Here is a 56427-nt window from a genome sequence, read left to right as displayed (position 1 = left end):
CCGTAGCGACGAGGCAGCGTCCTGTCATACCAGCACGGCATAGGCGAGGAAGAAGGCCGCCACGAGGACGACGACGACGAGAATGGCGATCAGCGGTCCCGCCGCCCAGCCCTTGGGGGGGTCATGGCGCGGTCCTGCTTCCGAGGTACTGCCTTCGGCAGGAGGTGTCTCGCCGGGAGGGACGCCGCCGCCGGGCTCCAGGCCGGTCGTATGACGCGGATCAGGATCGGGGTTCCCTATGGTCATGTTCTCTATCTACCCATTTAGCGTGGATCGCACCATATTCTCACAAAGGGGTTGGCCTGCCGCCGCGCCGATGTCCGACCCTCGGTCGCCCGGCTCCTGCGAGAGGCGGCCTGCCTCCTGGAGGCTCTGCCCTTTGTGTGGGCGAACGCGGGAGAGCTACGACTGAGGGTGCCGGTAGAAAGCCCTATATCATGAAGTAGCACCGCATTGCGGTGAAGACGGTGGGTTGTCTCCGCCTCCGGAGAGTGAATATGACCGCAGCCGAAGAAGACGAGACCCAGCGCCCCGAGCGGCCGTCAGGCAGGAAGAAGACGGACGAAAGGGCCGGTGGCGGACAGGGTGACGGCCGGGCGGACGAAGCCGGACGTGTGGCTGACCGCGTGTCCGCGCCCCAGGCCATGCGACGTGCGGCCGATCAGTTGCGGGAGTTGCTCGGGCGGGCACCGGAATCGGTGTCAGCCGTGAGGCCGACCGACGACGGCTGGCAGGCCGACGTAGAGGTGCTCGAAGTGGAACGGGTCCCCGGCACCACCAGCGTCATGGCGAGCTACCGGGTCCAACTGGACGAGGAAGGCGAACTGCTGGCGTACGAGCGCACCCGCCGCTACACGCGCGGGCAGGTGGACCGGGGCCGTTGAACCACCGGACGCCGTAGGCACACGCGGGGTAGGAGCGCGGCGGCCACCTCGGCACCGGAGGATTTCCCCGAAAGGAGGCACCCATGACTGTGGTGCCGCAAGGCGCGGGAACCGTCGCCACGGGCGGCGGGGGAACCGCAAATCTCTACGACATTCTCGATCTGATACTGGACCGCGGCCTGGTCATCGATGTCTTCGCGCGGGTCTCACTCGTGGGCATCGAGATCCTGAAGGTCGATGCGCGCGTCGTCGTGGCCAGCGTGGACACGTACTTGCGCTTCGCGGAGGCGTGCAACCGCCTCGACCTGGAGGAGGGACGCAAGGCGCCCTCCCAGCTCACCGACGTGGTCGGACAGGTGACCGAGGGCGGCGCGCACGGCAAGGCGAAAGGTGCGCTCAGCGGCGCGGCCGAAGTCCTGAGCGACGCGCTCAAGGCAGGGCGCGACAACGACCGGGACGACGAGGACGCCGAGGAGATCGAGGAGGCGCGGGAGCGGCCGAGGCGCCGACCCGCTGCCCGGCGCCGGAGGGAATGACTCATGGCCGTGTACGTGTACACCGTGGTCGCCAGGACGCATCCGCAGTACCTGGACGACCTGCACGGCGTGGGTGACCCGCCGACGAGACTGCGCACCGTGCACGCGGAGAAGTTGTCCGCCGTCGTCAGCGACGCCCCCGAGGGGTTGCGGCCCAAACGCCGGGATCTCGCGGCCCACCACGCGGTCCAGGAGCGCCTGATGGGCGACGGCACCGTTCTCCCCCTGCAGTTCGGCTTCACGACAGCGGACGAGGACGCGGTGCGCACAGTGCTGGAAGAGCGCGCCGAGTGGTTCCTCGAACGTCTGCGAGCACTGGAAGGGTGCGTCGAGTACAACCTGAAAGCGAGCCAGGAGGAGAACGCGCTGCTTCGGCAGATCCTGCGTGAGTCCGAGGAGGCGCGCAGGATGAACGACGAGATCAGAAGCGGTCGTGGCGGCCCGCAACTTCCGCTCGCGCTCGGCGAGTTGATTTCTGGAGAAGTACGTGCCCGGCAGGGTCGGACGGCCGAAGCGATCGTGGATTCGTTGAGTGGCCTCGCTCGGGAGGAGCACGCCTCGCAGCCGGCGGGGGACCACTTCCTCAACGCGTCCTTCCTGGTCGAGAGGGAGAAGGAGAAGTCCTTCGTCGCCGCCGAGCGGGAACTCGTGGAAGAGCTCGGTCCGGACTACGACGTGCGGCTGCGCGGACCGCTGGCCCCTTACAGCTTCGTCTAGGAGGCGGGATGGGACTGCTCACCCAACTGGTCACTCTGCCCCTGGCCCCCGTGCGCGGGGCGGCGTGGGTGATCGAGCGCGTCGTCGAGGCCGCGGAGAACGAGTACGACGACCCGGGACCGGTCGAGCGGGAACTCGCCGCCCTCGAACGACAGCTCCTGTCGGGCGACATCGACGAGGAGACCTTCGACCGGCGCGAGGACGAACTCCTCGACCGGCTGGACGAGATCAGAGCCCGTGGGCGGGGGAGCGCCGCCTGAACCGACCAGGTCTCCTGCGCGGGACCGCACGCGACCGGCATGTCCGCCGACGTGCCGGGACAGCAGGGAAACGAGGTGCAGTGGCTGTGACCGAACCCGTCGCCAGGAGGCTGGGAGACGTGCCGTCCCGTTCCGCTTCCTACGGTCCGTACGGTCAGGGAACCTCGGCCAACCTCGCGGACATATTGGAGCGGGTCCTGGACAAGGGAATCGTCATCGCGGGCGACATACGGATCAACCTCCTGGACATCGAACTGCTCACCATCAAACTGCGCCTGCTGGTCGCATCGGTGGACAAGGCCAAGGAGATGGGCATCGACTGGTGGGAGCACGATCCGTCGCTCTCCTCCCGCGCTCACGACGGATACCGCTCCCTCAGCGACGAGAACCGACGCCTGCGCGCGGAGATCGAGTCGCTGCGCCGAGACGCCGAGCCGCTCACCGACCGGCAGACGGAGTCCGCCGACGAAGTGCCCCGCGGTCGTCCTCGACACGAACGCAAAGAGCGGCAGCGCCGCACCGATGAACGGGACGAGCCATGACCGCCGCGATCAGCTACGCGTACGCGGTGGCACGCGACGACGGAACGCTGCACCAAGCGCTGGCCGGCCTCGCCGGCGTCTGCGGAGCGCCGGTCCGCCTGGTGTGTTCGCAGGAGTGCGAGGGCTTGGCGATCGCCGTCAGTCCGGTGCCGGAGAGCGAGTTCGCGGAGGGCGCGCTGCGGACGCGTCTCGAGGACCTGGACTGGTTGGAGTCCACCGCCAGGGCCCACCACCGGGTGGTCGAGGCGCTGGCGGAACGCACCACCGTCCTGCCGTTGCGGCTGGTGACCCTGTACCGCGACGACGGGCGTGTGCGGTCGGTCATCGAGGAGCGCTGCGACGCCTTCGGCTCCCGGCTCGACGCCTTGGCCTCCCGGGCCGAATGGGGCGTCAAGGTGTTCGTCGACGAACCGGCGCCGCCAGGGCCGAAGGAACCGTCCGCCGCCGACGACCTGGGCCCCGGACGCGCCTACCTGAGCCGCCGCAGAGCCCAGCGGAACGCCCGCGAGGACGTCTACCGCGACGCCGGACGCGTGGCCGAACGAATCGAGTCGGCCGCCCGGCCCTACTCGGTCGGGCATGTCAGACACCGCGCCCAGCAGGGTGCGCTCGCGCCCGGGACGGGACAGAACATCATCAACGATGCGTATCTCGTCCCGATGCGGGACGCCGACGCATTCCGGGCCCACGTGGCGTCGGCGGCGGACGGGTTCGAGGGCGTCCGCGTCGAGATCACGGGTCCTTGGGCCCCCTACTCCTTCGCGGCGCCCGACATGCCGCAGGACGGAGAGGGGGTGGCGCGGTGACGGCCGTGCGTCCGCCGGTCCCGTCCGGGGAACCGCTTCCCGACCGTCAGGTGGCGTTGATCGACCTGTTGGACCGGTTGCTCAGCGGAGGCGTCGTCCTCACCGGGGACATCGTGCTGTCGATCGCGGACATCGATCTCGTGCGCATCTCCCTGCGCTCGCTGATCGTGTCCGTCAGCCGGCGGAACCCTTCCCCGTGGACACCTTCCATGCCGGCGGGAGGGGACGATGACGGGTGAGGAGCCCCGGCCGCGCAGCAGGTTCGACGAGATCGCCGAAGCCGCCGACCGCGCCCTCAGGTCGCTGCCCGTGAGGGAGGAGTACGCCCCACGTAACGCCCGGCGGCCGGCCCGCAGGGTGAGCGCGGACCCCGACACGGTGGAACGCGACCTGATGAAACTCGTCCTCACCCTCGTCGAGTTGCTGCGCCAACTCATGGAACGGCAGGCGCTTCACAGGGTCGAGGCGGGGGACCTCACGGCGGAGCAGGAGGAGCGTCTGGGGGCGACCCTGATGATCCTGCACGACCGCATGACCGAACTCTGTGCTCGGTACGACCTCTCCATGAGCGACCTCAACCTGGACCTCGGTCCGCTCGGCACCTTGTTGCCTCCCGACACGTAGGAGCGCGGCGTTTCACGGTCACCGAACCGGAGCGGCACCACGGGGCGCCGCGGACGACCGGGGGTCACGGAGCGCTTCCGCCCGCTCCGGGCAACCGGACGTGCACGGTGCCGTCGTCGTCCCTGCGCACATGGAAGGCCGGCTGCGGTGCGGTGGCGGGCCCACGCACGTTGACGCCGTCCGACAGCCGGAAGACACTGCCGTGCCAGGGGCATTCCACGCAGCCGTCGGCGATCCTGCCCTCGGACAGGGGGCCCGACAGATGACTGCAGCGCTCGCCCAGAACCCGGATCCGCCCGTCCTCGCAGCGGAACACCAGAAGGGCCACTTCGCCCAACTGCCGCCGGACCGCCACACCCACGGGGAAGTCCTCCACGGTGCCCACGGGATGCCAGCCCGCTTCCAGCAGACGACCGACGGACTCGGCCTTGTTGGAACCGACGGCCTGCCGGTAGGCGAGATGACCGCCCAGGAGTCCGCCGACGCCGACAGCACACAGCCCTGCGAGCCCGAGTGCCTTCGCCAGGGCCGTACGGCCGTCACGTCGGCGATGCACCCAGGAGACGGCGTACAACGCGACGGCGGTGGTGACGAACGCCGCGTGGACCAGTCCGGTGCGCATGTGCTCCGGTGGCTGCTCCGCCCAGTCCACCCATCCGGCCAACGCCGCGGGAGCAGCCCCGAGCACTCCCACGCCCACCAGCACACGCGCTCCCCGTCGGCTGCCGGGAACGAAGTCGAGCACCGCTGCCGACAGCCACGCCCCCACTGGGACCTGCACGAGTGCCGGGTGCAGCGGATGACCGATCGGCAGGCCCCGTAGAGCATCACGCGAGCGGCCGAGCGGGAGACCGCGCACCATTCGCCGCGTCGGGCCCGACAGCGCGTCGAGCTTCTCCGCGCGGCTCAGCGCATCAAGGCAGTCGAGGAAGAGACGCTCGGCGCGGGCGACGCCGCCGCTCAAGGCGTCACCGCGCGAATCCGGGTCCGGGCATTGCGTATTTTTCGCCGAAGGCCGCATGGCAGGCGTTTGCCATGCGCGCGTGCGCCTCAAACGTCGGGGGTCCCCGCTCCACCCCGCTGGTCGCAGGGTCGACCGGGGGAGTGGAGAACACACGGGTCAGTCCCGCTCGCTCTCGTCCTCCTCCTCGGGTTCCTCCGCGCCGTCCTCCTCCTCGGGTTCCTCCGACTCCCTTTCCTCCTCGTCCCCTTCGTCCTCCTCGTCCGCCTCTTCCGCCTCGCGGTCCTGCCGTGCCTCCTCGTCCTCGACGGCCTCCTCGTGGGTCCGTACCACTTCGCCGTCACGAATCTCACCGCGCCATCCCTCGGGTTCCTCGTCGGTGAGAGTGACGTGGCGCTGGAAGTGCTTGAGGTCCAGCCGCAGTCTGCGGCCCTGTGCGCGCCAGAGGTTGCCCGTCTTCTCGAACACACCCGACGCGTAGTACTCGACGACCAGCACGATGCGTGTCAGGCTCGGAGCCAACTCGTGGAAGCTCACGGCACCGCGTGTCGTCCCCTTGGCGCCCTCGGATCTCCAGACGATGCGTTCGTCGGGCACCTGTTCCTGGACGGTCGCCTTCCAGCCGCGGGTCGAGGGGCCGACCTTGACCTTCCAGTCACTTGTCGACTCGTCGGTCATCGAGACGTTGCGCACCCCCTTGGTGAAGCCGCTGAACTTCTCGTAACGCGTCCAGTGGTCGTAGGCCGTCCGCAGGGGGACCCCCACGTCGATCACCTCGACGATGTTGGTGACCTTCTGGTCGCCCGGGGCCTTTCCCTTGCCGCTGCCGAGGAAGCTTTTTACCTTGTCCACGAGTGTGCCCTTGGCGCTCTTCGCCGTTCCGGAGAGCAGCGCTTTGACGGGGGACTTGCCGCCGAGGAGGCCCGCACCCACCTGGGACAGCAATCCGCCGTGTTGCCCGACCTCGGTGAGCTGGTCCGTCACGTCGAACAGCTTGTCGCTCGCCCTCTCCGCGAGGTCTCCGATGCGGGCCGACAGGTAGTCGCCCAGTTCGTCACGGAACCGGTCGAGCCCTGAGACCTCGGTCTCCTTGAGTCGCTGTGTCATGACTGGTCACCTCCGGCGCCCGGCGCGCGGCGGGGCTTTCTCAGAGGAAGGTGTCCTCTTCCGTGGAGCGGCGCTCTCGGCAGGCTCCCGCCCGGTCGAGGGCTTCCTGGCAGGCGCCGTCCCCCCGGCCGCTTCCCTCGTGCGGTCGCCCGTCCGCCTCCTGCCGCTGCTTCCTTCCGTGCGGTCCCGGGACTTCCTCTCAGAGGCGGCACGGGTACGCGGTCTTCTCTCAGGGGCCTCGGGAGCCTGTTCCTCTTCGAGATCCTCTTCCTCGATGTCCCGATCGAGGTCCTCCCCGTCGGGCCCGGTCCGGTGCTCATCCTCACCGACGGTTTCCAACCGAAGCGTCCGCTCATGAAGAGCGTCGGCGAACGCGGAGAGACGACGGTCGGCGGCCGCCGACACGGCCTCGCGGCCTGCCGCCATCAGGTCGCCGCGCAATTGATCACCCAGGTCCGCGACCTGGGGTATCCCCCCGAGCCTCTTCGCTCCCTCGGTCACGATCTTCCGCGGCTGGACCCCGAAATGGCGGCCGGCCGCGTAAGACGCCACCGTGAGGGCGAGCCGCCCCTTCTTGGTGCGTCCCAGGACGTAACCGCCTGCCACCGCCGCAGCGAGCAACAGTCTGTTGACATCGGTCATGGGTTGTTCACCTTCTCATGGACGTCGAGTTCTCATGGACGTCGAGCGGAGGCGCGAGAGAACGGCTTCCTTCGTTCCGACGTTCCGTACTCGCGCCCTCCACCGGCCTTCGCGGCCCGACCGAAACGGCGACCGCACCTTTCCTGGAGCCGTTGGAAACGGGCCCGGAAGAGCGGGAGGACGTCCCGGAGCCGGGAGCGGCCCGCACTTCCCGGATGGGCGTGCGGGCCGTCATGTGGTTTCCGCCCGGCCGACCTTTCCCGGTCGTGCGGCGGAAAGGCGATTGATGGCTACCGACCGGGCGGTACGTGCGGCGGGGTGCGGTCACGGCCGCCCCTCATCTTCTTCTTGATCTCGCCCTTGACCTGCTCGGCCTTTCCCTCGGCTTCCTTGCGGCGGTCTCCCGTCAGCTTTCCCAGGGTTTCCTTCGCCTTGCCCTTGATCTTGTCCTTGCCGCTTCCGTGAGCCATTGCGACTCCTCCGATGGGCTGTTTCGGGCTCTCTTTCCAACGTAGTTCCTGTCCGGCGTATCGGCGCGGTGTGGATGCGATCCACGGCCGCGGGGCAAAGGCGGCGGGAGAAGGCCGGGTTTTCCCGCGTCCTGCGCAGACTCGGGGAAGCCGCCCCGTGTGGCTGCCGCCGCGCCGTCGGTGCCATCGATTCCTTCCGCGTCGCCCTCCCTTTGCTGTGGCGTGTGACCGTCGCGGCGCGTGCAATGGAAGAGTCCTCTCCTACCTCGCCGCGGCCTGCGGCTGCGGTGACGACAGCAAGGAGCCGACATGCCGGCCGGATCGAGCAGGAAGCGGGAACGTCAATACGAGCACATCAAGGAAGGCGCCGAAAAGCGCGGAGCGTCGGAGAAGCGTGCGAAGGAGATCGCGGCACGCACCGTGAACAAGGAACGGGCACGGTCGGGCGAGGCGCGCACGTCGAGCAAGACCTCCACCCGCGATCCGAAATCCGCGTACGAGCGCGGAGGACAGCGTTCCCACAGCGGATCGCAAGGCCCGACGCGCGACCAACTGTACGAGGAGGCCAAGAAGAAGAACATCGAAGGCCGCTCGTCCATGAACAAGCGACAACTGCGCGAGGCGCTCGGCCGCTGAGGCGCGGCCGTGCGACACGGTCTGCGGCCCGTCGGTTCAACGAAGCCCGCGCACCTGCGCGGCGCAGGGCGAACCCTCATGCATGAGGCGTTCCGCTCTCTCGGTCCCGAGGTCGACGGTGCGCTCGCGGACACCAACCACCCGCAGATCACGGCATGGTGGGAGGCCGTGCGGCAAGCCGGGCACACGGTGGCGATGTGAGAGCTCCACACCGCCGTCGGCCCGGGCTCGGGGGACGTTTCCCGAAACCGGGGGAGCAGGTCGTACCGGCCCTGCGTCCACCTCGTCCGTGGCCCGGACGGAGGCGGGAGAAGGAGCGGCCTGAACGGGCGCTCGGCGCTGTCGTGAAGGAAGGGGCTCACATGTCCAGGACGGTCGTCGTGACAGGAGCGAGTGCCGGCGTCGGGCGTGCGACCGCCCGTGAATTCGCCCGCCGGGGCGACCGGGTCGGGCTCGTCGCGCGAGGACCGACCGGGCTGCGAGCCGCCGCGGACGAACTGCGGGAACTGGGTGCCGAGGCGCTCGTCGTTCCGGCGGACGTGGCCGATCCCGTCGCCGTACGGGCCGCGGCCGATCACGTCGAGCGAGCGTTCGGCCCCATCGACGTATGGATCAACGCGGCCTTCGTATCGGTGTTCGCGCCGTTCGCCGAGGTCGGTCCGGAGGAATTCCGTCGCGTCACCGAGGTCACCTATCTCGGGTGCGTGAACGGCACGCGCGAGGCGCTGTCCCGGATGGTCCCCCGGGACAGCGGCACCGTCGTACAAGTGGGCTCGGCCCTCGGGGCGCGTTCCATTCCGTTGCAGTCGGCGTACTGCGGAGCCAAGCACGCCGTGAACGGATTCACGTCCTCGATCCGGACCGAACTCATGCACGAGGGAAGCCGGGTACGGATCACAGTGGTGCAATTGCCCGCCGTCAACACACCACAGTTCTCGTGGACCCTGTCCCGTCTGCCCCGGCACCCGCAGCCGGTGCCTCCCATCTACCAGCCGGAGGTCGCCGCCCGTGCCGTCGTGTACGCCGCGGACCACCCACGGCGCAAGCAGTACTACGTAGGGGCGTCGACCGTCGCCACCGTCCTGGCCGAGAAGATCGCAGCAGGGCTGCTGGACCGCCATCTCGCGCGCACCGGCTACGCGTCCCAGCAGACCGGGGGTTCCGTCCCCGCCGGTCGGCCCCACAATCTCTGGCAACCGCTCGACGGCGAGGGCGACGCCGCGCGGGACTACGGTGCTCACGGCATGTTCGACGACCGGGCGCACGGCCGTTCCCCGCAGATGTGGGTCTCCCGGCATGCCCGGTCGGCCTGGTCCGCCTACGCGCTCGCCGCCGGTGCGCTCGCCGTGCGCGCATGGGCGAGCAGAGGACGCGACGCCCCGCCCGGCAGTGAACGGTGCCGCGGTGGCGAGCAGCCCGGACGACCGTGACAGCGACGACCGTGACAGCGGGCACGGACGACCGTGGGGCGGGGTCACCGGACGCGGTGGCGTTCGGCGGCCTCCTCGCGCAGTTCCAGACCCAGGCCGGTGCGGCCCGGACAACTCGGCGGGATCGTTCCCCCTGAGGGGTCCAGTGTGCCGTCGAGAAGCCGCCGCTCGATACGGACGTGGTCGTGGAACCACTCCACGTGCCGGAGGTTGGGCACCGCGGCCGCCACGGGACCGTGGACGTGAGGTGCGCAGTGCGCGGAGATCTGAAGCCCGGCGGCTTCGGCCAGGGCGGCGGTGCGCAGCCACCCGGTGATCCCTCCGCATCGGGTCGCGTCCGCCTGAAGGCAGTCCACCGCGCCCGAAGCGATCATCGCGCCGAAATAGGCCGGTGTGCAGCCGTACTCCCCGGCGGTGACGTCGGGGGACACGGCGGCCCGGATGCGGGCCAGCCCCGTCAGGTCGTCGGAGGAGACCGGTTCCTCGAACCAGGTCACGCCCGCGTCGTCGAGGAACCGGGCCAGCCTGATCGCCTGCTTGCGGGTGTAGGCGCCGTTGGCGTCCACGTAGAGTTCCGCGGCGTCGCCGACGCTCGCGCGTGCCGCGACGACGCGCTCCCGGTCACGCTGTTCGGCACCTCCCCACGACTCCCCGACTTTGATCTTGACCCTGGGGATCCCCTGTTCGTGGACCCACTGGCGCAGTTGACGGTCCTGTTGCGCGGCGCCGTAGGTGGTGAAGCCGCCGCTGCCGTACACGGGCACAGCGCGGGTAGTGACTCCCAGCAGATCCGCGAGGGGCAGCCCCAGCAGGCGGGCCTTGAGATCCCACAGGGCGATGTCGACGGCTGAGACGGCGCCGGCCACCAGACCCGGGAAGCCCGCGTTGCGCACCGCACGCCTCATCGCCTCGTTGGCGCCCGGCGGATCCCAAGCGCGCAGACCGGTCACGGTCCCGGCCAGCAGATCGTCGACGACGCGGGCGGCGGCGGGCGCGCCGTAGGTGTAGCCGAGTCCCGTCGAGCCGCCGGAGCGCGCCCGCACGAGCACCAGAGTGGTCGAGTCCCACGCGAGGGTGCCGTCCGCCTCCGGGGTCTGCGTCGGGACGGTGTACGCCGTCGCAGCGACGGCGTCGACGAGCGGCTCGCCCCACGCCGGGACCGCGTTCACTCAGGACCCCCGCCCGTGCGAGGCGCCGTCACGGTGGCGGTGCCCGGGCAGCAGCTCCTGCATCTTCGCCTTGAGCCCCTGTTTGACCACGCCGCCGCGGTCACTGTCCCCCTTGACCACGGCGGAGACCAACGCCTCGGCCTGATCCCGGGTGGCGTGCGGGGGGATCGGCGGGACGGCCGGGTCGGTGACGAAGTCGATGACGAAGGGCCGGTCGGCCGACAGCGCCCGCCGCCAGGCGTCCTCGACCCCGCCGGGCTCCTCCACGCGCACGCCGCCGAGACCGATCGAGCGCGCGAAGGCGGCGTAGGGCACGTCGGGCAGGGACTGGGAAGGGAGGAACTGCGGAGCACCGGACATGGCGCGCATCTCCCAGGTGACCTGGTTCAGGTCCTGGTTGTTGAGCACCGCGACGACCAGCCGCGGATCCTGCCACCGCGACCAGTATTTCGCGACGGTGATGAGCTCCGCCATGCCGTTCATCTGCATGGCGCCGTCCCCGACGATCGCCAGCGCGGGCCGCTCGGGGTGGGCGAACTTCGCGCCGATCACGTACGGAACGCCCGGACCCATCGTGGCGAGGGTGCCCGAGAGCGAACCGCGCATCCGGCCGCGCAGACGCAGGTGGCGCGCGTACCAATTCGCCCCGGAACCGGAGTCGGCGGCGAGCATGAGGTCGTCCGGCAGGAGCGCGTCGGCGCAGTGCAGGACGTACTCCGGATTGATCGGGTCGGCCTCCACCGCCGCGCGCCGCTCCATGACCTCCCACCAGCGCGCGGTGTCCTTCTCGATCTTCTTGCGCCACGCCCCGTGCTTCTTTTGCCGCAGCCTCGGCAGCAGTGCCTTGATCGTCTCCTTCGCGTCACCGACCAGGTTCACCTCGAACGGGTACCGCAGCCCGATCATGTGCGGATCGATGTCGATCTGCACCGCGCGGGCCTGATCCAGCTCGGGCAGGAACTGTGTGTACGGGAAGCTGGAGCCCACCACCAGCAGCGTGTCGCAGTCACGCATGAGCTCGTACGACGGCCGGGTGCCCAGCAGGCCGACGGCCCCGGTCACGTACGGGAGCTCGTCGGACAGGACGTCCTTGCCCAGCAGCGCCTTGGCCACTCCGGCACCGAGCACGTCCGCGAGCTCCTCGACCTCCGCCCGTGCGTGCCGGGCGCCCTGCCCGATCAGCACGGCGACCTTCTCGCCCGCGTTCAGCACGTCGGCGGCCCGCGTGAGGTCCTCGCCGGAAGGCACCGGCGCCGAGGACACCGCGCCCAGGCTGGAGGGCACCATCTTGAAGGCGTGCGTGGGCGGGGTGTAGTCGAGCTCCTGCACATCCGCGGGGATGATGACCGCCGTCACCGTGCGCCGGGCGTACGCGGTGCGAAAGGCCCGGTCGATGACGTTGGGCAACTGCTCCGGCACGGTCACCATCTCGCAGAAGTCCGAGGCGACGTCCTTGTACAGGCTCAGCAGGTCGACCTCCTGCTGGTAGGAGCCGCCCATGGCGCTGCGGTCCGTCTGCCCCGCGATGGCCACCACGGGGACATGGTCGAGCTTCGCGTCGTACAGCCCGTTCAGGAGGTGGATGGCTCCGGGGCCCGAGGTCGCCGCGCAGACCCCCACCCGGCCGGAGAACTTGGCGTAGCCCACCGCTTCGAAGGCGGCCATCTCCTCGTGTCGGGCCTGGATGAACTCGGGTCGGTTGTCGGCGCGCCCCCAGGCGGCGAGGAGACCGTTGATGCCGTCGCCGGCGTAGGCGAAGACACGATCCACCTCCCACTCGCGCAGGCGCTGGAGAACGTAGTCGGACACCTTCATCGGCCTCGGTTTCCCTTCGTCTCGTTGCGTGTGCTCGCGATCGCCGGGCCGCCGTCGCGGGATGCTCCCGGTGCCGGGAGGTGACGGCGGCGCCGGTCGTGCTCAGAGCGGGGGCCCGGCGAGGCTCCGCCGCCGCGCGAGGTACGCCCCCGCGCCCGCCGCCACCCCCAGGGCGAGGACGGCGGCCGTCATGCGCCGAGCGTCCTGCGCCGGGGCCTCGGGCCGGTCGGTGAGTTTCTCCGGGTGGTCCGCGGGCAGAGGGCCGTCCAGGCCGAGAGCCAGGGCCTCCGCCAGATGCATCGCGCGCCGGCCGGTTCCTCCTTCCTCGATCTGGGTGCGGCAGCTGAAGCCGTCCGCCAGGACCAGCGCTCCGGGGGGAGCGGCCCGTACGGCGGGCAGGACGCCCAGTTCGCCGATGGCGAGGGAAAGAGCGTGGTGCCCCCGTTCGAAGCCGAAGTTCCCGGCCAGCCCGCAGCAGCCCTCGTCCAGCACGACGGCCTCGATGCCGGCGTGACGCATCAGTTCGCGGTCGGCGTCGTGCTCCAGCACGGCGTGCTGGTGGCAGTGCGTCTGGACGACGGCGGTCCGGTCCAGTCGCGGCGGCCGCCAGCTCGCGTCCGGGACGTCGTCGAGCAGCAGTTCCGCGAACGTGCGCAGCTGCCGGGACAGTCGCTGGACGTCGAGGTCTCGCGGCATGAGCTCGGGGGCGTCGCTCCGCAGGGCGGCGACGCACGAAGGCTCCAGACCCACCACGGGCGTGCCGGCTTCGATCCATGGCCGCAACAGGTCCACCGTGCGGCGCAGCACCCTTTCCGCGGTGACCAGTTGGCCGGTGGAGATCCAGGTCAGGCCGCAGCACACGGGCTGCGGCGGCATCACCACCCGGAATCCGGCGTCCTCCAGGACCCGCACCGCCGCCTTCGCGACGGCCGGGTGGAAGTGGTTGCTGAACGTGTCCGGCCACAGCACGACCGCACGGCCGTCCGCCGGGTCGGGCTGCGGTGTCCGGCGTTCTGCCCACCACTGGCCGAAGGACTCCCGTGCGAAGACCGGCGCAGTCCGTTCGGCCGCCACCCCCGCGAGGTGCTTTCCGGCACGGGCGAGACCGGGGGCGTGGAGCAGGGCGTTCACCGGACGCGGCGCCAGGCGTGCCGCTCGCGCCCACAGGGGCAGCCAACCCAATGAGTAGTGGGCCGCGGGGCGTGGCCGCCAGGCGTAGTAATGGGACAGGAACTCGGCCTTGTAGGTGGCCATGTCCACTCCCACCGGGCAGTCGGATCTGCACCCCTTGCAGGACAGACACAGGTCGAGCGCGTCGCGCACCTCGGTCGAGCGCCAGCCGTCGGTCACCGGCGAATCCGGGTGACCGCCCAGCATCTCGAAGAGCAGGCGTGCCCGGCCGCGCGTGGAGTGCTCCTCCTCACCCGTTGCCCGGTAGGAGGGGCACATCACCCCGCCGGTGTGGCTCCGGCAGTCGCCGATCCCGACACAGCGCTTCACCGCTTGTGCGAAGGAGCCGTCGTCGTCCGGATAACCGAAGTGCGTGGCACGGTCGGCCGGACGCCACCGCGCTCCGAGCCGGAGGTCCTCGTCGCTCCGGCGCGGCGCGACGACCTTCCCGGGATTCATCCTGTTGTCCGGGTCGAAGAGGTGCTTCACCTCCCCGAAGGCGTCGACGAGCGTCCGGCCGAACATCCGGTGCAGCAGTTCACCCCGTGCCTGCCCGTCGCCGTGTTCCCCGGAGAGGGAACCGCCGTAGGACGTGACCAGGTCGGCGGCGCGGAACAGGAATTCCCGGAAGGCAGCGACCCCTTCGGCGTGCGTGAGCCCGAAGGGGATCCGCGTGTGCACGCATCCCTGGCCGAAGTGCCCGTAGAGAGCGGGACGGTCGTAGTCGAATTCCGCGAACAGCGCCTTGAGGTCGCGAAGATAGTCACCGAGCCGGTGCGGCGGAACGGCGGAGTCCTCCCATCCCTCCCAGGTCTCCCGGCCGTCGGGCGGGCGCGCGGTCACGCCCAGGCCCGCCTCGCGCGCCCGGAGCATCTTCCCCTCGCGCGCCGGGTCGTCCGAGAGCGAGACCGTCGGCTCGCCGGCATGGCGGCCGAGCGCGTCGAGCAGGTCCCGTGCCTGCGCGTCCACGGCGTCCCGGCTCTCGCCACTGAACTGGACGAGCAGCCAGCTCTCCCCCTGCGGAAAGGTGTCCAGCGACTCCAGATGGGAGCCCTCCTCGCGCATGAGCTGCGCCATCCGCCCGTCCAGTGCCTCCAGCAACTCCGGCTCGCAGCACTCCAGCAGCCGCGGCACGTCGTCGGCCGCGGCACAGATGTCGTCGTATCCGAGCACGACCATCGCCTCGCACGACGGCACGGGCACCAGATCGAGCTCGGCGCGCAGGACGGTGACGAGAGTGCCCTCGCTCCCGACGAGCGCGCGTGCCAGGTCGAATCCGTTCTCCGGCAGCAGCGAGTCGAGGTTGTACCCGGACACTCGGCGTGGAATACGGGGGAAGCCACGGCGGATGTCCGCCAGATGGCCGTCGACCACCCGCCGCAGACCGGCGTAGAGCTCCGCGCGACGGCCCCCGGCGGCGACGACGGCCTCGTACTCCTCCCGCGAGGTGGGCCCCACCCAGCAGTGCAGCCCGTCATAGGTCAGGATCTCCAGACGCCGCACGTTGTCCACGGTCTTGCCGTACGCCTGTGCCGACGCGCCGCAGGAGTTGTTCCCGATCATCCCGCCCAGCGCGCAGTGACTGTGTGTCGCCGGTTTCGGGCCGAACTGCAGGTTCGTACAGGAGAGTTGCCGGTTCAGCTCGTCCAGCACGATGCCGGGCTCGACCACACAGGTCCTGCGCCCGGCGTCCACGGAGACCAGCCGGTCGCAGTACTTGGTCCAGTCGACGACCACGGCCGCGTTCGTGCACTGGCCGGCCAGGCTCGTCCCCCCGCCCCGGGACAGCACCGGTGCGCCGAAGCGTGCGCACACCTTCACCGCCTCGGCTGCCGCCTCGACATCACCGGGCACGACGACGGCGATCGGCACCTGCCGGTAGTTCGACCCGTCCGTGGAGTAGGCGCCCCGGCTGCCCGCGTCGAAGCGCACTTCTCCCCGCACGCGTGCGCGCAGGGCCTTCTCCAGGGCTGCGGCGTCGACGGTCGTGCGGGCGCCGGTGTCCGATCCAGGAGAGCGCGAGAGGGGATGGAACTTCATGACCTTTCCTCCTCCAGGGGCCACCGAGCGGTGGGGAGTTCCAGAAGGGCACCGGGCCAGGCGCCGCAGGTGGCGTCGCGCGCCCGCCGGGGGATGACGGGACCGCCCTGAGGGAGCCGGCCGGCCTTTCCGGTTCCGGGCGGGTCCCGTCGGCTCCCGCGGACCGTACTCGTCCCGGCGTCGGGCGGCGCCCGGGTACCGACGGCGGGCGGCGCCGACCGCCGCACCCACGAGCGACCGGTCACGACCAGCCCCCGCCACCGCGGCTCATCCCCACCGGCTGCCGACGAGCGGCGGGGTCTGCAGACCCGCGCCGCTGCGCACGCCGCTCAGAAACGACGACAGCGCCTCCTGCGCCGTCCTGGCCGGTCGCCAGTCCAGCAGGTCATGTGCCCGGGAGCAGTCGAGGACGGGAAGTCGCAGGACCGCGTCGAACAGGTGCGGGGAAGCGGGGATCGCGTGGGTGTGCCACGCCGCCGTCAGGGCCGTCCGCACCAGCGTCCTCGGCACACGTACGACCCGGGCGCCCAGCAGATCCGCGAGTTCCGGCGCGTCGATGACCGGCTCCGCCGCCAGGTTGAACGCTCCCCGCACGTCACCGACCACGGCCGCCCGGTATGCCTGCGCCGCGTCGTCGGTGTGAAGCGCCTGGAATCGCAGCCCGGCCAGATCGGGCACGAACGGGAGCAGGTCCGGGCGCAGGAGAGCGCCGGGTACGCGGCGGCCCGCGAAGATGCGCCGCTGTTCGCTGGCGGCCTGCTCCTTGAACAGGAAACCGGGCCGCATCCTGACCACCCGGATCCGCGGGTGCCGCAGCTCGAAGGCGTCCAGCACACGCTCCAGGTAGGACTTCTCCCGGCAGTAGGCGGCATCCGGCCAGCCATGCGTGGGCCACTCCTCGCTCACACCCGGTTCGTCCTTCGGACCGGGGGAGTAGGCACCCACCGAGGAGGCGTGCACCAGGGCCGGTACGCCCGCCCTCGCCACGGCTTCGAAGACGCGGACCGACCCCAGGACATTGCTCTGCCAGGTGACCACCGGGTCATGGGTGGGCTGGAAGCGCCAGGCCAGGTGAACGACGGCGTCCGCGCCGGCAAGGTGGTGGTCCAGGGTGCTGGGGCTGTCGTGCCGGGAGAGGTCCACCGTGGCCCACTCCACGCCCGGGACCGATATGCGCGGGAGCCGACGGGCGAGACCGACGACGGCCGCCACGTCCGGGTCCTCGGACAGGGCCCCGACGACACTGGTCCCCACATTGCCGGTCGCCCCCGTCACCACGACGCGCAAACTCGCGTGTGTGCTCATCGTCCTTCCGCTCCTTTCCGGAGGCTCGTGCGGAACACGGTCCGCGCGCCGGCGGCGAGCCGTCGCCCACCGTGAGCGGCGCGGCGCCGGACGCTACGGACACAGGAGGGTCTTGACCATTCCGTCCTCCTTGCCCTGGAACATCGCGTACGCCTCGGGGCCGTCGGACAGCGGCAGGCGGTGGGTCGCGAAACCGTCCACGCCGAGTGTGTCCTCGTCGTCGAGCAGTGGAAGGATCTCGGGCACCCAGCGCCTCACGTTGGCCTGCCCCATCCGCAACTGGATCTGCTTGTCGAACAGGGTGAACAGGGGCAGTGGGTCCACCGCGCCCCCGTAGACCCCACAGACCGAGACGGTGCCACCCCGTCGCACCACGTCGATCGCGGTGTACAGGGCGGCGAGCCGGTCCACGCCGGCGCGCTCCATGAGCCTGCGGGCGACCATGTCCGGCAGAAGACCGGTGGCCCACTGCGCGGTCTTCGCGAGGGGCGCACCGTGTGCCTCCATGCCCACCGCGTCGATGACGGCGTCGGTCCCCCGGCCGTGGGTGATCTCCCGGATCGCGTCGGGCAGATCCTTGCCGCAACGGTTCACGTCGAAGACCTGCACGCCTCGCGCGGCGGCCCTGGCCAGCCGTTCCGGCACCAGGTCGGTGCCGATCACCAGCCCGGCGCCGAGGTGGCGGGCCACCCTGGTGGCCATGTCCCCGATCGGGCCGAGACCCAGTACCGTGACGCTGCCCCCGGGCGGGACGGACGCGTACCGTACGGCCTGCCAGGCGGTCGGCAGTACGTCGGACAGGTAGACGAACCGGTCGTCGGGCGGCCCGTCCGGAACCCGGATCGGCAGGGTGTCACCGAACGGCACGCGCAGCAGTTCCGCCTGCCCGCCGGGCACCTGCCCGTACAGCTTGGTGTAACCGAACAGCGCGGCTCCCGTCCCGTGCGTACGGACCTGCGTGGTCTCGCACTGGGAGTGCAGGCCGCTCTCGCACATGAAGCAGGTGCCGCAGGAGACGTTGAAGGGAACCACGACACGGTCCCCCACACGCAGCGCCGTCACGTCCGGTCCGACCTCCTCGACCACTCCCATCGGTTCGTGGCCGAGGATGTCGCCCGGGTCGAGGTAGGGCCCGAGCACCTCGTACAGGTGCAGGTCGGAGCCGCAGATGCCCGTCGAGGTGATCCGCACGACGATGTCCGTGGGCTCCTCGATACGCGGATCCGGGACATTCTCGACCCGCACGTCCCGACGTCCCTGCCAGGTGAGTGCACGCATGGGCGTCCCTCCTCACGGTGGTACTGCTGGCAGAGGCGGACCGGTGCGCCTTCGGGCGTGTGCCCGTGCAATGGGCCGCTGCCGTCCCGCCGAGGGTGCGAGCGCGCCGGTGTGGGACAGAGGCACGAGTGTCCGACGCGGTCGCGTGTCGTCCGGTCCGGCTCCCGCTTCGCCGGAACGGGCCGACTCATCCAGCGAACCAGTCACCCGGCCATCCCGCCTCTCGGGGCGGTGATGTTCCCGTGCTGACGGGCGGCCACCGGGGGTGACGACTTCTGCGAGGTGTTCGCCTCGGCTGCCGCCGCGCCCCGCCACCACCGGGACAGACCGGCCCAGACCTGAAACGATGGATTCCACCCCCGCCCGAAGCGGCAGGGCGCCGAAGGGCCGTCGCCTCGCACGGGGCGGCGAACGAGGAGGCGTCATGTCCAGCAGTCGGCGCCGGTCGACGGGCGCGACGACGCGACGCACCAGTTCCTTGCCACGGTGCACCCTTCGGCCGTGTTGCGGGCGAAGGACCGGGCCGAGGCGTACGGAGGGCTGCTCTCGGATCTGCGGACGGCCGCGCGCTTCCTCGCATGAGACCGCCGTGCGCGTCGCCAAGGCAGCCGGCTCCGCCGGCGGAGTCGGGACACGGGCGAGCGTCGCCGGCCGTCAGCCGGCACGCCCGGGCGTCCGGAACGCGCTTGTCGTACGGCCGGTCGTGGGGCGCGGCCCGCCGCGCTCCCCGCCGCCGTGCGGTCGCGCGCACCGGACGCACCCGGATTTCCGGGCGAACGCCTCTCTTCCGGACGATCCCTCGCCCGCCTTCCGCGGCACTGCACTCGTGGTGTGGCGCGGTACTCACTTCGCGGAGCTGAGCTCCCAGAAACGGAAGACCGTCGAGGTGTCCAGGCAGTTCTGCAGCCCCCGGACGCTCTCGTGGGCGACCGCGTACTGCTGGCCCTGCCAGAGCGGCAGGAACGGCAGCTCCCGCGCCACGATGTCCTGCAGTTCGATGAAGTCCTGCCGGGTGTCGGCGCGGTTGGTCACGGAGGCGGTGCGCGGGATGATCCGGTCGGTTATCTCGTTGTTCTCGTAGTTGTTCGACAGCACGTTGTTCTCGCCGAAGAACGGCTGGGTGAAGTTGTCGGGGTCGGGGTAGTCCGGCACCCAGCCCTTGACGTAGACGCCGTACTTTCCTTCGGCGATGTTCTTCTCGTACTGGTTGAACGGGACGGACTTCACGTCGGCGTCGAACAGTCCGCTTTTGTTCAACTGGTCGGCAATGGTGCGCAGTTCGTCATCGGTGGCAGGGCCGTAACGGCTCGGTGTGGACCAGAGGGTGAGCCTCACCTTCTCGGTGATTCCGGATTCGCGCAGGGCGTCCCGCGCCTCGCCCGGCTTCGGACTGTCGCCGTACATGTCGAAGAACGAGGTGCCGTGGCCGGTGATGCCGACCGGGACCACGGAGTAGAGCGGCGTCGCCGTGTCCTGGTACACCTTGCTGACCAGGGAGTAGCGGTCGACGAGATGGGCGATGGCCTTGCGCACGGCGAGCTTGCCGACGACGGGATCGGCGACGTTGAAGACCAGGTGCTGGACTTCGGCGCTGCTGCCCTGCACCACCTTGATGCCGTCCTTCTTCGCGCCGGCCGAGGAGTCAAGGGCGGCTATCGCCTTGGCGGTGAGGCCGCGGTAGGCGATGTCGACGTCGCCCTTCTCCAGGGACGACCGCAGAGCCTGCTGATCGCCGCGGAAGAGCTTCAGCGTCACGCCGGAGTTCTTCACCTCGGCGTTTCCGCGATAGCCGGAGTAGACCGAGAAGTCGGCCTTCGACTTGTCGATGGAGTCCAGCTTGTAGGGCCCGGAGCCGACCGTCTTGCCGCCCCCGAGCAAACGGTCCTTCGGATAGACCCGGCGGTCCACGATGGAGCCGGCACCAGAGGCGATCTTGCTGGGAAACGTCGCGTCGGGCACCTTGAGGCGGAAGACGACGGTCTTGTCGTCCGGGGTGTCGATCGACTTGATGGTGGACAGCATCGGCGCCGGGCCCGTCGGGTCGTCGATCGCGATCGTACGGTCGAAGGAGTACTTCACGTCCTTGGACGTGAGGGTGTTGCCGTTGCTGAACTTCAGTCCGTCGCGCAGGGTGCAGGTGTACGTCCTGCTGCCGTTCGAGAAGCCGCACTCCTCGGCGGCCTCCGGCACGGGGGTGGAGGAAGCGGGCGGGAAGCTCAGCAAGGACTGGAAGACGTTGTTGAACAGAAGCCAGGACCCCGGGTCGTACCCCGAGGCGGGATCGGTGGCGAGGATGCCGTCGGACATCCCGACGACCATCCTGTCCTTGCTCTCGGACGGCCAGATCTGGTCCTCGGAGCCGCAACCCGTCAGCAGCACCGCTGTCATGCCCCCGACGATCAGAGTGCTCGACCGCCTCGTACGATCCATCACGGAAAGTGCTCCATAGTGTCGGCCGGCCGCGAGGGTTTCCCCCGGACAACCGGATCGGTCAGGAAGTACTGCACGTGCCGCGGCACAGGCACTCAGCCCGGCCGGGCGCGTTGGTGCGGACCGAGCGGACTGCCGGGACTCGGTGTTCGACGGGAATTGTATGCATGGTGACTGTCAGTCAGCTTCCGGTTGGTGAACAACGATCGGCCGAACGGCGAACTCGTCCTGGAGGAAGGGTGGATGGGCCGTGGGGCAACGGGCGGCCACGGTGGTCGGCCGCCGCCGTACGAGAAGTCGGGGGCGGGCCGCCTGCGCCGGCCCCGCTCGCTCACGGGGCGGGCCCGTCCGCCGGGTCGGGCGCGGTCCGGCGCGGTCCCGGTTTCCCGGGCAGGAAGGTCACATGGGGCGCTCCCGTACGGGGGTGGACGACGACCTCGCCCGCCACCCCGTAGACCTCGCCCAGCAGTTCCTCGGTGATCACCTCGGCGGGCGGGCCGGACACGACGACCGCGCCCGCGCGCAGCACGTAGAGGCGATCGCAGTAGTACGCCGCCAGGTTGAGGTCGTGGAGCGCGACCAGGACGGTGGCGGGTAGCTGCCGCAGGACGCCGAGGACGTCGAGTTGGTGGCGTATGTCCAGATGGTTGGTGGGCTCGTCGAGGACGAGCAGTGAGGGCTGCTGGGCGAGAGCACGGGCGATGAGCACGCGTTGGCGTTCACCGCCGGAGAGCCGGTCGAAGGTGCGGTCGGCGAGAGCGCCCATGTCCACGGACGCGAGAGCCGACGCGATCAGCCGCGCGTCCTTCGCCGTGTCGCCGTCGAGCAGGCCCTTGTGCGGGGTACGCCCCATCGCGACGACCTCACGCACCGTCAGGTCGAAGGCGGCCACCGGTTCCTGGACCACCGCGGCCAGGGTGCGCGCCAGCCCGCGCACGGGCAGGTGCCAGGCGTCGGCCCCGTCGACCCGTACGTGTCCGGCGTCGGGGCGCAGCACGCGGTAGACGGCGCGCAGCAGGCTGGACTTGCCGCTGCCATTGGGGCCGACCAGACCGACGACCTCGCCGGGGCCGGCGCGCAGGGAGACGTCCCGGACCAGGTGGCGCGCACCGGCGGTCAGGGTGACGCCGTCGACGGTCAGGGCGGCACCGTCGGCGCCGCGTCCGGTCGCGTCGCTCATGCCGCTCCTCGTTCGCCGTTCCGCCGGGCGTCCCGGCGCATGAGCCAGAGGAAGAAGGGACCCCCGCACAGCGCGGTGAGCACCCCGACGGGAAGTTCCATCGGCGCCGCGACGGTGCGGGCGGCGATGTCGGCCCACATCAGGAAGACGGCTCCGCCCAGAGCGGCCGTCGGCAGCACGCGGCGGTGGTCGCCGCCGACCAGGAGCCGCACGGTGTGCGGCAGCATCAGGCCGACGAAGCCGATCGGCCCGGCCGCCGCGACCAGCACCCCGGTGACCAGGGACAGCAGGACGAACATGCGGGCCCGGAACCGGGCCACGTCGAGCCCCATCGTGCCCGCGGCCTCCTCGCCCGCCAGCAGCAGGTTCAGATTCCGTGCCTGCACCAGCAGGACGGCGGTGCCCAGCAGCAGGGCGGCGCCCGGCAGCCAGAGCGTGTCCCAGCCGACGCCGCCGAGGCCGCCGAGGGTCCAGGCGAGGACGGCACGGGCCTCGTTGCCCCGGCCGGTGGTGAGAAGCAGCAGGTCCGTGACCGCGGTGAGCACCGACGCCACCGCCACACCGGACAGCACGAGCCGTACCGAGGTGATGCGTCCGCCGGTGCGCGCGGTCGCGTACACCACCAGCAGCGCGCCCAGGGCACCGGCGAACGCGGCGGCCGGCAGCGAGACGGGGCCGAGCACGCCCACGCCGAGCACGATCACCGAGACCGCGCCCAGTGACGCGCCGGAGGACACGCCCAGCAGGTACGGCTCGGCCAGCGGATTGCGGATCAGGGCCTGCATCGCCGTGCCCACCACCGCCAGCCCGGCCCCGGTCACGGCGCCGAGCAGCACACGCGGCGCCCGCACGTCCAGGACGATGGTCTCCCGGGCGCGGGTCCAGGACGGCTCCCGCCAGTCGGCGCCCAGCGCGTGCGTGACGATGCCCCACACCTGGCCGGGCGGCACGTGCACCGAGCCGATGGCCAGGCCGGCGGTGGCGGAGACCACCAGCAGCAGCGCGAGGACGGTCAGCACCAGGGGGAGGGGAACACGTCCCGAGCGGCCCGCGCGGCGTGTGCTCCGCGCGACCGGCCCGTCCACCGCCGCGTCGGCCGGGCCGGCCTTCACGGGCGTCCGCGTCACCGGAACCTCTCGGGATGCAGACCGCGTGCCAGGCCGTCGACCGCGTAGGCGGACCGGATGCCGACGAGGGTCGCGGTCAGCGGCAGGACCACGAACCGCTGGTTCCTGATGGCGGGAACATCGGCGAGAGCGGGCTGCGAGAGCAGGAACTCCTTCTTCTGCTCGACGCTTCCGGACCCCGCGTAGTCGTAGATCACCACGACCTCCGGCCTGCGGGCCACGACCTGCTCCCAGGAGACGTCCCCGAAGACGTCGTCGAGGTCCGCGAAGACGTTGCGGCCACCCGCCAGCCCGATCAGGTCGTTGCCCAGGCCCTTGCCGCCCGCGGTCAGGGCGGTCTTGTCGCCGCTGTCGTAGACGAAGACGGGCACGTCGGGCCCGCTCCCGACGGCCGCGACGGCCCTGTCGACGCGTGCCCTCAGATCGGCCACCAGAGCGGAGGCACGGTCCGGGACGCCGAAAATGCGGCCGAGTGTGCGGATCTCGTCGTAGGTGTCCCGCATCGTCACCCGCTTCTTGCCGCAGTACTCGCGGTTGAGGTAGGTGTCGATGCCCGCTTCGGCGAACGCCTTGCGCGAACGGCCCTCGTTCTCGGCGAACGCGCTGCCGTAGCCGCCGTAGACGAAGTCCGGCTCCGCGTCCAGGACCGTCTCGAAGGACGGTTCCCTCTTCGCCAGCTCGGGTACGGCCGCGAAGTCCTTCCTCAGCTCGGGCAGGACGGCCGAGTCGGGGAAGGCGGTACCGACCATGCGGTCGCCGAGGCCCAGGGCGAGCAGCAGTTCGGCCGGGTGCTGATGGATCGTCACCACGCGCGAGGGCGGTTCGTCGTAGGTCGTTCTCACCCCGCAGTTGTCGACGGCGACCGGGAAACCGCTGACCCGCGACGCACCGGCCTTCGGTTTCCTGGGGGAGTCGTCGGCGCCGCAGCCGGCCGTCAGCAGGGCGGTGGCCAGGGCCACGACCCCGGCGACGGCACGCAGGGTGCGCCGGGTCCGGGCAGGGTGAGAGCAGGGGCGGCGGGATGTGCCGAAGTACACGTAGAGCCTCCTGGGGAGTCCGCGCTCCTCAAAACGGGCCCGCGACAGGCCAGTTTCCTGACTCCCGGATCGACGTTCCCCCCGCCTTCCCGCGCCGCGCGCAGTGGCATGTCGAAGGGTTGCACTCCCCGGTCACAGTGGCGGGACCGTGCCGGATTCGCACCGGCTTCCTGTCTCCCGTCGCGGCGATGACCTGCCGATATTACGTTCGTCCGAGGTCGGCGCACAGAGGGGGCCCATGTGAGTGATCGCACGCCCAGGGACCGGAACGCGTCTTTCGGCCACTCGCCGACGCGACCGGACCACGTGGTCCGGGAGGCCGGGTGCGACCGTCGTCAACACGCGGTTCCCCAAGTCTCGCGTTCGACGTAAAAAGGCGGAAAAGGGTAAACCATCTTCCTGTGTGCGACATCCTCACTGGCGTGATGAGCCTGACGGGGACACCCGTTTTCCTGGCCACGATCACGCTGGCCCTGGTCAGCGTGCTGCTTCCCCTGCTGTTGTGGGGACGGGTGCGGGGCCCCGCCGTGGTGCGCGGCGCGAGCCGCCTGGCGATGGTCGTCCTCGCACAGGGGGCGGCCGTGCTGAGCGTCTTCGTGGTGGTCAACAACACCAACGGCCTGTACGACAGCTGGGCCGACCTGCTCGGCACCGGACACCACGTCGTCGCCGCCCCGGACCTCGGACGCGACGGACTCGGGAGTCACAAGGACCGGGCCAACGAACCGAAGGTCGTCCAGGACTTCAGACCGGCCCGCGACGCCCGGATGGGGCACAACGTCCGCGTCACCCATGTGCGCGGCCGGGTGTCGGGGGTGTACGGCGAGGTGTATGTATGGCTGCCGCCTCAGTACGACCAACCGGCCTTCCGACACCAGAAGTTCCCCGTGGTCGAACTCCTCGGCGGCTTCCCCGGTTCGGCGAAGGCGTGGTTCAGCAGCCTTCGGGTGCAGTCGCAGCTGGAGGCCCGGATGCGAAGCGGTGAGATCGCCCCGTTCATCCTCGTGGAACCGCGCACCAACCTGCTGGCCGGTCAGGACACCGGATGTGCCAATGTGCCGGGCGTCGTGGACGCCGAATCGTGGCTCAGCGTGGACGTCCGGCAGATGGTGATCGACACCTTTCGCGCGCGGGGCGGCGCGGAGGGGTGGGCGGTGGCCGGTTACTCGGCCGGGGCACACTGCGCCGTGAAGATGGCACTCGCCCATCCGGAACGGTACCGGGCGGCCGTGGGCCTCTCCGGCTACAACGACCCGGCCGCCGAACGGGTCTCCCTCACGGCCCGCGCCCCCGAACTGCGGCGCACCAACAACCCGCTGTGGATCCTGCGCCACGCGAGCACGCCTCCGCGCGTCTCGCTCTATCTCTCGGGCGGACGCGACGACGGCTACCGTGACGGCGTCGCGCTGCGACGCGCGGCGATGCCCCCGACACGGGTGGTGGTGGCCCGGGTGACCGGCCCGCACACCATCGGGCTGTGGAAACGCCAGGTGCCGCAGGTCTTCCGCTGGCTGACGGCCGAACTGTCGCCGCCGGCGGGGCGGGTGGCGCCGGCGAAGGGCGTCTGAGGAGCCGGGAAGCGGCGGGGACGGGCCGGACGGGCAGAGGCGGGGCGAGGACCGACGGGGGCGACGGCACGGAAGGTACCGACGCGGTGCGCGCCGGACGGTCGGGCCCTCGGGGCCGTCCGTCCGACGGCATGCCGGTCGGGCGTCGGCCGAATGGAGTCGTCGGGGCGCCCGGCCGGGCGATCGTGACGACGGTCCGGGGCATCGGCCCGGGGCGCCGTCGACGCTCCCGGCGCACGGGCGGAAACCGGGCGTCGGAAGCCTGGGGCGGGGGCGGGCGCCGGGGTCCGGCGCCTCGGCAGGGGGCGGACCACGGATGTCGGAGGCCGGGACGTCCGTCCCGCGCGGCGATGCCCGATGCGGCCGACGACCCTACGGTGGTGCCATGGCGGTGATCAGTATGCGAAGGAAGGGGGAACGGTCCCGGCTCGGTGTGATGGACACACTGGGCCTGGTCGTCCTGTTCATTCTGTCCGTCGTGGCCGCCTCGATCGTGCCGCACGAACGCGACTTCTCCCTGCGGTGGCAGGCGGTGGTGCTGGCGGGCATCGGTTGCTCCGCGCTGGTGTGGCGGCGCCGTCACCCGGTCGGCGTACTGGCCGTCGCGATCGGCTGCGGAGTGGCCTTCCAGGTGCTCGGATTCCGGGAGAGCCCGCTGGTCATCAGCCCCGTCCTGGTGTCGGTCTACACCGTCGCCGCGCGCACCGACCGGCGAGTGACCTGGACCTCGGCACTGTCGACGGCGGCCATTCTGGTGGGCGCCGCCGTGCTGTGGGATCCGCGTTCCTGGCTGGCCCCGGACAACGCGGCGATGCTGGCGTGGACGGCGCTGCCCGCCGCCATCGGTGACGGGGTGCGCTCGCGTCGCGCCTATGTGGCCGCGGTGGAGGAGCGGGCGGAACACGCGGAGCGCACGCGCGAACAGGAGGCGGAGCAGCGGGTGGCGGCCGAGCGGGTGCGGATCGCGCGCGAACTGCACGACATCGTCGCCCACCACATCGCCCTCATCAACGCCCAGGCGGGCGTGGCGGTCCACCTCGTGGAACGGCGGCCGGAGAAGATCCTGGCCGCGCTGGAGGACATCCGGGACACCAGCCGGTCCGCTCTGGACGAACTGCGCGTGACCGTGGGGCTGCTGCGGCAGTCCGGCGACCCGGTGGCACCGCGCGACCCGATGCCCGGCCTCGCCCGCGTACCGGCGCTCGTGGCATCGTTCGAGCGAGCCGGACTGACCGTGAGTCACAGCCGGCACGGTGTCGCCGAACCGCTCGCTCCGGCGGTCGACCTGGCCGCGTACCGCATCGTGCAGGAGGCCCTGACCAACGTGCACAAGCACGCGGGGGCCGACCATGCCCGGCTGTTCCTGCACTACCGCCCCGAGCGGCTGACGATCACTGTCGAGAACGACGGACGGACCGGGGCCGAACCGGCCCGTCCAGGGACGGGCCACGGGCTGATCGGGATGCGCGAGCGCGCCTCCACGGTCGGCGGACGGCTGTACGCGGGAGCCCGCCCGGAGGGCGGCTTCACCGTGATGGCCGAACTGCCGCTGCGCCCCGGCCAGGTCATGACCGAACCACCGAGGAAGGACGGGCGTGACGATCCGCGTACTGCTTGTCGATGACCAGGCCCTGTTGCGAGGAACCTTCAGGATGCTGTTCGACTCCACGGACGACATGGAGACGGTGGGGGAGGCGTCCAACGGGCAGGAGGCGCTGGACCTGGCCCGTGCGCAGAGTCCCGACGTGGTCCTGATGGACATCCGCATGCCGGAGATGGACGGCCTCGAAGCCACACGGCTCATCAGCGAGTCCGACGACCTCGCCGACGTCAAGGTGCTCATCCTCACCACCTTCGAGGACGACGAGCACGTGGCCGAGGCGCTGCGCGCCGGTGCGAGCGGCTTTCTCGGAAAGGGCGCCCGGCCCGAGGAACTGCTGGACGCCGTCCGTACGATCGCCGCCGGCGAGGCCCTGCTGTCGCCGTCCGCGACGCGTGCGCTGATCGGGCGCTTTCTCGCCCAGCCGGATCCGTGCCCGGCGGGTGTGCACGAGCGCCTGGAGTGCTTGACGCGGCGGGAACGCGACGTCGTGGGGCTGGTGGCACTGGGGCTGTCGAACGACGAGATCGCGGAGCGTCTGTTCGTGAGTCCGCTGACCGCCAAGACCCACGTCAACCGGGCCATGACCAAGCTGGCCGCTCGCGACCGGGCCCAGCTCGTCGTCATCGCGTACCAGTGCGGTCTGGTGAGTCCCACGACGGAATCGGGGCCTTCGCAGCCGTCCATGCAGTCGTAGTCGTAGTCGTAGTCGCATGTCCGGGCCCAGGGCCCCGGGTACGGGCCCGGGACCCGGACATGCGGTGCGATGTCCCGGCGCCGGTCCGTTCCGGCGGGTGGTAGGGAGGGGATCCGGATACCGCAGCCGTGGTAGTCGGAATCGCTGCGGCGGGACGACGCGCGAGGGGCCGCCTCTGGGCGAGAGTGGGATGGCGAACGGAGGTGTCGCCATGATCGAAGCCCACGGCCCGACCGAGCGGTACGACACGGATGACGCGACCGGCGTCACCGGCCGGGCATCCGCTCCCGTCAGCCGCTCCACCGGCACGGCGATCGGGGCGACCCCGGCGGGTGCCCAGCCCGTCCCGACCGGTCGGCCGGCCCTGTCGCCGGACGCCACCGAGCGCGCCCGCCCGTCCGAGCCGCGCACCGCGTACGGGGTGTCGCTTCTCGGTTCCGGGGTATCCGACCCGCGGACGCACCGCGACACGCGTGTGCCTGCGACACCGTCCGCACGGCGCACGGCCGCCGGGAGCCGCCTCCCGGAACCGTCGCCTGCACTCGGTGAGCAGGCGCCGCTCCACCACGGCTCCCGCGCGGGATTCCCGCGCCCGAACCACTGCCACGACGGCCGCGCGACCGGCACCGCAGCACAGGAAGGACCCCCTCCCATGTTCACTGCAACCAAGAAGCGCAGCACGATCGGCGAACGACCGGCCGAAGCGCCCACCCCCGTGGTCCCCGCGCCCGAGGCGGCGGGCACGTCGGGCGGCCACGGCCACCCGGCGAGCCACCTCACCCACTGTGCCAGGGACGACTTCCGCGCCCCGCCCGCACACCTGTTGCTGCTCCGTGACGCGCTGGCCGACCGTGCCGTCCGCGACCAGGGGCCGGACACCGGTGGCCGGGCCGGACACCGCCGGGTGGCGCCCTGCCACCGAGCCCGGGCACGCTCGGCCGGAACCGCGCAGCTCACCCTGTCCCAGTGGGTCAGCAGGACCGCGAGGATCGGGACCCCGGCCGACGAGCACGCGACCGCGAGCTGACGGGGCACGGCCGAGGTCCGCCGGTGGTCGCCACGCACACAACTGAATCAGGCGCGTGGTGCTCGTGTCATCGGGCGATTGTCCGGAAGGACGGGGGCAAGCATGTGGGCAGCGGGGCGCGACGAGCGCGTGGGGGAGGGGACCGGATGCGCCCTGACGCCCTGACGCACGGGTGCCGTGCTCACCCGCCCTCCTTCCGCTCGTCGTCGACGATCTCCGCGTCGACGACCTCGTCCTCGCCCGCGCCGGGGCCGGAGCCGTCGGGCGAGGCGCTGCCTGCCGTGCCCTCGCCGGTGGCCCCGCCGCCGGCCTGCGCGTACAGGGCGGAGCCGATCCGCTGTGCGGCCGTACTCGCCTTTTCGGTGGCCGTGCGGAGTTCGGCGGTGTTGTCGCCCTTGAGCTTCTCCCTGACCTCCGTGAGCGCCTCCTCGGTCTCCGTGCGCACGTCGTCCGGGATCTTGTCGGCGTTGTCCCGCATCAGCTTCTCGGTCTGGTAGAGCAGGGTCTCCGCCCGGTTGCGGGTCTCGGCGGCCTCCTTGCGCTGCCGGTCCTCCTCCGCGTACTTCTCCGCGTCGCGCACCATGCGGTCGATGTCGTTCTTCGGCAGCGAGGAGCCGCCAGTGACGGTCATCTTCTGTTCCTTGCCGGTGCCGAGGTCCTTGGCGGTGACGTGCATGATGCCGTTGGCGTCGATGTCGAAGGAGACCTCGATCTGCGGCACGCCGCGCGGGGCCGGCGGCAGGCCCGTCAGCTCGAACATGCCGAGCTTCTTGTTGTACGCCGCGATCTCGCGCTCGCCCTGGTAGACCTGGATCTGCACGGACGGCTGGTTGTCCTCCGCCGTCGTGAAGATCTCGGAACGCTTGGTCGGGATCGTGGTGTTGCGCTCGATGAGCTTGGTCATGATGCCGCCCTTGGTCTCGATGCCGAGGGACAGCGGGGTGACGTCGAGCAGCAGGACATCCTTGACCTCGCCCTTGAGGACACCGGCCTGGAGCGAGGCGCCGATGGCGACGACCTCGTCCGGGTTCACACCCTTGTGCGGATCCTTGCCGGTCAGTTCCCGCACCAGTTCGGTCACCGCGGGCATCCTCGTCGAACCGCCCACGAGGATCACGTGGTCGATGTCCGACACCTTGATCCCGGCGTCGTTGATCGCGTTGTGGAACGGCGTCTTGCAACGCTCCAGCAGAGCGGCCGTCAACTGCTGGAACTGTGAGCGCGTGAGCTTCTCGTCCAGGTGCAGCGGGCCCTCGGCGGACGCCGAGATGTAGGGAAGGTTGATCGTCGTCTCGGTTGCCGAGGAGAGTTCGATCTTCGCCTTCTCCGCGGCCTCGCGCAGACGCTGGAGCGCCATCTTGTCCTTGGACAGATCCACGCCGTAGCCGTTCTTGAACCGCTCGACCAGGTGGTCGACGACGCGCTGGTCCCAGTCGTCACCACCGAGGTGCGTGTCACCGTTGGTCGCCTTCACCTCCACCAGACCTTCGCCGATCTCCAGCAGCGACACGTCGAAGGTGCCGCCACCGAGGTCGAACACCAGGATGGTCTGGTCGTTCTCCTTGTCCAGGCCGTAGGCCAGGGCCGCCGCGGTCGGCTCGTTGATGATCCGCAGGACGTTCAGGCCCGCGATCTGCCCGGCCTCCTTCGTCGCGGTGCGCTGCGCGTCGTTGAAGTACGCGGGCACGGTGATCACCGCGTCCTTGACGTCGTCCCCGAGATACGCCTCGGCGTCCCGCTTCAGCTTCTGCAGCACCCGCGCGGAGATCTCCTGCGCCGTGAACCGCTTGCCGTCGATGTCGCCGGACTCCGGGAAACGCCACTGGGCGTCCCCCATGTGCCGCTTGACCGACCGTGCGGTGCGTTCGACGTTCGTCACCGCCTGACGCTTGGCGACCTCGCCGACCAGCACCTCGCCCTTCTTGGCGAACGCCACCACCGACGGAGTGGTCCTCGCTCCCTCGGTGTTCGTGATCACGGTCGGCTCACCGGCCTCCAGCACGGATACCACGGAGTTCGTCGTTCCCAGGTCGATGCCCACTGCCCGCGCCATGACTGCCTCCCTTCACGGCGAGGACCGATGCCCCTGTCGGGCGGGCGATCAACGGACCCCGCCGATGCCGTCGACGGACTCGGATGCCGCCCGGTGCTCCTCGCCGCTCGCCTCCGTACGGCGGGGCCGGTGACGGGGGAAGCACCCATTCGCCCCGACGGGGTTGTCCGCAGGCACGCGAACCCGCCGCCGGAGCGACTGTCGGCGGAAGAAGGGGGTACGCCGCTCGCCCTGTGCGCACCTGCGAGGTCGCACGCGGTCCGCCGGGCGGAACCCGTGTCATCGCCGACACGACATCCTGTTTGTCACCTTTTGTATTGGTTGACATGTTACAGCCCGGTGTTGTGCGGGCGCAGTGCGCGGCAGCGGGCGGTCGAGGCGCGCCGGGCCCGGTGTACCGCAGCCGGCCGCGGTGGCGGCTGCGTCCCCGGCGAGCCGAGGACGGAGAGTCCCTGGTCGACGCGGCAGGGTGTCGATCGACGCGGCGACTTCCGGCACATTTCCGTGAACATGGCCTGCTCGCCGGGTGAGAGCACTGCGACGGCGGCCCGGATGTTCTCCCGTCGGCCGTGCGCCACGTCGGCCAGGAAGGCGCGGCCCTTCGCCGTCAGGGAGGTCGGCTGCCCCTCCTGTCCTCGCCGACGGTGTTCGTGGTCGTTGGTATGTCGCGGTTCGTACACCGCGGTTCGTACACCGCGGTTCGTACACCGCGGTTCGTACACCGCGGTTCGTACACCGCGGTTCGTGCGTCGCGGTGCGTGCGTCGCGGTTCCGCTCAGGAGGTGAGCACGACGGGCCCGTCGAGACGTTCGGCCGCGGTACGCCAGGCAGCGGTCACCGCTCGGTGGGCGTGCGCGGTGCGGGCGGCGGGGGAGCCGTTCAGCATGACAGGGGCTCCGACGTGAACGTGAACGTCCGGCCGGCGCAGGGGCGCCGTGACCAGTCCGGCGACCTGCTTCGTGCGGCTCCCGGAGACGATGCGTCGGGAACCGGCCTGACCCAGGGGGACGACGGGGGCTCCGGTGCTGCGCGTGAGCCGTGCGAGGCCACTGCGGAAGGCCCCGGGAAGGGCCTCGCCGGAGTCCTTGCGGCGCGGTAGGCCGCCTTCCCCGTAGATCAGGACCAGGCGCCCTCGCCCCAGGGTCTCGGCCGCCGTGTCCAGGGCGTCGGCGGCCCGTCGGTCGCCCCGGTGAACCGGGATGTGGCCCTCCCGGGCGAGCACACGGCCGAGTACGGGTATGCGCCACAGACCTGCGGCGGCCATGACGACGGGCTCGACACCGAGCCGGTGGAGCGCGGCGAGGACGACGGCGGGGTCCGCGAGCGAAGTGTGGTTGGCGGCGATGACGCTGCCCGGCGCGAAACGGGTGCCGACATCGGTGGTGACGTTCAGACTGCCGACGACGGGGACCAAGGCGGCGGCGAGGCGACTGAGCATGTGGACGGGGCCTTTCGGGGTTCGATCCGTTCACCCCATCGTGGATCCGGGGTGCGCAGGGCGCGTGAGTACCGGTACTCACCCGTCGGCCGACGCTCTCCCGTCAGGCGAGGCGTGCCGGGCGCCACGGGCGGCCCTGTACGCACGGGCGGAGCTCAAGCCCGGCCGGCCTGCCGGCGCCGACCCGGTCCCCGCCGCGGCCGACGGGTACCAGTGCCGCCCCCGCCGGCGGAGCCCTGTCGAGGAGGAGCAGCGCCGGAACAGGGAGGAGGAGCAGCGCCGGATCAGCTCGGCAGATTGCGCCGGATCAACGTGCTGCCGAGCCCGGCGGCAGCCGCCCGCACCTGCGTGACGAACCGCTCGGGCCGGAACCTGCCGGTGGGACCGGCCACGCTGATCGCGGCGAGCGCTTCGTTGTCGCGCCCCAGCACCGGCGCGGCGACGCACATGAGGCCCATGGTCGACTCCTCCCGCTCGAACGCGACGCCCGTCTCGGTGATGTCGCGCAGCTGGCGGCGCAGGGCGCCCGGGGCCACGATCGTGCGCGGGGTGCGCCGCTCCAGCGGCCCGGACAGCACCCCCTGCCGCAGCTCGTCGTCGGCGTGCGCGAGCAGGGCCTTACCGATGGCGGTGCAGTGCAGCGGCATCCGCCCTCCGGTGCGCGAGGGCGCCCTGGCCTGGCGGTGGCCACCGATCTTGGCGACATAGACGACGTCGTGCCCCTCGCGCACCCCGAGGTGCACGGTCTCGTGGGTGCGTTCGTACAGGTCCTGGAGGAACGGCATCGCCACCTCCAGGAGGCTCCGCTCGGGCGCCGCGAGCATGCCCAGCTCGAAGAGACCGCCGCTGGGGCGGTAGCCGCCGTCGACCCGGTCGAGCAGGCGGTTGTCGACCAGCGCGCCGGACAGCCGGTGCACCGTCGCCTTGTGCAGACCCGTACGCCGCACGAGCTCGGCGAGGCCGACGGCCCGGTCGTCGGGCCGGAAGGCCCGCAGGATCGTCACGGCCTTCCCCAGCACCGTGTCGAGACCCGTTGCTTCCGTCATGGGCGCAGCGTATCGCTGAGCGAGACGAAGTGCTGGTTCGGGCGTGCGACCCGGGCCCACAGTGAAGCGGTGACCGAGAACCAAGGGCTCGCCTCCGCGAGCAAGTCCGACATCGCCGCCGCGGCCGCGCGGCTCGCCGGGGCGTCCGCCTCCGGTGTGCCCTGCGCGCCCGTCCGGGACCTGATCGGCCGGGACGACCTGGCCGCCGCGTACGCCGTACAGGCCGCACTGACCGAGCGCCGCCTCGCCGCGGGAGCCCGGATCACCGGCCGCAAGATCGGCCTGACCTCCGAGGCGGTGCAGCGGCAGCTCGGCGTCGACCAGCCCGACTTCGGCGTCCTCTTCGACGACATGGCCTGCGAGGACGGCGGCACCGTCCCGGCCGGGCGGATCCTCCAGCCCCGGGTGGAGGCGGAGATCGCCTTCGTGCTCCGCGCCGACCTGGCCGACGGCCCGCTCGACACCGCGCAGGTCCGGGACGCGATCGACTACGGCGTCGCCGCGCTGGAGGTCTGCGGCAGCCGGATCGCCGGCTGGGACATCAGTCTCGGCGACACGGTGGCCGACAACGCGTCCGCGGGCGCCTACGTGCTCGGGACGCACCGGCGCACCCTCGACGAGACCGAACCGGTGGACGTCGTGATGTCGATGAGCGTCAACGGCACGGAGGTCTCCATGGGAACCGGCGCCGCCTGCCTCGGCGACCCGATCGAGGCCGTCGCCTGGCTGGCCCGTACGGCCCGCGACCTCGGCGACCCGCTGCGCGCGGGACAGGTCGTGCTGTCCGGCGCGCTCGGTCCGATGCGGCCGGTGTCCCCCGGTGACACCGTCACCGCCACTCTGTCCGGCTTCGGTGCCGTGACGGTCCGCTTCAGCGAGGGAGAGGCTTCATGAGCAGGACGAAGGTCGCGATCATCGGGTCGGGCAACATCGGCACCGACCTGATGATCAAGGTGCTGCGCGGGGCGGAGCACCTGGAGATGGGCGCCATGGTCGGCATCGACCCCGCCTCCGACGGCCTGGCCCGCGCCGCGCGGCTCGGCGTCCCGGTCACGCACGAGGGCGTGGCCGGACTGATCGCGATGCCCGGCTTCGACGAGATCGACATCGTCTTCGACGCGACCTCGGCCAAGGCGCACGAGGCGAACGCCGCCGCGCTGGCCCCGTTCGGGAAGCGGCTGATCGACCTCACCCCGGCGGCCATCGGCCCCTACGTCGTCCCCGCCGTCAACCTCGACGAGCACCTCGGCGCCCCCAACGTGAACATGGTCACCTGCGGTGGCCAGGCCACCATCCCGGCCGTCGCCGCGGTCGGCCGCGTCGTGCCCGTGGAGTACGCGGAGATCGTCGCGTCGATCGCCTCGAAGTCGGCCGGCCCCGGCACCCGTGCCAACATCGACGAGTTCACCGAGACCACCTCGGCCGCCATCGAGCGGGTCGGCGGCGCCCGCCGTGGTAAGGCGATCATCATCCTCAACCCCGCCGAGCCGCCACTGATGATGCGGGACACGGTCTTCTGCCTCGTCACGGCCCCGGACCCGGCCACCCAGGAGGAGATCCGGCAGTCCGTGGCGAAGATGGCCGCCGACGTCGCCGCGTACGTGCCCGGCTACCGGCTCAAGCAGGAGGTGCAGATCACCGAGATCCCCGACGACCAGCCGGTCGGCACGCTTCTCGCCGACGGCGGCGCCCGGCCCACCCACCAGGTCTCGGTGTTCCTGGAGGTCGAGGGCGCCGCGCACTACCTTCCGGCCTACGCCGGGAACCTCGACATCATGACCTCCGCCGCCCTCCAGGTCGCGGAGCGCATCGCAGCAGGGAAGGCAGACAGCTGATGGGCACCCCGATCTTCGTCCAGGACGTCACGCTGCGCGATGGCATGCACGCCGTACGCCACCGGATCACCCCGCAGGACGTCAAGCACATCGTCACCGCGCTCGACGACGCGGGCGTCGACGCGATCGAGGTCGCGCACGGCGACGGCCTCGCCGGCGGCTCCGTCAACTACGGTCCTGGCTCGCACACGGACTGGGAGTGGATCGAGGCAGCGGCCTCGGTGCTGAAGCGCGCCCGCCTCACCACCCTGCTGCTGCCCGGCGTCGGCACCCTCCACGAGCTGAAGCGCGCGTACGACCTCGGGGTGCGCTCCGTCCGGGTCGCCACGCACTGCACCGAGGCCGACATCTCCGCACAGCACATCGCCGCGGCACGCGAGCTCGGCATGGACGTGTCCGGGTTCCTGATGCTCTCCCACATGGCGCCGCCCGAGGAACTGGCCCGGCAGGCCAAGCTGATGGAGTCCTACGGCGCGCACTGCGTGTACGTGACCGACTCCGGTGGCCGGCTCACGATGGGCGACGTGGCCGCACGCGTCCGTGCCTACCGGGACGTGCTGGACGCCGGCACCGAGATCGGCATCCACGCCCACGAGAACCTCTCGCTGTCGGTCGCCAACTCCGTCGTCGCTGTCGAGAACGGTGTCCACCGCGTCGACGCCTCGCTCGCCGGTCACGGTGCGGGGGCGGGCAACTGCCCGCTGGAGGCGTTCATCGCGGTCGCGAACCTCTCGGACTTCGAGCACCGCTGCGACCTGTTCCGGCTCCAGGACGCCGCCGACGACATCGTGCGGCCCCTCCAGGACCGTCCGGTGCGCGTCGACCGGGAGACCCTGACCCTCGGCTACGCGGGCGTGTACTCGTCGTTCCTCCGTCACGCGGAGGCCGCATCCGCCCGGTACGGCGTGGACGTCCGAGACATCCTCATGGAATGCGGACAGCGCCGTCTGGTGGGCGGTCAGGAGGACATGATCGTCGACATCGCACTCACGCTGGCGGCCGGGCGCGCGGAGCAGCCGGCCTGACCGTGCGCCCGGCCGGGCCTCTGTCCACGGCCGGGCGCAGCCCTTCTCAGCGGGAGGCGAGCAGTGCCTCGCCGAGCGCGGTACCAGCCGGACCACGTGCGTCAGCGATGTGTCGAGGGCCGATGCGCGATGAAACGGCGTCGGACGGGTACTGCGGATCCTGGCCGCCGAGCGCGGCGGGGACGTCTCCGTTCCCGTCGCGCCTGCGTCCATACGGGCGTGCCGCGTTTTTGTGCGGGTATGCCGTGGCGCCGCCCGGTGTCAGGAGAGCTCGTACGACGACAGTGCGGGGAAGGCGTCGGACGTCGTGCCGAGCGGCTGCTCGGTCCAGATGGTCTTCCCGCGCTGCCCGTAGCGGCTTCCCCATCCGGCTGTTCGGCACGCCGGATCACGACGACCCCGAGCACCAGCCCGCGTGCGAAGAGGGGCGCCCACACGAACGAGTGCCCGTGCTCGGGAACGAACAGCGTCGGTCCCTCGGTCCCCGCGGGACCGCCTACGCGTCCGCCCCGCCGTCGCCGGCCGTCCGCCGGTGCGCGTATTTCTACGCACGGGAGACCAACCACTACCCGCTGAACGGCAAGACGGACGTCAACGGCACCGCCCACCACGCCGGCGGCTACCTGATGCGCATCGACTACGGCCGGCGCGACGGCCAGGTGTACGCCGCCAAGGCACCCGCCCGCGTCGTCTCCAGCACCCAAGAGCGGTGCCTGCCGACCGAACCCGACCGAGACGGCGAAGGTGGCCTTGCCACCGGTCCCCGGCAGGGGCCCCGCACACCGCTGGTTCGTGGTGCCGACGGACGGTCGGGTACGGAGGCAGGCGGACGCGCGGTGCGTCGGCGGTGTCAAGGTTCCCTGTGTTCGTGCCCGAGGGCGGACAGCCATCGGTGAACGGCGAGCGCGGACGCCTCGGTGTCCTTCCCGGGACGTGAAGTCTTCATATCGGGGGCGTGAGGCCGTAGCTGTCCGGGGGCTACTGGCCAGTTGCATAATCGGTCCACCGAGTCGCCCCGGGGCGACCGGAGAGTCAAGGGGGAGCGCAATGACGGAGACGGCTGACCACCGGACCGTGCACCTCTGGTCGTTGGCCGAGGACGTGACCGTCGAGTCCGGTGACACCGAGGACCAGCTCGTGCTCACCGGCCGCTGGGGCAAGGAATGGGTCGACGGCGCCGACCCCGTCGTCCAGGCCGCGTTACGCCGGATGGAGCTCGGGCCGATCCTGCTCGCCAACGTCGTCCCCGGTGCGGACCGGGTCGGTGCCGGTGCGCAGGCCGGACCGACCGAGCCCCACGGGCCCCCGGGCGACGGGCCCCCCGAGGGGAGCGGCGTCCTGGTGCTGCTGCCCGTTCTGGAACGGCTCGGTCACCTCGTCGTGCGCACCCTGGGTCTCGACGACCTGCGCGGCCCCCTGCTCTCGGTGACGCCGGTGTCCCGTCAGGCATCGTTCGCGCTGCTGAGGCTCCCGGGCGGAGAGCTCATCTGGCTGCCGCGCGACATCACGTTCACCGTGCGGCCCGGCGGCTTCATCCTGGAGTCGCCCCGCTCCGCGTACCGCGTGGTGCTGCACCGGCCCGAGGCCGCCTGGGTGGTGGGGATGCTGGCCTGGCCGGCCACCCCGGACGACATCTCGGCGGCGCTGCCGCTTCCGCCGTCGGTCACCGAGGACATCCTCGGCTACCTGGCCGCGGCCTCCATGGCGGCGCCCGCCGACGCGTCCGCGCTCCCTTTCCCGGATCCGGCCTGAATCCGGACCGGACCGATGCGCAGGACGGCTCTTACGGCAGCCAGCCCGCCTCGCGGGCGATGCGGATGGCGTCCACCCGGTTGCGGGCGTTGAGCTTGGCCACGATGTTCGTCAGATAATTCCGCACCGTCCCCGCCGACAGGTGCAGCTGCCGCGCGATCTCCTTCGCCTCGGCACCGTCCGCGGTCAGCCGCAGGACCTCGGTCTCCCGCTCCGTCAGCGGTGTCTCCGCACCGCCCCAGGCGGCCAGCGCCAACTGAGGGTCGATCACCCGTCGTCCGGCGGCCACCCGCCGTACCGCGTCGGCGAGTTCGCCCGGCGGTGCGTCCTTCAGCAGGTAGCCGTCGACCTTGGTCGTCAGGGCCCTTCGCAGCGTCCCCGGGCGGCCCATGCTGGTGAGGATCAACGTCCGGCAGCCCGGCAGCTCCTCGTGCAGCCGTGATGCCGCGGTGAGCCCGTCCATGCCCGGCAGGTCGATGTCGATGACCGCCACGTCGGGGCCGAACTTGTGCGCCGCCGGCACGATTTCGTCGCCGCGCTCCAGCTCGCACACCACCCGGAGGTCGTCCTCCAGGTTCAGCAGGGCGACCAGCGCCCCGCGCACCATGTTCATGTCTTCCGCGAGCAGTACGCGTATCGCCATGCTCCCCGTCCCCCTGTGTCCGCTGCCCATTCCTCGCCGTTTCCCGGGGGTGCCCGGGTCCGGCCGCCGCTGAGCGGAGCGGCGGGGCGAGTCGCGGCCTCGATGGTGACGAGGAGCGATTCCGGACAGCCACGGATTGTCGTGACTGCCGTTGATTTTATGTGAGTCGTGTGAAGCACGTGAAGTAATCGACGTACTCCTCAACTGCGCAGTTCGTCCGCCGGACGACGCCGCGTCGCGCCGGCGGCGTCGTCCGGGCGGCCTTTGCCGCAGTCGTCTTCCGGCCGATTCCGGCGTCAGACGAAGAGCGGCACGGGGTTGAGGTCCTTGTAGGCGACGGGCTGCGACCGCCGCCCCATCGCCACCGGAACGTCGTACAGCCGGCCCGGTGCGAACCGTGCCCAGAACGGCCGCAGACCCGGCACGATCACCTTCACCACCGGGAGCCCGAGGTCCGGCCGCGTCTGGTCCAGGACCAGCAGCTCCATGCCTCGCGCGCGCACCAGGTCGGTGATCGCGCCGATGTCGTCGAGCAGATCGCCGCGCGGTGCGTAGCTCCAGTGCTCCGGTGTACGGGACGGTGCGGACGGGTCGGGCGTCAGGTACGGCTCGCTCGCGAGCGTCGCCCCTCGCCACCACTCCAGCGGCTCCGGGTCGGTGATCCGGTAGCCGGTGTGGTCCGCCCGCGCGTCGCACACGGCCGGCAGCAACTGCCCCATCTCCGTCAGGGCCCGGCGCGCCGCCAGCCGGGGATCGAAATGCGCGCCGAAACCGAAGATCACGTCCTCGGCGGGCTTGTCGACGCGCCGGGACAGCGCCGCCACCACCGGAATGCCGAAGTCCGACGTGAGATCGAGCGCCCAGACCTCACGGTTCAGCCCGGCACAGCCCTCGCGGATCCGGTCCACGTACGGTTCGTCCCACGCGTCCAGGTCGACGGCCGGCTGCCGGGTGCGGTTGTACCACCACAGGGCCACCGCGTCCCGCTCCACCAGCTCCAGGAACCCCTGGACCAGCGCGTCCTCCGGGCTGCTGCCCGCGGCGTTGCCGTTGGAGTCGGCGGACAGCCCGTCCACGCCCCACCCGTCGCCGTAGTACAGCATCGACGTGGGCAGCAGCCGCTGTCGTCCGGCGGTGAGCGACCACACGGGGGTCCACTCGGTGGGCCGGTCCACGTCGAACCGCTCGGGCACATGGCTGAGCCGCGACCCGGCGCTGTTCCAGCGGTCCCGGTCCCGGAACTGCCGCTCGTCGTACAACTGGCAGGCGTTGGGGTGCACCGCCGCGTCGCCCAGCGCGCGGAAGGTGTCGCGCACCACGGCCTCGTCGCCGTGCCGCGTGCCGCTGTACCGTTCCACCGCCTCGCCCAGCGCGCTCGCCCGGGCCTCGGTCTCCGTGACGCCCTTGCCGCCGCTCAGCGCGCGCAGTCCGGCCCGCAGTCCGGCCAGCGTCGACGAGCCCATGGCCAGGTTGTGCCCGGAGAGGTAGGGGTGGACGAAGCCGGGGCTGTTCGGCGCCCGGCGGATCTCCTTGACGATCCCGGTGACCGGGTCGACCAGATCTGCGTACGCGGCCAGCATCTGGTCGGGCGTCAGCGCGCGGTGACCACCCAGGTCCCGTGCCGCCTTCGGCCGGGAGACGGGGACGAACGGGGCGGACGCGATCCGGGCGACGAGACCGGGGTCGCCGCACTCGGCGCATTGCGGCAGCCGGGTGACCGTGTGCTGCGCGGACCCCGACCGGAGCGTGCCGAGCGTGGTGACCGCGTCCTGAGCGGGATCGCGCACCCCGGCCAGCCACTTGGCCGACTCCAGCACCGCCAGATGCAGTCCGAGGGCGTAGCAGGAGGCGAGGGCGCCCCGCGGCCGCGGCGGTGGTCCGTCGATGCCCAGGGCCAGTTGGAGCGGCCGTTCGGAACGCCGGTGCCCACGCAGCCGTACGGCCAGGCACGACCAGCAGGCGCCTTTCTCGGCAGGCCGGAACACCGGCCCGACCCACGGCTCCGCGCCGCCGGGACGGGCCAGCAGCCAGGGCAGGCCCCGCGCCCGGTGGGCGGCGTCCACGTCCCGCAGACGAGCGGTCAGGTAGTCGTCGCAGAGCACGATCGCGAAGTCGGCACCTGCCTCCGGGAGCGAGTACGGCTCCCGGCTCGCGTCGCTCACCTCGCCGACGGTGAGCCCCGACTCCTCGCACGCCGCCCGCAGGCGGCCGTGGTCCGCCGTACCGGTCAGGTCCACGATCCGCACCCGCGCCCGCTCGGCCGCGGCGGCGGCGCGCGCCCCGTCCAGTCCGGCGAGGTCCCAGTAGGCCGTGCGGCCGTCCGGGGCGGGGGGCCGCACGCCGTCGGGGGCGTACCGGCGCAGAAGGCCCGCTCGTTCGAGAGCGATGAGCGACTCACGGGCCCCGGCGGCCCCGAGCCGCTCCGCCGCCTCGCGCAGGACGTCCGCCGCGGTGCGGCTGCCGTCCAGCAGCGGTGCGAGCGCCTCGGCGTGCTCGCCGTGGAGCGCGGTCACGCCGCGCTGGGACACCAGGTAGACCGCCTCGCCGGGGACGACCGTGGGTGCGAGGTGGCTGGCGAAGCCCACCCGGGTCCGCTCGTCCCCCGAGGCGGCCCAGAGGTCCCGTCCCTCGTCGACGCTCATGCTCCGAGCCGTGCCGAGGACGCGGGCTCGCTCGTCGGGTCCGCAGCGGTCGGCCCGCTGCGGATGCAGATGGTGAACAGCGCCTGGGCCTGGGCGCACGCGGCGTCGAGATCTTCGATCACCAGGGGCGGAGCGGGCTTCTCGGCGAGCCTGGCGCGGGAGGAGAAAGTCTCCTTCATGGCGTTCTTGTCCCTTCGTGGATCGCTCGGCGTCGAGAGTGCGGGAGACGGTCCGCTCCTGGGTGAGCAGCGGATCGGCCACCATTCAAACGATTCTGCGAGGCGTGGCCGAAAACATACAGTGCACGGGTCATCTGCTGAGAGTGAACTCGTCACGTGCCGGGGCTCCGGGCCTCAGGCCACCGAGTCCTCGGTGTACGGGCCGTCGTCCAGGTCCGGAAGCGGCCGGAGCAGCCGGGCGGGAGCCTCCGCCACCAGATGGAACGATCTGTCCGGCAGGCGTTCGATGCTCAGCGTGCCGGAGACGGCCCGCAGCCGCGCGGCCAGGTTCCCCAGTCCGCTGCCGCTGTGCGGCGACACGTCCCGATAGGCGGGGTCCACCCCGTCGTTGGTCATCGACAGCCGCACCCGGTCGCCCTCCTGCACGGCCTCCATGCGGCACGTCGTCGCCCGGGTGTGCCGCAGCAGGTTCGTCACCGCCTCGCGCAGCACGGCCGCGAGCACGGTGTCCACCTGCTGGTCGATCGCGCCGAACCGGATGTCCGTCTCCACCCGGACGTCGGCCGCCTCCAGCAGCGACTGCGCCGACCCCAGCTCCTGCTTCAGGGACATCGCCCGCAGCCCGCTGGCCACCGCCCGCACATCGGCCAGTGACTGCCGTGATATCTCCAGGAGTTCGCTGACCTCGCCCATCGCGCGCCGCGGATTCGTGGGCACCAGCCGGTGGATGAGCTCGCTCTTGAGCGTGATCGCGGACAGGCTGTAGCCCAGCAGATCGTGCAGGTCCCGCGCGAAGCGCAGCCGCTCCTGTGTCACGGCCATCCGGCTCAGTTCGAGGCGGGTGTCGTGCAGGGCATGGACCAGCGCCGACAACCGGGACAGCCCGAACACCACCAGACCCGTCAGCAGCGTCGACAGGGTGAGGTAGAACAGTTCCCGTAGCGGATAGCCGTCGATGAGAGGCGGCAGCGACATCGACAGCCCGACCACGCCGTACGCCGGCCAGGCCACCCGCGGCGGCAGGAGCAGCAGCAGGGAACCGGCGAAGAAGCCGGCCATCGCGCCCCACTGGGACTGGAACAGCGCGAACGGAAGGTAGGTCAGCAGCGCCTGGGCGGAGAGCGTGAGCGCCTTCTGCCGGGCCGGCGCGAGATGGGCGTGCGCACTGGAGTGGCGCATCTGGAGCAGGAAGACGAGAAGCAGCGCCACCACGGACGCGCCGAGTGACAGATTCGTGTGCGGCACGCTCGCGAGGTTGATCAGAGTGATGCTCAGATAGCCGAGCAACGCCACCTTGAGGATCGTTCCGGCCAGCCGTGGCGCCGGCAGATCCGGCAGCGGCGGGGATTTCCGGGCGCCGCGCCCGTTTCCGATCGCTGCCCCCGTGTTCGTATCTCCTTCGACAGCTTCTCCGTTGTCGTCCCCGTCGTCCGCCCCGTTCGTCCCGGGCGAACGGCCGACCCCCTGCTTCATGCGACCGTCCCGTTCATGCGCGGTCTGCGACCTTCGGTGGCGCTTCCCGCGAAGCCGTCAAACTCCAGTGCACATACGAAGATCATAAGTGCTGGAGCGACAACGGGAATTCCTGGTCGTGAGGCCGGGTCACGGCGGCGGTTGGGGGTGATGTGACGTCAAAAGGGCGCCGTGCGCGGTCGACCACGAGTCCGCGGCCGAAGCGCCGAACCGGCGCCGTGCGGAGCGAGCGGGGCGGAACGCGCCGGAGGGGCACCGGGGCCCCGGACCCGGCCGAGGGGTTCGGCCGGCGTGACTTCCCGCTCCCGGAGCACGAAGTCACGCCGGCCGTCCCTGGGTCAACGCTGTTCGGACGTCCTGGCGGCTATCGCGCCACGGCGGCCGACGAGCCGGCGGGCGTACTGCGGATGCAGATGCTGAACAGCGCGACGGCGTCGTCCGACGCACCGTCCAGGTCCTCGATCACCAGGGCGCCGAGGGCGCCGCGGACCGGTCCGGTGGTCGCGTCGGGGCGGAGTGCGGAGACGTCGGAGAAGTTCATCGGGTCTTCCTTTCCTGTGGTGGTCGTTGACTGCTTGTGGTCGGTGACTGCTTGGTGCAGGGGTGAGCAGGTGGTCGTACGGGCCCGGGGCGCGCCCTCACAAAACGGGCAGCGGACCGTGGGACTTCGCCCGGGGGGCGTGCGCGCCCGGCGCGGTCCGCGACGGTGCCGGGCGCTCCCGCAGCCGCCCACCGAGCAGGGCCATGCCGAGCGGAGTCACGGTGTGCAGGGCGCAGTTGCGCACCCGGCGGGTGGTGATGAGCCCCGACTCCCGCAGCACCGACGCGTGTTGGCTCGCGGTGCCGGGGGAGATGCCGAGCCGGGCCGCGAGTTGGCTCGTCGTGCAGGTGTCCGTGAGCTGCCTCAGCGCGGCCGCCCGGGTCTGGCCCACCAGGGCGCTGAGCGCCTGTTCGCCGCCGACCTCCTCCTCTTCGTGCGGCAGCGAGAACAGCGAGGTCACGTCCGACGGCATGCCGAAGACGAGCGCGGCCTGCCCGCTGTCCCGCTCGGTCCCGATGACCCGGCCCGCGGCGCCCGTCAGGAAGACCGACGGCACCAGCAACAGACCACGCCCGCACAGATGGACGTCCCGGTCCGCACGGTCGTGGATCTCCAGGACCGGCGGGTTCCACACGATCCTCGGGTGCAGCGTCGACAGCAGCCGCTCGACCCCGCCCGTCATCGCGATCCGCCCGTGGGCGTCGCACTCGGTGTCCAGCCGCTGCTGCACCGTGTCCCACAGCGGGGCGACCCCGGCGCGCCAAACGCCGACGGCCAGCCGGACCGCCTCCGTCCGGGTCAGCGACAGCGCGGCCAGCGCCGACGCGTCCGCGACCGGCGAGGAGTCCAGCAGGAACAGCAGGTCGTCGGGGGCGTTCAGCGACTGCAGCAAGGGGCCGAGGGGCTGACCCAGAGAAGAACTCTCCCGCAGCCGGGCGGTGACCCCGGCGCGCCAGTCGGCGAGGTCGGCGCTGCGGGACCTCGTGAGCGCGCCCAGAGCGAACACGCCCTCGGCCACCGGGCCGAGGGTGCTCTGCATGCGGGTGCGCGCGAGATCTGCGGCGGTGAAGTGGATTCTCTGCATCGAACGGCCCCCATGTGTTGTGGTGGACCCGGCTGCCCGGGCCCGGCGGCCGACTCCTCGCCCGGGCACGAAGACGGTGCCTCGTCCGGCCGCCGCCCCCGGCCCGTGCCGCACGACACTCCATGGGCGTCGTACGGGCGGACCGGAGGGAGGGGGTTCGATCGGCGGCCGAGGTCGGCGGATCGCGCCGCGGGGCGCCGTCTGCCGTGGGTCCGGGGAGTGGTCGGAACACGAGTGACCGTGTCATGCGGTGGGCGGCGCCCGACAGTGCGACGCTCCCTGAACACGCATGACCGTCTCAGCGCGTGGATCATGAATTTTTCAGGTGCGCCAGTGCGGCGGCTGGGTTTGGCCGAATTCGGACACCTCCGGTGGCCCGCCCGAGCGGTCGCTCACGCAGGGCATTTGCCGTCGGCAGAAACTGTGGTGAACGGGCGCCGACTATCGCTACCTTGCGCCAGCAGGGGGGCCGGAGCTCCCTGCCGGAGGTTGGGTACGGCCCGTGACCTGCCGGGAAGCACGGCGCGCACGCCCGGTGACGAGGTCACGCAGCGGGCTCTCCCGGAGGGACGCGCCCCAGCGATCGCCGTAGGGGAGTAGCTGTGATCAGCGAATCCGTGGACGAAGCGGTACGCCGCGCCCGCGTGGCGGAGGCGGAAGTGGCGTCATGGTCGCAGGCCGGAATCGACGAGGCCGTGGCGGCCGTCGGCTGGCACTGCTATCGGGAGGAGAACGCGCGCGCTCTCGCGCGGCTCAGTGAGGAGGAGACCGGCCTCGGTGACGCCGAGGCCATGTACGCGCTCCAACGCAGACGGGTGCTCGGCATCCTGCACGACCTCGACGGGGCCCGCACGGTCGGCGTCGTCGAGGAGCAGCCCGAGCGGGGACTCGTCACCCTCGCCAAACCGCTCGGCGTGATCGCCGTCGCCAGCCCCGCCACCGCCCCCGCCCCCGGCATCATCTGCAACGCCCTCCCCATGCTGAAGACCCGCAACGCCGTCGTCTTCAGCCCCAATCCGCGCGCGCATCGCACGGCGCTGGCCACGACGGAGGTCATGCGCGCCGCGCTCGCCGAGGTCGGGGCCCCGCAGGACCTGGTCCAGTGCCTGCCGGTGACCGGACGGGACGCCGGTGAACGCCTCATGGCGGCGGCCGACTTCGTCGTCGCCATCGGCGGCTCCAACACCGTGCGCCGCGCCTACCGCAGCGGCACGCCCGCCATCGGCGCCGGGGTGGGCAACCCCACGGTCCTCGTGGACGAGACCGCGGACCTCGACGAGGCTCTGCACCACATACACACCGGGGCCGGGTTCAACCACGGCACGTCCTGCTCGTCCGAGAGCAATGTGCTCGTGCACCGCTCCGTCGCCGACGCCTTCCGCGACGGGCTGGTCCGTGCCGGGGCGCATCTGTGCGACGCGGACGAGACCGCGGCGCTGGTCGCGGCGCTGTGGCCGGACGGCCGCGGCCTCGACCGGGACCTGATCGGCCGGCCGGCCGCACGGATCGCGGCGGCGGCCGGGCTGACGGTGCCGGACAAGGTCTCCGTGCTCGTCGCGGACTGGCCCGACCCGGGCCAGGACGGCCCGCTGCTGCGGGAGAAGATCTCTCCCGTGCTCACCCTCTCGGAGTACACCGACTTCGACGAGGCCGTGCGGCTCGTGCAGCGGATCTCGGAACGCTGCGGCCTCGGGCACAGTTGCGCGATCCACACGAACCGGCCGGACCGGGTCATGCGGCTCGCGGAGAACGTCACGCACTGCCGGGTCGTGGTCAATCAGTCGACCATGACGAACACCGGATCCTTCAGCAGCGGCGTACCGTTCACCACCACCCTCTCCAGCGGGAGCTGGGGTGGTTCCGGAGTGTCGGGGAACGTCACCTGGCGGCATTTCCTGAACTACACCACGGTCTCCCGCCCCATTCCGGAGCGCGTTCCGGACGAGGCCGCGCTGTTCGGCCCGTACTGGGACCGGGCGGCGGCACGGACGGCCGAGGAGCCGAAGGCGGCCTGACGGCGCCTGCGCGGTTGCGCAGTCAACGATTCGACAGTTCGCCCGTAGCGGGCGGGGAACGGAGGGCGGCCAGTGCCGACAGCGAGAGTCAATGGCATCAGCCTGAGCTACGAGGTGACCGGGCAGGGCGAGCCGGTCGTGCTGGTCATGGGATCCGGTGCCGGAGGCAGGGCCTGGCACCTGCACCAGGTGCCGGCGCTGGTGCGGGCGGGCTACCGGGTGATCACCTTCAACAACCGGGGCATCCCGCCCACCGACGCCTGCCCCGAGGGCTTCACGATCGACGATCTCGTCGCGGACACCGCGGCGTTGATCGAGCACCTCGACGCGGGACCCTGTCGCCTCGTCGGCACCTCGCTCGGCGCCCACGTGGTGCAGGAGCTGTGCCTGGCCCGGCCGGACCTGGTCGGCCAGGCGGTCCTGATGGCGACGCGGGGCCGCAGCGACGCGATGCGCCGGGCGCACGTCCGCGCGGAGCGGGAGTTCCACGACAGCGGCGGCCGGCTGACGCCGCTGTACGGGGCGACGCTGCGGGCGCTTCAGAACCTGTCGCCCGCGACGCTGCGGGAGGACAAGGAGATCCGGGACTGGCTCGACATCTTCGAGCTGTCCCCGGTCACCGACGCGGCCGGCTACCGGGCCCAGCTCGACATCGACATCGAGGAGAGCCGTCTCGACGCGTACCGCGCGATCCGCACACCGTGCCAGGTGATCGGTTTCGCCGACGACCTGGTGCTGCCGCCGCATCTGAGCCGGGAGGTCGCCGACGCGGTCCCCGGGGCCCGGTACACGCAGATCCGGGACGCGGGTCACTACGGCTACCTGGAACGTCCCGACCAGGTGAACGCCGTCCTGCTCGAATTCTTCGGACGGAACGGCTGACACCGGTCGGACGACGCACGACGCCCGCGTTTCGGTGCCGGACGAAACTGCTTGTCGGTCCGGAAGCGGGCGATGGACGATTCCGCGGGGCCGGGCGCATCCGGATCCCGCTCTTGAGGAGGAAATCATCATGGAGAACCCGTTCGACAACGAGGACGGTTCCTTCTACGTACTCGTGAACGATGAGAACCAGCACTCGCTGTGGCCCACCTTCGCGGAGGTTCCCAAGGGCTGGTCCGTCGTGTTCGGCGAGGACACCCGCCAGGCGTGCCTCGAGTACGTCGAGAAGAACTGGACGGACATGAGGCCCGCCAGCCTCATACGGGAGATGGAGGCCCTGGAGGCGGAGCAGGCCAGCCCGGCCGGCGCCGCCGCCTGACGCGCGTCCCTTCGCACGAACATCCCGCGGGTGTCCCGGAAGTCGGTCCGGGGCACCCGCTCCGTTCTCAGTGCACGTCCCGGCGCATCGGCACGAGCACCGCGGCGACCGCCGCGACCAAGGCGTAGCCGGTGAGCAGGAGCGCACCGCCCACGGGAGAGAGCAACGACACCGGACTGGTCGCCAACTGGTCGGCGAGGGTGTCGGCGATGTAGGTGAAGCCGGTCAGCGAGGCGGTGGCGCCTCCGGGGAGCAGCGGATAGAGCAGCTTGACGCCCGGGATCATCATCAGCATCAGCTCGCCCATGTACAGGTAGCCCACCACGACCGCCAGCGCGGCGATCTGATTGCGGATCAGTGCTCCCGCGGCCACGCCGAGGAGGGTGTACACGGCCATGGCGACGGCCAGCCGCCCCAGCAGCGTGAGGATGTCCGCGGACGTCATGCCCGGCGTCACCCCGCGGGCCGCCACCCCGCCGAAGAAGCCGGCCGCCGCGGTGCCGGTGAGCACCACTCCGTAGACCAGACCCGCGACGCCGAAGACGACGATCTTGGCGGTCAGCACCTGCCAGCGCTTGGGCGCGAACAGGAAGGTGTACGTGGCCGTGCGGTGCCGGTACTCGGAGGTCATCGCCAGGGTGCCGAGCGCTGCCGGGACGATCACCGTGAACCCCAGCATTCCCAGCACCGAGCGCACGCCGTCCCCGGTGTCCAGCCCGGGCATCGGCGGATCGAAGTTCTCCGGGCCGACCAGCGTGAGCAGCCCCACCATGCCGCCGCCGAGCACCACGGCCACCAGCAGCGCCCACATCCACATCCGGGTGGCGAGCAGCTTGCGGAACTCGGCCCTGATCAGTGTGCTCATCGCTGGATCCCCTCGTCGTTCCTGTGCCGGACCGCCGTGCCGGCCGCCGCCGGTTCATGGGCCCCGTCCCCGGTCAGCCGGAAGAACAGCTGCTCCAGGCTCGCCTCCTCGGTGACCAGGCCGTGCACCCGGAGCCCGGACGCGGCCGCCAGGTCGGCGACGGCGGTGTCGGTCGCCCCGTACACCCGCAGCCATCCGTCCTGGGCGGTCTCCACCCGTATCCGGTCCCCGGACGCGTCCCGGAGCAGGGCGTCGCGCAGCGCCACGGCGTCCGGGGACCGCACGAGGACGGACCGGGGAACGAAGCGCTCCATCTCCGCCAGCGGCCCCGCCGCGACCAGCCGGCCCCGGCTGATCATGACGACGTCGTCGACGATCTGCTGGACCTCGCTCAGGACGTGGCTGGAGACGAGCACGGTGCGCCCCTCGGCCGCCAGGCCCCGCAGGAACCGGCGCAGCCAGGCGATGCCCTCCGGGTCGAGACCGTTGCTCGGCTCGTCGAGGAGGAGCACGCGCGGGTCGCCCAGCAGGGCGGTCGCCAGGCTGAGCCGCTGCCGCTGCCCGGTGGAGAAGGTGCGGGTGCGGCGGTCGGCCACCTGAGCGAGCCCCAGCTCCTCGATGAGGCGGTCCACGCGCGAGGCCGGGTGACCGCCCATCGTGCAGTAGATGCGCAGGTGGTCGCGGGCCGTGTGGTTGGGGTGGAACGCGGAGGCGTCCAGGGCGGCGCCGACGACCTCGGAGGGCCGGGTCAGCTCCTCGTAACGCCGGCCGCCGATGGTCGCCGTACCGGAGGTCGGGGCGACCAGGCCGAGGATCATCCGCATGGTCGTGGACTTCCCGGCTCCGTTGGGTCCCAGGAAGCCGGTCACCACTCCGGGCTCGACCCGGAAGCTCAGGTCCTCGACCGCGGTGACGGCGCCGAACCGCTTGGTGAGGCCGACGACTTCGACGCGCGGGCTGTTCGCTTCGTGCTGATGGGTCATCGGTTCTGCCCCTGGTGGAGGCCGATGAGACGGGCCAGCTCGGCGGCGTCGTCGAGAGACAGGACGAGCTCGTCGTACTCCTCGCCGGAGGCGGCGCGGTCGAGCTGGACGCGCAGGCCGGGCTTGCCCCGGTAGGCCGCCACGAGCTGTCGCGGTCCGAGCATCAGGCCCCAGGTGCCGATCTTGGCCACCCCGGAGACGTGGAGGCCCTTGCGGGCGCCGTGCGCCTCGCGCAGAGGGTTGTCGACCGGGACGACCTGGCGGACGGCGGCCAGTGGAACGGCCAGCGTGCCGCGGCGCAGCCACGTCCGCTCGCGTCCACTGAACTCGACCACGAGCTCGGTGCCGGAGATCTTCATCAGTGCCATGGGGTCCATCCCTCCCTCGGGGCCGCACCCGTCCGCCCGGGTCGGAGCGCGGGTTCCGCTGCCATGAGCGTCTGTTCTAGTAGATGTATATCAGATAGAGTGGGCATGTGCATCTCGTACTCGACCTCGACAGTGAGGTTCCGATCTACCAACAGATCCGGGACCGGGTGGTGGAAGCCATCGCGGAAGGCGCGCTGGCGCCCGGTGCCGGTCTCCCGTCCACCAGACAGTTGGCCGTCGACCTCGCGATCAACTTCCACACCGTGAACAAGGCGTACGACCTGCTCCGACGCGAGGGGATCATCCGCATCAACCGCAAGAGCGGCGCCGCGGTCCGGCCGGACGTCAAACAGCCGTCCGCGGACGACCTGCGCGCCGGAGTCGACTGGGACCGGCGCATGCGCACGCTCCTCGCGGAGCTGGACGTGCGCGGCATCCCGAAGGAGGAGGTGATGCGGTATGTCGAGGCGACCCTCGACGGCTTCCCGGGAAGGGAGGGCGGCGGTGGCTAGGGCGTGTTTCGAAAGTGGCGTCGTCCGCCCGAAGGGCGCGGCCCGCGGCGCCAGGTGCGGTCCATCGCGAGGCGGAGGGTCGTCCTCGTACGGGGCATACGTGGACGATCCCGATAACGTGGTGGGACGCCGTGCCAGACGCCGCGGGCCGGACGGGACTTTCGAAACACGCCCCAGCGGGGCACCACCGGCAGGGCGCTCAGCGGGTCGCCCGGGGGCCGTCGTCCGGGCCGGGCGCCAGCCACGGGGCCCGCAGCAGGGCAGCGCCGAGCGGAGTGAGCGTGTGGATGGCCGAGGTGTGCGTACGCGTCGTGGACACCAGCCCCGCCCGGCGCAGCACGCTCGCGTGCTGACTCGCCGAACCGGGCGTCACCCCCACGCGCCGCGCGAGCTCGCTCGTCGTCAGGCTCACCGTGAGCGCCTGGAGGACGGCCGCCCGCGTGCTGCCCACCAGGAGCCCCAGCGGCTGCCGCTCACCGACCCCGTCGGCCTGCGGCCCCTCGCCCGCCGTCCACTCCCCGTACCGCCCGGAGCCCCGGCCGGCGTCCCCCCACAGGACGGCCGCCGTCGACGCGGCGGTCCGCGCCGGATGCACCAGGATCGGGGCGTTGGCCGGCGTCCGTTCGTCGAGGAAGAGACGCGGCGGCCCCGTCAGGAACAACGACGGCGCCAGCAGCAGCCCGCTGCCCGACAGCCGTACCTCGCGGGGCCGTTCGCCCGGAACGCTCAGCACCGGCGGACGCCAGCGCAGGCCCGTCGCTCCGGCCGTGGCGAACAACTCCTCGACACCGCCGGTCGTCATCGCCCGACCGTTCGCCTCGCTCTCCCGTTCCAGGCGGCTGCGGATCCGCGGCCAGTAGGGCTGCACCGCGGACTGCGCGAACACCCTGAGCGCCACCGCCAGCCGATGGTTCGCCAGCAGACCGCGCCCCACCGCCACACCCGGCCCGCCTGCGGGATGCTCCATCCACGCCGCGATCCGGCCCGTCGGGGAGCGGACCACCGACATCAGCTCCGGCGAATCGACGAGCGCCTCCGACATCCGCGACAACAGCGGAAGATGCCTGCTGTGGCGACTGCCCGGCCGGAACACCACCGTTCTGCGCCACTGGGCGAACAGGTCCTCGACCCCGTCGCGTCCGCGGCCGTTCGGGCCCTGGCCCCCACCCAACGACGCAAGAGCGAAAAGAGACTCAGCCGCCGGACCGACGGTCTTCAGCAGCCGGACGTTCATCACGTCATCGAACGTGAAATGAAGGGTGAGTCCGCTTCCCGTCCGCCGCGCCGGATTCCCTTCCGCGGTACTTCCGTGATCCTCCTCGCGCATGCGGCACATCATGCCGGACGGGCATCCGGGCACTCCTCGAAAACATCCGTCACGCAGGTCTCCGAAGCAGTCGCCACCTGCGAGTTTCACCAACACCCGAATGTGGTTGCCGGGTGGACGATCCGCGCGGGAGCCTGGAATGTCGTGCAGTGTGCCGACACGACGACATCCCGCCCCGCCGGGACATCCTGAACACGAAATGAGTGAACCCCGTGCTGTACAACGCACTTCTCAACCTCGGCATTCTCGCGGCCGTCTGGGGCGCGTTGGCCGTCGCCCCCAGCCCGCTCCTCAACTCCCCGTCCGTCCCCTTCGGCGTCCGCGTGCCCCCGGACAAGGCGAACGCCCCCGAAGTCGCCGTGCAGCGGCGGCGTTACCGCACCCTGCTCCTCGCCGCGACCGCGGCCGTCGCGGTCCTCGCGCTCGTCGCCTGCGCGGCACTCGACAGCCCCGCCGTCGGCGCCGTGGGCGGCAGCCTCCTGCTCACCGTCGTCGCCGTCGCCCTGTGGAGCCGTGCGCACCGGGCCGTCGCCGACGCCAAGGAACAGGGCGGCTGGTACGAGCAGACCCGGCAGGGCGCCGTCACCGACACCTCCCTGCGCACCGATCCCGTCCGCTTCCCCTGGCCGTGGGCCATCCCCGCGTTCGCGATCGTGGCCGTCAGCGTCCTCGTCGGCGCCGTCGTCTACCCGGACCTGCCCGCCGAGATCGCACTGCCCCGGAAGTCGTTCTCCGGAACCGTCTACCAGACGTACCCGACCACCTTCTGGACCGCGTTCGCGCTGGTCCTCGCGCAGATCCTGGTCACCGCCTCCATGGCCGGCATCGTCGCCGGAATTCTGCGCGCCCGCGCCGACCTGGACGTCAGCCGCCCCAGGACCAGCGCCGCCCGATACCGCCGCTACCTCACCAGCATGTCCCGCTCGGTGCTCGGCATGGCCGCCCTGCTGAACCTGATGCTGCTCGGCCTGTCCGGGATGATGTGGAGCGACAACCGCTCCCCGGGGCTCATGGCGCTCGTCGTCGGCGTCCCCGTGGTCGGCGTCCTCGGCATCACCGCCCACCTCGTCCTGCGCGTCGGCCCCGGCGGCAGCCGGCTCCCCGCAGACACCGACGAACCCGACAGCGGCCTCGTGCCCCGCGACGACGACCGCTTCTGGCACGGTGCCGGAATGTTCTACATCAACCCCGACGACCCCGCGATCACCGTCGCCCGCCGCGTCGGCATGGGTTGGACCGTCAACCTCGGCAACCTCCGCTTCCTCGTCGTCACCGCGGTCCTGGTGGCCGTGGCCGTGGGCGCCGGCGTCGTCATGGCCGTCACCGTGTGAACCGCAGGCCACACCCACCCACCACCTCCCCGAAGGGCCGGCTCCGGACGCACGGAGCCGGCCCTTCGTGCTGCGGGTTTTCACCGCACTCGAAGAAGATTGCGCACGACCGTGGCGGCGGGAGAGCCTGAGGCCGAGAAGCACGGCACGTCCACCTCGCCGTGCCGCCCGCCGCCTTCGCCGACACCACGCTCACGCGACGCATCGTCGCGCTCTCCGCTCCCGGTGGTGGCCGGTTCCCGCCGGCGGTGGAGAGAACCCGAACAGGAGAGTGGTCGTGGTGACGGTCCCGGAGACGATCCCGGAAACGGCTCCGCATACAGGTTGTGGACCGGAACGGGACACCTCTCGGCACACGCCTCGCGACGCGACGGCGGAAACGCCCCGGGAAGCGATGGCGCAAACGCCCGGGGAAGCGTCGCGGGATTCGGTCAGCGGTCTGCCGGACGGTCTGGCGCAGTCCCTGCCCGGGATCTTCGAGGAACTCGCCCGCGAACACCGGGTCACCGGGGCCCAGATCGCCCTCTACCACGACGGGGCCCTCCACGCGCACTCCTACGGAACGGAGTCCGCTCGCACCGGGCGCCCGGTGACCCAGGAGACCGCATTCCCCTTCGGCTCGGTCACCAAGTTCTTCACCGCGGCCCTCGTCATGCAGTTCGTGTCCGACGGCGACATCGACCTCGACGAGCCCCTCGCCGACCTCCTCCCCGAGCTGAGGTCGCCCGGCGACGCGGGAACCGGCCTGGGCGCCGCCACCGTTCGCCAACTCCTCAGCCACACCGCCGGACTCCCGGACAGCATCGAGTTCGCCGACATGCGCGGCCCCTCCTACCGGCGCTTCGCCACCGCCTGCGCCCAGTCACCGGCTCTCCACGCGCCCGGCCTCGCCTTCTCCTACTCCAACGCCGGCTACTGCCTTCTCGGCGCGGTCGTGGAGGCGGTGGCGGGCATGGACTGGTGGACCGCCATGGACAGTTGTCTCCTGCGGCCCCTCGGCATCGAGCCCGCCTTCCTGTACGACCCCCGTCCCGGGAGCGGACCCGCCGCCCGCAGCATCGCCGACGGACACGCCGTCCGCGCCGACAGCGACACCGCGGAAATCGTCGACCACATGACCGACCTGTCGCTCGCCGCGGCCGGTGGACTCGTCGGCAGTGCGGTCGACCTCGTCACCGCCGCCCGTCTCCACCTCGACGACCGCGTCCGCTTCGCGCACCAGCACCTGCTCCCCGAAGAAGCGGTCCGGCTCATGCACGAACCGGTCCCCGCCGCCCAGCCGTTCGGACTCGCCGACGCCTGGGGCCTCGGCCTCATGAGCCACAACAGCGCCGACGGCGTCTGGTTCGGCCACGACGGCGCGGTCGGCGGCGCCAGTTGCAACGTGCGCCTCCACCCGGCCGCCAGCACCGCGCTCGCACTCACCGCCAACTCCACCGCAGGCCCCCGCTTGTGGGAGGCCCTCGTCACCGAACTCCGCGCCGCGGGCCTGGACCTCGGCCACTACCGCCTTCCCGAGCCGGACGCCCCGCAGGTCACGAAGCCGGATGCCTACGTCGGCACGTACGCCAACGGCGACCTGCACCTCCTCGTCACGCCCGGACCGGACGGCGGCCTCTACCTCACGCGCGCGGACTACGCCGACTACCGCCTCACGATCCACACCGACGACCGGTTCGTCGCCCAGGACCACGAGCACGACGGCCTGCCGATCGTCGGCCGCTTCGTCCGCGAGCGGACCGGCGGCCCGATCGTCCTTCTCCAGTACGGCGGGCGCGCGCTCCAGCGGCTGTGACGGAGGCCCCACCGCATCCGCGCCCAGCCCCACTCGGTAGTCCCGGGGCTCCCACCACCACTGCACGCCCATCAGACACCCAGAGGAAAACAACGATGTTCGAGTTCGAGCAGTCGATGACGTCGGTCGTGGGCGCGTTCGGTGAGCGGGTGGCTGCCTGTCCGCGAGGGGCGGCGGTGCGTTGCGGTGAAGTATCGCTCACGTACGGGGAGTTGGACGCGGCGTCTGACCGTCTTGCCACCGTCCTGGTCGAGCGGGGGGTTGCGGCCGAGTCCAGGGTGGGGCTGCTGTTGGAGCGGTCGGTGGATGTGGTCGTGGCGATGTTGGGTGTGTTGAAGGCCGGTGGTGTGTATGTGCCGGTGCATGGTTCGTATCCGGAGGAGCGGGTGCGGCAGGTGCTGGGGCAGGCCGGTGCCGGGCTGGTGCTCACGGATCGGGGCTCGGCGGAGGTCGGGGGTGTTCCGGCGTTGGCGGTGGACGTGGAGCCGGTCGGTGTGGCGGGCCTTCCTGCGGTGATTCCGTCGGGGTCGTTGGCGTATGTGATGTTCACGTCGGGGTCGACGGGTGTGCCGAAGGGTGTGGCGGTCACGCATGGGGACGTCGTGGCGTTGGCGGCGGACGGTCGTTGGGGTTCGGGTGCGCATGGTGCGGTGTTGTTCCATTCGCCGCATTCGTTCGATGCGGCGACGTATGAGGTGTGGGTGCCGTTGCTGAACGGCGGGACCGTGGTCGTGGCGGAGGCGGAGCTGAGTGCGTCGGTGGTGCGTGGGGCGGTGGCGGCCGGGGTGTCGTCGGTGTTCCTGACGAAGGCGTTGTTCGATGTTCTGGCAGGGGAGGATCCGGGGTGTTTCGCGGGGCTGGGTGAGGTGTGGACGGGGGGTGAGGCGGCGTCGGGTGCGGCGATGGCGCGGATGCTGGAGCACTGCCCGGACACGGAGCTGATCCACGTCTACGGACCGACCGAGACGACGACGTTCGCCGTCTGTGGTTCGGTCACGGCCGAAGACACGGGCGCATCCGCCGTTCCCCTGGGCACGGCCATGGACGGCACCCCTGCGTATGTGCTCGACGAGGCGCTGCGGCCGGTGGGCCCGGGCGCGGCGGGCGAGTTGTATCTGGGTGGTGCGGGTCTGGCGCGTGGCTATGACGGCCGCGCGGACCTGACCTCCGAGCGGTTCGTCGCGGACCCGTTCGGTGAGGG

53 protein-coding genes, 1 pseudogene and 1 riboswitch are annotated in these 56427 nt (G+C 71.3%); of the genes and pseudogenes, 27 read left to right on the top strand and 27 right to left on the bottom strand.

All coding sequences use genetic code 11. From position 1 onward, the window contains the following. Positions 1-24 precede the first annotated feature (24 nt). Positions 25-246 carry a DUF6480 family protein gene (locus ACGF2V_RS24340; RefSeq protein ID WP_362709083.1) on the bottom strand — a complete coding sequence of 74 codons (222 nt, stop codon included), beginning with the start codon at positions 244-246 and terminating at the stop codon, positions 25-27. Between the two features lie 251 nt (positions 247-497). Between ACGF2V_RS24340 and ACGF2V_RS24335 the strand changes: the two genes are divergently transcribed. From ACGF2V_RS24335 to ACGF2V_RS24300, 8 genes are all read left to right on the top strand, one after another. Then, on the top strand, positions 498-884 hold the full coding sequence (locus ACGF2V_RS24335) for a gas vesicle protein (RefSeq protein WP_362624586.1): 387 nt from the start codon (positions 498-500) through the stop codon (positions 882-884). Between the two features lie 83 nt (positions 885-967). Beyond that, positions 968-1420 carry a gas vesicle protein GvpJ gene (gvpJ, locus tag ACGF2V_RS24330; RefSeq protein ID WP_362624584.1) on the top strand — a complete coding sequence of 151 codons (453 nt, stop codon included), beginning with the start codon at positions 968-970 and terminating at the stop codon, positions 1418-1420. Between the two features lie 3 nt (positions 1421-1423). Continuing rightward, complete coding sequence (locus tag ACGF2V_RS24325) at positions 1424-2137, top strand: GvpL/GvpF family gas vesicle protein (protein WP_362709086.1); 714 nt, start codon at positions 1424-1426, stop codon at positions 2135-2137. A gap of 8 nt (positions 2138-2145) precedes the next feature. Continuing rightward, entirely contained in the window at positions 2146-2397 is a 252-nt protein-coding gene (locus ACGF2V_RS24320) for a gas vesicle protein GvpG (RefSeq protein ID WP_362624581.1), read from the top strand. Positions 2398-2483: 86 nt separating this feature from the next. Beyond that, complete coding sequence (gene gvpJ / locus ACGF2V_RS24315) at positions 2484-2939, top strand: gas vesicle protein GvpJ (RefSeq protein WP_362624579.1); 456 nt, start codon at positions 2484-2486, stop codon at positions 2937-2939. Then, positions 2936-3745 carry a GvpL/GvpF family gas vesicle protein gene (locus ACGF2V_RS24310; RefSeq protein ID WP_362709089.1) on the top strand — a complete coding sequence of 270 codons (810 nt, stop codon included), beginning with the start codon at positions 2936-2938 and terminating at the stop codon, positions 3743-3745. The genes gvpJ (ACGF2V_RS24315) and ACGF2V_RS24310 overlap by 4 nt, the downstream gene beginning before the upstream one ends. After that, positions 3742-3984: a gas vesicle protein gene (locus ACGF2V_RS24305; RefSeq protein ID WP_362624577.1), complete on the top strand. Its 243-nt coding sequence runs from the start codon at positions 3742-3744 to the stop codon at positions 3982-3984. The genes ACGF2V_RS24310 and ACGF2V_RS24305 overlap by 4 nt, the downstream gene beginning before the upstream one ends. Further along, positions 3974-4369, top strand: a complete 396-nt coding sequence (locus ACGF2V_RS24300) for a gas vesicle protein K (RefSeq protein WP_362624575.1) — start codon at positions 3974-3976, stop codon at positions 4367-4369. Before ACGF2V_RS24305 ends, ACGF2V_RS24300 begins: the two co-directional genes overlap by 11 nt. A 64-nt stretch (positions 4370-4433) precedes the next feature. Here the strand turns inward: ACGF2V_RS24300 and ACGF2V_RS24295 are convergent, their stop codons facing one another. The 4 genes from ACGF2V_RS24295 to ACGF2V_RS24280 form a co-directional block, all read right to left on the bottom strand. Further along, positions 4434-5333, bottom strand: a complete 900-nt coding sequence (locus ACGF2V_RS24295; RefSeq protein WP_362624573.1) for a Rieske (2Fe-2S) protein — start codon at positions 5331-5333, stop codon at positions 4434-4436. Positions 5334-5489: 156 nt separating this feature from the next. Then, positions 5490-6437 carry an SRPBCC family protein gene (locus tag ACGF2V_RS24290; protein ID WP_362624571.1) on the bottom strand — a complete coding sequence of 316 codons (948 nt, stop codon included), beginning with the start codon at positions 6435-6437 and terminating at the stop codon, positions 5490-5492. A 6-nt stretch (positions 6438-6443) separates the two neighbouring features. Next, positions 6444-7079 carry a histone protein gene (locus ACGF2V_RS24285; protein WP_362624569.1) on the bottom strand — a complete coding sequence of 212 codons (636 nt, stop codon included), beginning with the start codon at positions 7077-7079 and terminating at the stop codon, positions 6444-6446. A 290-nt stretch (positions 7080-7369) separates the two neighbouring features. Continuing rightward, positions 7370-7549, bottom strand: coding sequence for a CsbD family protein (locus ACGF2V_RS24280; protein WP_362624568.1), 180 nt, complete (start codon positions 7547-7549; stop codon positions 7370-7372). Positions 7550-7858: 309 nt separating this feature from the next. On the opposite strand from ACGF2V_RS24280, the gene ACGF2V_RS24275 reads away from it, so the two are divergent. The 3 genes and pseudogenes from ACGF2V_RS24275 to ACGF2V_RS24265 all read left to right on the top strand — a co-directional run bounded on the left by ACGF2V_RS24275 (position 7859) and on the right by ACGF2V_RS24265 (position 9615). Further along, the gene (locus ACGF2V_RS24275; protein WP_362624566.1) at positions 7859-8185 is read left to right on the top strand and encodes a plasmid stabilization protein; all 327 of its coding nucleotides are present in this window, start codon (positions 7859-7861) and stop codon (positions 8183-8185) included. A gap of 78 nt (positions 8186-8263) precedes the next feature. Beyond that, positions 8264-8383: pseudogene (locus ACGF2V_RS24270) on the top strand (HAD family hydrolase); the annotation flags it as partial. Between the two features lie 164 nt (positions 8384-8547). Next, positions 8548-9615, top strand: a complete 1068-nt coding sequence (locus ACGF2V_RS24265) for an SDR family oxidoreductase (protein ID WP_362709092.1) — start codon at positions 8548-8550, stop codon at positions 9613-9615. Between the two features lie 44 nt (positions 9616-9659). Here the strand turns inward: ACGF2V_RS24265 and ACGF2V_RS24260 are convergent, their stop codons facing one another. The 9 genes from ACGF2V_RS24260 to ACGF2V_RS24220 form a co-directional block, all read right to left on the bottom strand. Next, positions 9660-10784, bottom strand: coding sequence for an enolase C-terminal domain-like protein (locus tag ACGF2V_RS24260; protein WP_362624562.1), 1125 nt, complete (start codon positions 10782-10784; stop codon positions 9660-9662). Beyond that, positions 10785-12599, bottom strand: a complete 1815-nt coding sequence (locus ACGF2V_RS24255) for a thiamine pyrophosphate-requiring protein (RefSeq protein WP_362624561.1) — start codon at positions 12597-12599, stop codon at positions 10785-10787. It abuts the gene before it with no gap. Positions 12600-12701: 102 nt separating this feature from the next. Continuing rightward, positions 12702-15809 (bottom strand): FAD-linked oxidase C-terminal domain-containing protein, encoded by a 3108-nt coding sequence (locus tag ACGF2V_RS24250; RefSeq protein ID WP_362709094.1) that lies wholly within the window; start codon positions 15807-15809, stop codon positions 12702-12704. 267 nt (positions 15810-16076) lie between these two features. Next, positions 16077-17114, bottom strand: coding sequence for an NAD-dependent epimerase/dehydratase family protein (locus tag ACGF2V_RS24245; RefSeq protein WP_362709096.1), 1038 nt, complete (start codon positions 17112-17114; stop codon positions 16077-16079). Positions 17115-17207: 93 nt separating this feature from the next. After that, positions 17208-18392, bottom strand: coding sequence for a zinc-dependent alcohol dehydrogenase (locus tag ACGF2V_RS24240; protein WP_362709098.1), 1185 nt, complete (start codon positions 18390-18392; stop codon positions 17208-17210). A gap of 843 nt (positions 18393-19235) precedes the next feature. Then, positions 19236-20780 carry an ABC transporter substrate-binding protein gene (locus ACGF2V_RS24235; protein ID WP_362709100.1) on the bottom strand — a complete coding sequence of 515 codons (1545 nt, stop codon included), beginning with the start codon at positions 20778-20780 and terminating at the stop codon, positions 19236-19238. 373 nt (positions 20781-21153) lie between these two features. Next, positions 21154-22002, bottom strand: coding sequence for an ABC transporter ATP-binding protein (locus tag ACGF2V_RS24230; RefSeq protein ID WP_362709102.1), 849 nt, complete (start codon positions 22000-22002; stop codon positions 21154-21156). After that, positions 21999-23087 (bottom strand): iron ABC transporter permease, encoded by a 1089-nt coding sequence (locus ACGF2V_RS24225; protein ID WP_362624667.1) that lies wholly within the window; start codon positions 23085-23087, stop codon positions 21999-22001. Before ACGF2V_RS24225 ends, ACGF2V_RS24230 begins: the two co-directional genes overlap by 4 nt. A 38-nt stretch (positions 23088-23125) precedes the next feature. Beyond that, positions 23126-24166 carry an ABC transporter substrate-binding protein gene (locus tag ACGF2V_RS24220; protein ID WP_362709105.1) on the bottom strand — a complete coding sequence of 347 codons (1041 nt, stop codon included), beginning with the start codon at positions 24164-24166 and terminating at the stop codon, positions 23126-23128. 29 nt (positions 24167-24195) lie between these two features. Next, positions 24196-24378, bottom strand: a riboswitch (cobalamin riboswitch). Positions 24379-24591: 213 nt separating this feature from the next. On the opposite strand from ACGF2V_RS24220, the gene ACGF2V_RS24215 reads away from it, so the two are divergent. The 4 genes from ACGF2V_RS24215 to ACGF2V_RS24200 all read left to right on the top strand — a co-directional run bounded on the left by ACGF2V_RS24215 (position 24592) and on the right by ACGF2V_RS24200 (position 29058). Continuing rightward, complete coding sequence (locus tag ACGF2V_RS24215) at positions 24592-25734, top strand: alpha/beta hydrolase-fold protein (protein WP_362624665.1); 1143 nt, start codon at positions 24592-24594, stop codon at positions 25732-25734. A gap of 385 nt (positions 25735-26119) precedes the next feature. Then, positions 26120-27358 (top strand): sensor histidine kinase, encoded by a 1239-nt coding sequence (locus ACGF2V_RS24210; protein ID WP_362709107.1) that lies wholly within the window; start codon positions 26120-26122, stop codon positions 27356-27358. Further along, positions 27330-28031 (top strand): response regulator transcription factor, encoded by a 702-nt coding sequence (locus ACGF2V_RS24205; protein ID WP_362709110.1) that lies wholly within the window; start codon positions 27330-27332, stop codon positions 28029-28031. The genes ACGF2V_RS24210 and ACGF2V_RS24205 overlap by 29 nt, the downstream gene beginning before the upstream one ends. Before the next feature lie 211 nt (positions 28032-28242). Continuing rightward, positions 28243-29058, top strand: a complete 816-nt coding sequence (locus tag ACGF2V_RS24200) for a hypothetical protein (RefSeq protein ID WP_362709112.1) — start codon at positions 28243-28245, stop codon at positions 29056-29058. Between the two features lie 181 nt (positions 29059-29239). Here the strand turns inward: ACGF2V_RS24200 and dnaK are convergent, their stop codons facing one another. From dnaK to ACGF2V_RS24185, 3 genes are all read right to left on the bottom strand, one after another. Next, a complete protein-coding gene (dnaK, locus tag ACGF2V_RS24195; protein ID WP_389047634.1) occupies positions 29240-31111 on the bottom strand; it encodes a molecular chaperone DnaK in 1872 nt (623 codons plus the stop codon). A gap of 775 nt (positions 31112-31886) precedes the next feature. Beyond that, a complete protein-coding gene (locus tag ACGF2V_RS24190) occupies positions 31887-32549 on the bottom strand; it encodes a lysophospholipid acyltransferase family protein (RefSeq protein WP_362629283.1) in 663 nt (220 codons plus the stop codon). Positions 32550-32833: 284 nt separating this feature from the next. Further along, positions 32834-33595: an IclR family transcriptional regulator gene (locus ACGF2V_RS24185; RefSeq protein WP_362710880.1), complete on the bottom strand. Its 762-nt coding sequence runs from the start codon at positions 33593-33595 to the stop codon at positions 32834-32836. A gap of 69 nt (positions 33596-33664) precedes the next feature. Between ACGF2V_RS24185 and ACGF2V_RS24180 the strand changes: the two genes are divergently transcribed. The 5 genes from ACGF2V_RS24180 to ACGF2V_RS24160 all read left to right on the top strand — a co-directional run bounded on the left by ACGF2V_RS24180 (position 33665) and on the right by ACGF2V_RS24160 (position 38207). Next, positions 33665-34489 (top strand): fumarylacetoacetate hydrolase family protein, encoded by an 825-nt coding sequence (locus ACGF2V_RS24180; protein ID WP_362629277.1) that lies wholly within the window; start codon positions 33665-33667, stop codon positions 34487-34489. Next, complete coding sequence (locus ACGF2V_RS24175) at positions 34486-35430, top strand: acetaldehyde dehydrogenase (acetylating) (protein WP_362710883.1); 945 nt, start codon at positions 34486-34488, stop codon at positions 35428-35430. Before ACGF2V_RS24180 ends, ACGF2V_RS24175 begins: the two co-directional genes overlap by 4 nt. Continuing rightward, positions 35430-36455, top strand: a complete 1026-nt coding sequence (gene dmpG, locus ACGF2V_RS24170) for a 4-hydroxy-2-oxovalerate aldolase (RefSeq protein WP_362629271.1) — start codon at positions 35430-35432, stop codon at positions 36453-36455. Before ACGF2V_RS24175 ends, dmpG begins: the two co-directional genes overlap by 1 nt. Before the next feature lie 449 nt (positions 36456-36904). Beyond that, positions 36905-37351 carry a hypothetical protein gene (locus tag ACGF2V_RS24165; protein ID WP_362710886.1) on the top strand — a complete coding sequence of 149 codons (447 nt, stop codon included), beginning with the start codon at positions 36905-36907 and terminating at the stop codon, positions 37349-37351. Positions 37352-37502: 151 nt separating this feature from the next. Then, positions 37503-38207 carry an NADH oxidase gene (locus ACGF2V_RS24160; RefSeq protein WP_362710889.1) on the top strand — a complete coding sequence of 235 codons (705 nt, stop codon included), beginning with the start codon at positions 37503-37505 and terminating at the stop codon, positions 38205-38207. A gap of 31 nt (positions 38208-38238) precedes the next feature. Here ACGF2V_RS24160 and ACGF2V_RS24155 read toward each other — a convergent pair whose 3' ends face one another. From ACGF2V_RS24155 to ACGF2V_RS24130, 6 genes are all read right to left on the bottom strand, one after another. Next, the gene (locus ACGF2V_RS24155) at positions 38239-38850 is read right to left on the bottom strand and encodes a response regulator transcription factor (RefSeq protein ID WP_362710892.1); all 612 of its coding nucleotides are present in this window, start codon (positions 38848-38850) and stop codon (positions 38239-38241) included. A gap of 296 nt (positions 38851-39146) precedes the next feature. Beyond that, positions 39147-41492, bottom strand: coding sequence for a TOMM precursor leader peptide-binding protein (locus ACGF2V_RS24150; protein ID WP_362629262.1), 2346 nt, complete (start codon positions 41490-41492; stop codon positions 39147-39149). Next, the gene (locus ACGF2V_RS24145) at positions 41489-41671 is read right to left on the bottom strand and encodes a hypothetical protein (RefSeq protein ID WP_362629259.1); all 183 of its coding nucleotides are present in this window, start codon (positions 41669-41671) and stop codon (positions 41489-41491) included. The genes ACGF2V_RS24150 and ACGF2V_RS24145 overlap by 4 nt, the downstream gene beginning before the upstream one ends. A 174-nt stretch (positions 41672-41845) precedes the next feature. Continuing rightward, complete coding sequence (locus ACGF2V_RS24140) at positions 41846-43144, bottom strand: histidine kinase (protein ID WP_362710894.1); 1299 nt, start codon at positions 43142-43144, stop codon at positions 41846-41848. 364 nt (positions 43145-43508) lie between these two features. After that, positions 43509-43685 (bottom strand): hypothetical protein, encoded by a 177-nt coding sequence (locus ACGF2V_RS24135; protein WP_362629253.1) that lies wholly within the window; start codon positions 43683-43685, stop codon positions 43509-43511. Between the two features lie 97 nt (positions 43686-43782). Beyond that, the gene (locus tag ACGF2V_RS24130; protein WP_362629250.1) at positions 43783-44769 is read right to left on the bottom strand and encodes a winged helix-turn-helix domain-containing protein; all 987 of its coding nucleotides are present in this window, start codon (positions 44767-44769) and stop codon (positions 43783-43785) included. A 602-nt stretch (positions 44770-45371) separates the two neighbouring features. Here ACGF2V_RS24130 and ACGF2V_RS24125 point away from each other — a divergent pair. From ACGF2V_RS24125 to ACGF2V_RS24115, 3 genes are all read left to right on the top strand, one after another. Then, entirely contained in the window at positions 45372-46784 is a 1413-nt protein-coding gene (locus tag ACGF2V_RS24125; RefSeq protein WP_362710896.1) for an aldehyde dehydrogenase family protein, read from the top strand. Between the two features lie 72 nt (positions 46785-46856). Beyond that, on the top strand, positions 46857-47666 hold the full coding sequence (locus ACGF2V_RS24120) for an alpha/beta hydrolase (RefSeq protein WP_362629244.1): 810 nt from the start codon (positions 46857-46859) through the stop codon (positions 47664-47666). Positions 47667-47796: 130 nt separating this feature from the next. Then, positions 47797-48045, top strand: coding sequence for an MbtH family protein (locus ACGF2V_RS24115; protein WP_362629241.1), 249 nt, complete (start codon positions 47797-47799; stop codon positions 48043-48045). Between the two features lie 67 nt (positions 48046-48112). Here ACGF2V_RS24115 and ACGF2V_RS24110 read toward each other — a convergent pair whose 3' ends face one another. Genes ACGF2V_RS24110 through ACGF2V_RS24100 form a run of 3 tightly spaced genes read right to left on the bottom strand, consistent with a single transcriptional unit; the run spans position 48113 to position 50261 of the window. Further along, on the bottom strand, positions 48113-48910 hold the full coding sequence (locus tag ACGF2V_RS24110) for an ABC transporter permease (RefSeq protein WP_362710899.1): 798 nt from the start codon (positions 48908-48910) through the stop codon (positions 48113-48115). Beyond that, positions 48907-49893 carry an ABC transporter ATP-binding protein gene (locus ACGF2V_RS24105; RefSeq protein ID WP_362629235.1) on the bottom strand — a complete coding sequence of 329 codons (987 nt, stop codon included), beginning with the start codon at positions 49891-49893 and terminating at the stop codon, positions 48907-48909. The genes ACGF2V_RS24110 and ACGF2V_RS24105 overlap by 4 nt, the downstream gene beginning before the upstream one ends. Further along, a complete protein-coding gene (locus ACGF2V_RS24100) occupies positions 49890-50261 on the bottom strand; it encodes a hypothetical protein (protein ID WP_362629232.1) in 372 nt (123 codons plus the stop codon). The genes ACGF2V_RS24105 and ACGF2V_RS24100 overlap by 4 nt, the downstream gene beginning before the upstream one ends. A gap of 107 nt (positions 50262-50368) precedes the next feature. Between ACGF2V_RS24100 and ACGF2V_RS24095 the strand changes: the two genes are divergently transcribed. After that, a complete protein-coding gene (locus ACGF2V_RS24095; RefSeq protein WP_362629229.1) occupies positions 50369-50773 on the top strand; it encodes a GntR family transcriptional regulator in 405 nt (134 codons plus the stop codon). Positions 50774-50972: 199 nt separating this feature from the next. Here the strand turns inward: ACGF2V_RS24095 and ACGF2V_RS24090 are convergent, their stop codons facing one another. Next, positions 50973-52100, bottom strand: a complete 1128-nt coding sequence (locus ACGF2V_RS24090; RefSeq protein WP_362710903.1) for a winged helix-turn-helix domain-containing protein — start codon at positions 52098-52100, stop codon at positions 50973-50975. A 212-nt stretch (positions 52101-52312) separates the two neighbouring features. Here ACGF2V_RS24090 and ACGF2V_RS24085 point away from each other — a divergent pair, with 212 nt between their 5' ends. The 3 genes from ACGF2V_RS24085 to ACGF2V_RS24075 all read left to right on the top strand — a co-directional run. Continuing rightward, positions 52313-53431: a DUF5808 domain-containing protein gene (locus ACGF2V_RS24085; protein WP_362629223.1), complete on the top strand. Its 1119-nt coding sequence runs from the start codon at positions 52313-52315 to the stop codon at positions 53429-53431. Between the two features lie 394 nt (positions 53432-53825). Beyond that, on the top strand, positions 53826-55226 hold the full coding sequence (locus ACGF2V_RS24080; protein ID WP_362710906.1) for a serine hydrolase domain-containing protein: 1401 nt from the start codon (positions 53826-53828) through the stop codon (positions 55224-55226). A 95-nt stretch (positions 55227-55321) separates the two neighbouring features. Continuing rightward, positions 55322-56427: AMP-binding protein (locus tag ACGF2V_RS24075; RefSeq protein WP_392913053.1), on the top strand; the 1106-nt coding region annotated here is incomplete at its 3' end.

Origin of the sequence: Streptomyces sp. NPDC047982, from assembly GCF_043204165.1 — a bacterium.
GTDB lineage: Bacteria > Actinomycetota > Actinomycetes > Streptomycetales > Streptomycetaceae > Streptomyces.
Note: the sequence above shows the minus strand (reverse complement) of the source record. Positions and strands in the feature narration are given on the sequence as shown.

Coding starts and splice junctions, on each gene's coding strand:
- ACGF2V_RS24280 (WP_362624568.1), bottom strand. CDS start 7,549: ATGGCTCACGGAAGCGGCAAGGACAAGATCAAGGGCAAGGCGAAGGAA.
- gvpJ (WP_362624584.1), top strand. CDS start 968: ATGACTGTGGTGCCGCAAGGCGCGGGAACCGTCGCCACGGGCGGCGGG.
- ACGF2V_RS24140 (WP_362710894.1), bottom strand. CDS start 43,144: ATGAAGCAGGGGGTCGGCCGTTCGCCCGGGACGAACGGGGCGGACGAC.
- ACGF2V_RS24100 (WP_362629232.1), bottom strand. CDS start 50,261: ATGGCACTGATGAAGATCTCCGGCACCGAGCTCGTGGTCGAGTTCAGT.
- ACGF2V_RS24215 (WP_362624665.1), top strand. CDS start 24,592: ATGAGCCTGACGGGGACACCCGTTTTCCTGGCCACGATCACGCTGGCC.
- ACGF2V_RS24090 (WP_362710903.1), bottom strand. CDS start 52,100: ATGCGCGAGGAGGATCACGGAAGTACCGCGGAAGGGAATCCGGCGCGG.
- ACGF2V_RS24335 (WP_362624586.1), top strand. CDS start 498: ATGACCGCAGCCGAAGAAGACGAGACCCAGCGCCCCGAGCGGCCGTCA.
- ACGF2V_RS24200 (WP_362709112.1), top strand. CDS start 28,243: ATGATCGAAGCCCACGGCCCGACCGAGCGGTACGACACGGATGACGCG.
- ACGF2V_RS24175 (WP_362710883.1), top strand. CDS start 34,486: ATGAGCAGGACGAAGGTCGCGATCATCGGGTCGGGCAACATCGGCACC.
- ACGF2V_RS24185 (WP_362710880.1), bottom strand. CDS start 33,595: ATGACGGAAGCAACGGGTCTCGACACGGTGCTGGGGAAGGCCGTGACG.
- ACGF2V_RS24160 (WP_362710889.1), top strand. CDS start 37,503: ATGACGGAGACGGCTGACCACCGGACCGTGCACCTCTGGTCGTTGGCC.
- ACGF2V_RS24310 (WP_362709089.1), top strand. CDS start 2,936: ATGACCGCCGCGATCAGCTACGCGTACGCGGTGGCACGCGACGACGGA.
- ACGF2V_RS24135 (WP_362629253.1), bottom strand. CDS start 43,685: ATGAACTTCTCCGACGTCTCCGCACTCCGCCCCGACGCGACCACCGGA.
- ACGF2V_RS24320 (WP_362624581.1), top strand. CDS start 2,146: ATGGGACTGCTCACCCAACTGGTCACTCTGCCCCTGGCCCCCGTGCGC.
- ACGF2V_RS24290 (WP_362624571.1), bottom strand. CDS start 6,437: ATGACACAGCGACTCAAGGAGACCGAGGTCTCAGGGCTCGACCGGTTC.
- ACGF2V_RS24250 (WP_362709094.1), bottom strand. CDS start 15,809: ATGAAGTTCCATCCCCTCTCGCGCTCTCCTGGATCGGACACCGGCGCC.
- ACGF2V_RS24300 (WP_362624575.1), top strand. CDS start 3,974: ATGACGGGTGAGGAGCCCCGGCCGCGCAGCAGGTTCGACGAGATCGCC.
- ACGF2V_RS24275 (WP_362624566.1), top strand. CDS start 7,859: ATGCCGGCCGGATCGAGCAGGAAGCGGGAACGTCAATACGAGCACATC.
- ACGF2V_RS24155 (WP_362710892.1), bottom strand. CDS start 38,850: ATGGCGATACGCGTACTGCTCGCGGAAGACATGAACATGGTGCGCGGG.
- dnaK (WP_389047634.1), bottom strand. CDS start 31,111: ATGGCGCGGGCAGTGGGCATCGACCTGGGAACGACGAACTCCGTGGTA.
- ACGF2V_RS24230 (WP_362709102.1), bottom strand. CDS start 22,002: ATGAGCGACGCGACCGGACGCGGCGCCGACGGTGCCGCCCTGACCGTC.
- ACGF2V_RS24150 (WP_362629262.1), bottom strand. CDS start 41,492: ATGAGCGTCGACGAGGGACGGGACCTCTGGGCCGCCTCGGGGGACGAG.
- ACGF2V_RS24265 (WP_362709092.1), top strand. CDS start 8,548: ATGTCCAGGACGGTCGTCGTGACAGGAGCGAGTGCCGGCGTCGGGCGT.
- ACGF2V_RS24080 (WP_362710906.1), top strand. CDS start 53,826: ATGGCGCAAACGCCCGGGGAAGCGTCGCGGGATTCGGTCAGCGGTCTG.
- ACGF2V_RS24255 (WP_362624561.1), bottom strand. CDS start 12,599: ATGAAGGTGTCCGACTACGTTCTCCAGCGCCTGCGCGAGTGGGAGGTG.
- ACGF2V_RS24110 (WP_362710899.1), bottom strand. CDS start 48,910: ATGAGCACACTGATCAGGGCCGAGTTCCGCAAGCTGCTCGCCACCCGG.
- ACGF2V_RS24190 (WP_362629283.1), bottom strand. CDS start 32,549: ATGCTCAGTCGCCTCGCCGCCGCCTTGGTCCCCGTCGTCGGCAGTCTG.
- ACGF2V_RS24285 (WP_362624569.1), bottom strand. CDS start 7,079: ATGACCGATGTCAACAGACTGTTGCTCGCTGCGGCGGTGGCAGGCGGT.
- ACGF2V_RS24240 (WP_362709098.1), bottom strand. CDS start 18,392: ATGCGTGCACTCACCTGGCAGGGACGTCGGGACGTGCGGGTCGAGAAT.
- ACGF2V_RS24105 (WP_362629235.1), bottom strand. CDS start 49,893: ATGACCCATCAGCACGAAGCGAACAGCCCGCGCGTCGAAGTCGTCGGC.
- ACGF2V_RS24340 (WP_362709083.1), bottom strand. CDS start 246: ATGACCATAGGGAACCCCGATCCTGATCCGCGTCATACGACCGGCCTG.
- dmpG (WP_362629271.1), top strand. CDS start 35,430: ATGGGCACCCCGATCTTCGTCCAGGACGTCACGCTGCGCGATGGCATG.
- ACGF2V_RS24145 (WP_362629259.1), bottom strand. CDS start 41,671: ATGAAGGAGACTTTCTCCTCCCGCGCCAGGCTCGCCGAGAAGCCCGCT.
- ACGF2V_RS24130 (WP_362629250.1), bottom strand. CDS start 44,769: ATGCAGAGAATCCACTTCACCGCCGCAGATCTCGCGCGCACCCGCATG.
- ACGF2V_RS24235 (WP_362709100.1), bottom strand. CDS start 20,780: ATGACAGCGGTGCTGCTGACGGGTTGCGGCTCCGAGGACCAGATCTGG.
- ACGF2V_RS24325 (WP_362709086.1), top strand. CDS start 1,424: ATGGCCGTGTACGTGTACACCGTGGTCGCCAGGACGCATCCGCAGTAC.
- ACGF2V_RS24245 (WP_362709096.1), bottom strand. CDS start 17,114: ATGAGCACACACGCGAGTTTGCGCGTCGTGGTGACGGGGGCGACCGGC.
- ACGF2V_RS24210 (WP_362709107.1), top strand. CDS start 26,120: ATGGCGGTGATCAGTATGCGAAGGAAGGGGGAACGGTCCCGGCTCGGT.
- ACGF2V_RS24115 (WP_362629241.1), top strand. CDS start 47,797: ATGGAGAACCCGTTCGACAACGAGGACGGTTCCTTCTACGTACTCGTG.